We start from the raw sequence: 56,184 nt of genomic DNA, 5'->3' as shown, positions 1-56,184 counted from the left end.
GCTGCGTGCGGGCGCGTCCGGATTCCTGCTGAAGGACGCGTCGGCCGCCGAACTCGCCCAGGCGGTACGGGTGGTGGCGGCCGGCGACGCCCTGCTCGCCCCGAACATCACCAAGCGCCTCATCGCCGAGTTCTCCCGGATGACCGGCGCCCCGCGCACCCCCCTCAAGGACCGCGTCGGCGATCTGACGGAACGCGAGACCGAGGTCCTGTCGCTGATCGCGCAGGGCCTGTCGAACGCGGAGATCGCCACGCGGCTGGTGGTGGCGGAACAGACCGTCAAGACCCATGTGAGCCGGATCCTGGTCAAACTGGGCCTGCGCGACCGCACCCAGGCCGCGGTCTTCGCCTACGAGACGGGACTGGTGCGCCCGGCCGGATACTGACCGCCGCCGCGCGGCGGGGCGCCGCACCGGTGACGTGGCGTGGTGACCGGCCGTCGCGTTCTCCCGCGGGGCGTCCCCAGGCCGTATCCCTGGCCCGCCGGCGCTCCGCGCGCCTCCTCGGTGGCGGTACGGGGGTGCCGCTCCCGGGCGCCGGCTCGCCAGGGCCCCGGCCTGGGGGACGTCGCCGCCGCGGCGGGCCCGTACCAGGGCAACGGGAACGCCGGCACCGGTACCGGGGCTGCCCGTACGGTGCGCGACGCCAGGGTCAGGACCGGCGGCGAGGCTTGCCGCGCTTGCCGCCCTTGGGGCTGCCGGAACCGCCCCGTGAGCTCTTGCCGGACGGCTTACCGGCCGACTTACCGGCCGCGGGCTTCCGCTGCCCACCGCGGGTGTCGGGGCGCTTGCGCTGCGTCTCCTGCGCCGGGGCGGCGGTGCGGCCCCGTGAACTGTTGACCGTCCGCCCCCGGACGATCCCGATGAAGTCCTCCACCATGTCGGTGGTCTCGTCCGCCGGCCACGACAGTGCGACCCGCGACTGAGGGGCGTCCGTGACCGGCCGGTAGGTGAGGTCCTTACGGTGGTGCAGGCGGGCGAGCGACTGCGGGACGACGAGGAGCCCCACGCCCGCCGCCACCAGCTCGATGGCGTCCGCGGTCGTGGCGGGGCGCTCGTTCGCGGGCCGCCCCGGCGGGCGCTCCCAGTCGAGGGTGTCGTCGAGGGGATGCAGCACGATCTCGTCGGCCAGATCCTCGGCGGACACCTCGTCGACCGCCGCCACGAGGTGGTCCTTGGGGACCACGACCACCGTCGTCTCGGCGTAGAGGGGGATCGCGCTGAGGTCCGTCCGGCCGGTCGGCAACCGTACGAAACCCGCGTCGGCGCCGCGGTCGCACAGCACACCGGACGCTTCGGCGGCGGTCACCGGGACGAGGATCAGCGGGATGCCGGGCAACCGCTCGTTCCAGATACGCACCCATTTGGTCGGGGTCACACCCGGGACGTAGGCGAGCCGGAACGACGGGGGTGCTTCTGAGCCTGTCACCGTGCCAGGCTACCGGTCGTGTTCGAAGGTGCCGGACACGCTCGGTACCCTTGACACCATGACGTCGCACCAGAACACCCAGACAATGAAGCCCGCAACCGCGGCGAAGAAACTGGGTGTGTACCTTGAGGCCACCCCCGCCGAGTTCCAGGAAGGCGTCGTCTCGCGCAGCGAGCTGAACGCATTGCAGGCCGATCCGCCCGAGTGGCTGCGTGAGCTGCGGCGCAACGGTCCGCACCCCCGCCCGGTGGTCGCGGCGAAGCTGGGTGTCTCCATCTCGGGCCTCGCGCGCGGCGGGATCACGGAAGCCCTCACCACGGAGCAGATCGACGCGCTGAAGAAGGACCTCCCCGAGTGGCTGCAGAAGGAACGCGCCACCCAGGCCGAGGTCCGGAAAGAGACGGTACGCATCAAGGAGAAGAACGCGGAGCGTGACGATCAGCCGCGTTCCTGACCGGGCACGGGCGACCGGACCGCGGCGCGGCAGGGCCGTACGCGACAGGACCGCAGGGCAGGTCACCGGCCGGCCACCGGGCGCCGCTCCCTGAACGGCGCGCCTCATACGACGACGGAACAGGCCGGCCCGGCGCGCGGGAACCGCGGCGGAAGAGCGGGAGGCCGCGGAAAAGCGGGAGGCCGTCGCAACGGTTCGGAATCACCGCTGCGACGGCTGTTTCAGGAGGACACTCCCGCTACTTCCGCCCTCCCGTCAGAAGGACTGCGTCGCGTAGCCGTCCAGCTTCCACTGCTGCTTGTCCGAGCCGTCGCACGTGGCAGTCGAGAGCGTGGAGTTGGGGATGGGCTGCTCCAGGCAGTCGCCCTTGTCGTCGCGGAGCGAGAAGTAGCCGTCGCTCTCCGGCCTCAGCTCCCAGGTCGCGTCGCCGCCGGTGGCGGCGGAGACGGTCTTGGGCGCGCTGAATCCGTCCCCGGCCAGGTGCATGGCGCCGCCGGTCTCCTCGCTCACGATCTTGAAGCGGTCGCCGTCCGGCACGAACGTCCACCGCTGGATGGGCCGCGCGAAGGTGGTCCACCGGATCCGGGTCCTGCCGGGCGCCTCGGCCAGTGTTTCGAGGTCCTTGTTGTAGACGTGCGGCACCTTCTGTACCAGGTCGCCGCCGTCCTCGACGGTGATGCGGTCCTCGTTCTCCTTGCTGACCAGTTCCCGGGGGTTGGTCCCGGTGGGATTGAGGACGCCTTCCTGCTCGGTGCCTCCGGGCTCGGTGTAGGTGAGCGTGCGCGGCTTCAGGTGCTCCAGGCTGTTGCGCTCGGGGGTCGCCCGGAAATGGATGCTCTTGTAGCCGCCCTGCTCCGGTTCGGTGGCGTCGGTGACGTCATAGACGCCGGAGAAGCCCCAGTTCATCCAGCCACCGTCGGTGGAGTTGGAGAACTGGGCCTCGGAGTCGAAGATCCAGGTGCGGTAGGTGTGCTTGGTGCCGTCCCAGTCCTGGCAGTACTCGACGTCGAACATCGCGTCCGGCTTGCCCTTGATATCGGCGTCGATCAGCGGGCGGCCGTTCGGATCGACGTCGTCGGGGTCGTGCCTGATGTCGGCCACCACGACGTTGTAGCCGGGGCCCGTGGTCTTGTTGACCTCGTCCACCATGTTCTTGACGAAGTCCTCGCGGCCCTTCGAAGCCGCCCTGGCCTGCATCACCAGGCTGAGGATGCTGGTGGTGAGCTTCGCGCCCGCCTGGCCGGCGAAGTCCGGCTGTGCGCCGATGTTCCCCCCGCCGGGCGGATTCATCACGACGGCGCCCTGGGCCTTGCAGACACCGGCACCGGAGCCGCTCCTGGCGTTCTCCTCGCCCATCGCGGTGTCGGCGCCGATCAGCCCCATCGTGAGGGCCGTCGCACTCGCCACGGCGGCGAGAGACAGCATCTTCCGATTTCTCATGACTTCCTTTTCCACAGTGAATACGCGGACGTGTCGGGGCCCGGTCGCGCTCCCGGCCGGAACCGGAACTCGGGGGACCAGGGGGCACCGCTCCTTGCGGTGAGGTCACCGGCGCGGGGATCCACGCGCTGTCGCCACCGCTACCGCAGGCGTCAGCGATGGCGGTAGCGGCCGCAGCGGCCAGGGGTCCTGCCGGACCGGCGTGCCGCACACCCTGCCGACAGGCAAGAGCTTCGAAGGCGAACGGCCCGGCCCGCAACGACCTGCGGGTGGAAGGGGACGCCGGAACGGTGAAACACCCACTGACCTGTGCATACGCCATGCCGATGGAACGGTGGTCCGGGACGGCCGGGCGCACCGGGAACGGGCAGGCGGACCGGGGACGCGGTGTGGCATCGTGCGAGGCGTGACGAGCCCCGTGGCGTGCCCGGTCGTGACCGGGCCAAGGACCGCCAGTCGTCTCGTTCCCGGCACGGTAAGAGCGGAGGCCGAGTCCGCCGGCTTCGATCCGGCGCTGCCAACCCCGCGTCAGTGCCCCCCTGTTGTGGTGGCGGTCAGCAAACTCGCCTGCTCTGTACGGGGGTTGCCGACGACGCGGGTCAGGGACATCCGGCGTACGGTGCCGGGCCGCGCCGAACTCGGCCGGAGACGGGCCACGCCCTTGCGAGCCGCGACCGCGCGCTCAGCCGACGGCAGCGCCGAACCACTTGGGCAGCCGGCCGAGCAGTTCCCGTTGATCGTCACCGACCCACGCCACGTGGCCGTCCGGCCGCAGCAGCGCCGCGGGTACGTCCGGTTCCTCGCTGACGTCGACGATGCGGTCGACCCGGTCCGCCCGGCCACCGGGGAAGCCGACGCCGAGCAGCTTGCGCACCGTGCTGCGGCCGCCGCCGCAGCCGACGAGAGGTGTGCACGCCGTGCAGCCGCAACTCGCCGGCCGGCCTCAAGCCGGTCGGTCCACCGCCGACGATGATCACGTCAATCATGAAACCCCCATTCAAAAAGGCCGCATTCCGGCCGGCCGCTCCGCGCAGTCAGGCGGCGCGCACACCCGCACCTTCGCGCCGGGTGCCCGCGGCCGCATGCGAGTCCCACCGGCGGTTCGGCGTCCCGCGAGACCCGCCCGTCGACAAAGGCGCGGGCAGTTCGCGCATCCCCCCGTCCCGGTGCGGGAGCGCGTCAAGGACCCGGTGTGGTGAGCATGAGGCCATCGCACGTTCCGCCGGTCCGGGGAAGCCGGGACCGTCAGACGCAATTCGTGAGTGACCGGGGCAGGCGTCCAAGGGGGTGGCTCATGCCTGTCGACGCAGATTGTCGATATGGCTGAGTACTTCGTCCACGTGCGGACGCACCTGGGCCTTCAGTCCGTCGCTCCAGTTCTCGTCCGCATAGTGGCAGTTGAGGTACAAATGCCTGGCGTGTTCCAAGACGGGACGGTGCTCCGGGGAGAGGCGCGCGAGAGCCCAGTCCGCGGCGGTGTCCTTGGATTTGATCTCGCCGGTGGCGAGGGTGGTCCAGACGCGGGCGAGAGTCAGCAGGACGTTGCGGGTGTCGTCGGTGAGGTCGTCGAGGAGTTCGGGAATGCCCACGACGCTCGCCCCGACGAGGTCGGCGTGCGGCACGGGGTCGAGAAGCTCGGCGGGAGGCGGTCCGGTGAGAGGGTGGTCGCCCGCCAGGACCATGGTGAGCACGAGAGCCAGGTCCGGCATCGAGCGGGGCTGCGGGGGCCCGCTCGCCCGGAGTTCGTCGCGCAGCCACTCGCCGTAGAGGAAGTCCCCGGTCGGCGGGAACCGCCAGGGGCGGACCTCGGACTGGACGACGACGGTGAGTTCGACGGGCCGGACCGCGGCGGTGAGGCCGGAGATCTCCAGCAAGCCCTGAAGGAGCGCCCGCCGCCTCCGGTCGTCCAGGCTCCGCCGGGTGACGGCCAGGATGTCCAGATCGCTGGCCGGAGCGAGACCCCCGAACGCGGCGGAACCGTGGAGGTAGGTGCCGAGGAGCTCTGGCGCCAAGACGTCACGGACGAGTCCAACGGTCTGCTCAAGCTGATCCATCGCGTCAGTGTCGGACACCATTCGCTCACCGGAAAGCGACTTCTTCCGCACCGAGGCGACCCGGCAGGCCCGGACCTCTGCTGACAAGTCCTCGCGGCAGCACCACTGGCATCCGGTGGTGGACCTCACTGACGTCCTGAGGGCAGCCGGCGACCCGCACGGGACCGGTCCTTCGCGGGCCGAGCCACGCATGCGTACCGGATTTCTGCTGTGCCCGTTCCCGCGGCCCGCGCACGGTTAGCGTGGGTCCCATGATCGTATGGCTCAACGGCACCCACGGCGCGGGCAAGACGACGACCAGTGCACTCGTGCAGCAGCTGATCCCGGATTCACGGGTGTTCGACGCCGAGAAGGTCGGCGAGACACTCATGGACATCACCCCGGGGCTGCCGGCGACGGACAACTTCCAGCACTGGCCGCCGTGGCGGCCACTCGTCGTCGAGACCGCCCGCCGCGTACTCGACTACACCGGCGGCACTCTGGTGATGCCCATGACCGTCCTGGTCGAGGAGTACTGGCGCGAGATCAGCGCGGGCCTCGCCCAGCATGCCATTCCGATACGGCATTTCGTCCTCCACGCCGACCAGGACACCCTCCGCGGGCGCATCGCGGGGGACACTGTTCTCGGCCCCGACTCCCCGTTCCGCCTCGCATACCTTGAGCCCTACGCCGAGGCGGCCCGCACCTGGCTCCACCGTGAGGCCGAGGTCGTCGACACCACGCACCTCACGCCCACCCAGGCCGCCCTCCGGATCGCGGAGGCCGTCAAGGGCTGAGGTGGAGCGCGGTCGGCTCGCCGCTCAACCTGCGGGCCGGTGTGCCTGGTTCGCCGCGCGGAGGGCCTCCCAGGCGTCCGCCACGGGACCGACGTGCCCGAGCTTGTCGGGGTTGTTCACTGCGTGGATCGTCCGGATCCGCCCGTCGAGTACGTCAAGCGCCCAGGTGCCGAGGACCTGGCCGTGCCGGTCGCGGAAGACCGCGCCCGGCCGGCCGTTCACCTGCTGCGGCTCCACGGCGCCACCGCTCCTGATCACCAGCGGGACGAACGTCGCCAGCGCCCGGAGCACGTTCTCGGCACCAAGGATGACGGGCTCGAACTGCGGGGCCTTGCCGCCACTGTCGCCGGTCATGCGAATGTCGGCGGCCAGCAGCTCGGCCAGCCCGTCGATGTCCCCTTCCCGGAAGGCGCCGAAGAACCGTTCGGCGAGTTTCTCGCGTTCCTTCCGGTCGGCATCGAACCGGGCCCGGCCCGCGCTCATGTGACGGCGTGCCCGCACCGCCAGCTGGTGGCACGCTGCCTCCGACCGTCCCACGGCCGATGCGATCTCCGGGAAGCCGAAGGCGAACACCTCCCGCAGCACGAAGACCGCGCGTTCGAGCGGGGTGAGCCGCTCCAGCAGGAGCAGGGCCGCCATCGACAGCGAGTCCGCCAGCTCCGCCGACCGCGCCGGATCCTCGTACGGGTCGGTCAGCAGCGGTTCGGGGAGCCACGGTCCGGCGTACTCCTCCCGCCGGACGCGGGCCGAGCGCAGGACGTCGATCGAGATCCGGGTCACCACGGTCGACAGGAACGCCTTGGCCGACCCGGGTCGGGTGGAGGTGGCCTGGTAGCGCAGCCAGGTCTCCTGGACCGCGTCCTCCGCCTCGCTCACACTGCCCAGGATGCGGTAGGCGATCGAGAACAGCAGCGGCCGCAGCTCCTGGAACTCCTCGGTCTTCGGCACGCCGGCTCCTTCTCGCATCAACGCCGCCACGAGGGGGCGGCAGAGCTCCCGGTGGGAGAAGCCGCCCCCGCGCCCATCAGCTGCCCCTCCCCGTTGTCCGGCCGACAGCGGGGCCGAGCCGGATCGCCGGGCCCGTACCACGCGGCTGTCCAGGGCCACCCTCACCAGGGCACCGGGCCCTCCGCACTGAAGAACCCGGCGGTCGGTCCGTCCGCGCCGAGCGTAGCCAGGCGCACCACGACCGCGGCGCCCTGTGCGACCGTGCGCAACCCGGTGTGGTTGTTGCTGTCCGTGTCGACGAAGCCGGGGGCGACCGCGTTGACGAGGATGCCGTCCTTCCGCAGCTCATTGGCGTACTGCACGGTCAGGGCGGTCAGCGCGCTCTTGGACGGCGCATACGCGGCCGACGGCAGCAGTGCCGTGAAGGGGCCGTCCGGATCGCTGGTGAGAGTCAGCGACGCGGCATGACTGCTCACGTTGACGATGCGTGGCGCCGGTGACCGCCGCAGCAGCGGCACCATGGCGTTGGTCACCGCGATCACCCCGAAGACGTTGGTCTCGAACACCGCCCGGACCATGTCCAGGTCGACGGAGCTGGGGACTTGATCGTGGGCGTCTTCGGGCGACACCTGCCCGGAGCCGGTGATGCCGGCGTTGTTGACCAGCACGTCGAGCCGGCCGAAGCGCTCCTCGACCTGCTTCGCGGCCTCGTGGACGGTGGCCTGGTCGGTGACGTCCAACGTGACCGCGTGCGCATCGCCGCCGGCCGCGCGCACCGCCGCGGCGGCCTCCTCGCCGCGCAGCGGGTCCCTGGCCCCGATCACGACCGTCATGCCCAGCGCGGCGAGTTGCCCGGCCACGCCACGACCGATCCCCTTGTTCGCCCCGGTGACCAGCGCGACCTTCCGGTGTGTGTGCTCCTCGCTCATGACCTGTCTCCTTGTTGTCGAGGCGGGTTCTTCCCGGAACCTGTCTTCACCACCTCAGACGAGACAGCCCGGCCATCTCTGACATGCGGACAGCGGGACCTCTTCACCGGGGAGCAGCCCGGCCGGAGCAAGCGCGGGACCGGGTGTGGCCGAGCGCTCTGGTCGGCCTGGCCGGCCGACCAGAGCGCTCACCGGAGGTGCTGGGCAGCGAGGCCCCCGAAGCGGGGCCGCACCGGCTTCCGGTCAGCCGGCGGCGAGGAGTTCGAGCGTATCGATCACGCGGTTCGAGAAGCCCCACTCGTTGTCGTACCAGGCGACCACCTTGACGTGGCGGCCGTCGACGCGGGTGAGGGCCGAGTCGAAGACCGACGAGGCCGGATTGCCCGTGATGTCGGACGACACGAGCGGGTCGTCCGAGTATTCGAGGATGCCGGCGAGCGGCCCCTCCGCCGCGGCCCGGTACGCCGCCAGCACGTCCTCGCGCGTCACGTCGCGGGCGACGGTCGTGTTGAGTTCGACGATCGAGCCCACCGGAACCGGCACGCGGATCGAGTCGCCCGACAGCCTGCCGTCGAGGTTCGGCAGCACGAGGCCGATCGCCTTGGCGGCGCCCGTGGTGGTCGGCACGATGTTGACAGCGGCGGCGCGGGCGCGGCGGGCGTCGCGGTGCGGACCGTCCTGGAGGTTCTGCTCCTGTGTGTAGGCGTGCACCGTCGTCATGAAGCCGTGCTCGATGCCGGCGAGATCGTCGAGTACCGAGGCCAGCGGCGCAAGCGCGTTGGTCGTGCACGAGGCGTTCGAGACGATCGTGTGCACCGCCGGGTCGTACGCGTCGGTGTTGACGCCGAACGCGAGCGTGACATCGGCGCCGTCCGCCGGCGCGCTGATGAGTACCCTTTCCGCGCCCGCGTCGAGGTGGGCGCGGGCGGCCGTGGCCGACGTGAAGCGGCCGGTCGCCTCCAGCACGATGTCGACGCCCAGCTCGGCCCAGGGCAGCTGCGCCGGTTCACGCTCGGCGAGCACGGTGATGCGCCGGCCGTCGACGACGAGGGCGTCCCCGTCGACAGTCACCGGGCGACCGAGCCGGCCCGCCGTCGTGTCGTAGGCGAGCAGCCGCGCGAGGGCTGCGGGCTCCGTCAGGTCGTTGACGGCGACGACCTCAAGGTCGCTGTCGCGTTCGAGCAGCGCGCGCAGCACATTGCGTCCGATGCGGCCGAATCCGTTGATGGCGATGCGAGTCATGAGTGGTGTCCCTTCGGGTTCGCCATCAGGTTCGCGTGCGGCGTCCGACGGTGACAGCGGCGTGATCGCCACGGTCCGAAAGGATCGCGCCACGCGGTGGTGGCGGGCTACTCGCCCTGGGCGAAGGTGCGCCGGTACTCGCTCGGCGTGGTGCCGAGGATGCGATGGAAGTGCAGCCGCAGATTCGTACCGGTGCCGAGGCCGACGTCGGCGGCGATCTGCTCGACGCTCCGCTGCGAACGCTCCAGCAGTTCGCGGGCCACGTCGATGCGGGCGCGCATCACCCACTGCATCGGCGTGTACCCCGTGTCCTCGACGAAGCGTCGCGAGAACGTGCGCGGCGACACCGCCGCGTGCCGGGCGAGCGCTTCCAGGGTGAGGGCCTCGCCGAGCCGGTGCAGCGCCCACTCGCGGGTGGCGGCGAACCGCTCGCCGAGCGGCTCGGGCACGCTGCGCGGCACGTACTGCGCCTGACCGCCGCTGCGGTAGGGGGCCGCTACCAGGCGCCGGGCCGCGTGGTTCGCCGCGGCCACCCCGAGGTCGCCGCGCAGAATGTGCAGGCACAGGTCGATGCCCGAGGCGGCGCCGGCCGACGTCAGCACGCTGCCCTCGTCGACGAACAGCACGTTCTCGTCGACCTGGACGAGCGGATGCTTCGCCGCGAGGGCCCGCGTGTAATGCCAGTGCGTGGTGGCGCGTCGGCCGTCGAGCAGGCCCGTGGCGGCGAGCGCGAAGGCGCCCGTCGAGATGGCGGCGAGCCGCGCGCCCCGGTCGTGGGCGCCGATCAGCGCATCGACGACGGCCTGCGGCGGGTCGTCGCGGTCCGGGACCCGGTAGCCGGGGACGAAGACGATGTCGGCCCACGCCAGCGCGTCGAGGCCGTGGGCGACGCAGTACGACAGGCCGTCGCCGCCGGTCACGAGACCGGATTGCGCGCCGCACACCCGCACCTCGTACGGCATGCTCGCGCGGGTCGTGAAAACCTGCGCGGGAATACCGACATCGAGAGGCTTCGCACCTTCGAGCACGAGGACGGCGACGTGATGCGGGGGTGGGGCAGGCACGGGGAAGAGGGTACGCGGGGGTGCGGGGGCGCATCGGCCCGGTTCCGAGGGCCGGGCAGGTCGGGCCGGGGGTCCCGGCTCATCCGCGGGCCGGCCCGACCGCTCACGGGCCACCTCGGACAATCGGTCACGCCGAGGGGTGGAGGGTGTGGAGAGTGGCCCCCAGCTCATTGCATAAACCTGCCTTCGTCCGTATAGTCATGCCATCGACGAGGAGGGTCCATGGTGGTGCGAGCGGCAGTGGCCGGTGCGAGCGGGTATGCGGGCGGTGAGGTGCTGCGTCTGCTTCTGGGGCACCCGGAGGTGACGGTCGGCGCGGTGACCGGGCACTCCAGTGCGGGGCAGCGGCTGGGCTCGTTGCAACCGCATCTGGCGCCGCTGGCCGGGCGGGTGGTCGAGGCGACCTCGGCCGAGGCGCTGGCCGGGCACGACGTCGTGTTCCTCGCGCTGCCGCACGGCCGGTCCGCGGCCGTGGCCGAGGAGCTCGGGCCCGATGTGCTCGTCGTGGACTGCGGGGCGGACTTCCGGCTCAAGGACGCCGCGGACTGGACGGCGTTCTACGGTTCGGCCCACGCGGGCACCTGGCCGTACGGCCTGCCGGAGCTGCCCGGGGGGCGTACCGCGCTGCACGGAGCCCGGCGGATCGCGGTGCCGGGCTGCTATCCCACCGCCGTCTCGCTCGCGCTGTTCCCCGCGTACGCCGCCGGGATCGCCGAACCCGAGGCCGTCATCGTCGCGGCCTCCGGGACCTCCGGTGCGGGCAAGGCGCTCAAACCGCATCTGCTGGGCTCCGAGGTCATGGGCTCGATGAGCCCGTACGGCGTCGGGGGCGGGCACCGGCACACGCCGGAGATGATCCAGAATCTGAGCGCCGTGGCGGGGGAGCGGGTGGGGGTCTCCTTCACGCCGACCCTCGCGCCCATGGCGCGCGGCATCCTCGCCACCTGTTCGGCGAAGGCGCGGCCGGGCGTGGACGCGGAGGCCGTCCGCACCGCGTACGAGAAGGCGCTCGCCGAGGAACCGTTCGTCCAGCTGCTGCCCGCCGGACAGTGGCCGTCGACCGCCGCGGTCCACGGCTCCAACGCCGCGCAGATCCAGGTGACGCTGGACCCGGCGGCCCACCGGATCATCGCGATCTGCGCCATCGACAACCTCACCAAGGGGACCGCGGGCGGCGCGGTGCAGAGCATGAACATCGCCCTGGGACTCCCGGAGACGACGGGGCTCAGCGCGGTCGGGGTCGCGCCGTGAGCGGCGGACCCGCCGGGCGCGGGCGGCAACGGGTGACGGGCGTGTCCGCCAGGGGCACGGCCGAAGAAGCGACGGAGGAGATGCAGTGAGCGTCACGGCAGCACAGGGATTCACGGCGGCGGGGATCGCCGCCGGGATCAAGGAGAACGGGAACCCGGACCTCGCCCTCGTGGTGAACAACGGGCCGCGACTGGCCGCCGCCGGCGTCTTCACCGCCAACCGCGTCAAGGCCGCGCCGGTCGTCTGGTCCGAGCAGGTCCTCAAGGGCGGCCGGGTCTCCGCGGTGGTCCTCAACTCCGGTGGCGCCAACGCCTGTACGGGCCCGCTGGGCTTCCAGGACACCCACGCCACCGCGGAGAAGGCGGCCGAGGTGCTGGCGGGGCACAGCGCGGGCGAGGTGGCGGTCGCGTCCACCGGTCTGATCGGGCTGCGCCTCCCGATGGACAAGCTGCTGCCGGGCATCGGACAGGCCGCGGCCGAACTGTCCGGACACGGCGGTGAGAAGGCCGCCATCGCCATCAAGACCACCGACAGCGTGCACAAGACGGCCGTGGCCGGCCAGGACGGCTGGACGGTCGGCGGTATGGCCAAGGGCGCGGGCATGCTCGCACCGGGCCTGGCCACCATGCTCGTCGTGCTCACCACCGACGCCGATCTGCCCGCCGCCGACCTCGACACGGCGCTGCGCGCGGCCACCCGGACCACCTTCGACCGGGTCGACTCCGACGGCTGCATGTCGACCAACGACACGGTGCTGCTGCTCGCCTCCGGCGCCTCCGGCGTCGTACCGGACGGCGCGGCGTTCGCCGAGGCGGTGCGCACGGTCTGCGCCGACCTGGCCCGGCAGCTGATCGGGGACGCCGAGGGCGCCAGCAAGGACATCCGGATCGAGGTCATCGGCGCCGCGAGCGAGGACGACGCCGTCGAGGTGGGCCGCTCCATCGCCCGTAACAACCTCCTCAAGTGCGCACTCCACGGCGAGGACCCCAACTGGGGGCGCGTCCTGTCGGCCATCGGCACCACCTCCGCCGTCTTCGACCCCGACCAGCTGAACGTCGCGATCAACGACGTCTGGGTCTGCAAGAACGGCTCGGTGGGCGAGGACCGCGAACTGGTCGACATGCGCTACCGGGAGGTGCGGATCACCGCCGACCTCTCCGCCGGCACCGAGTCCGCGGTCATCTGGAGCAACGACCTCACCGCCGACTACGTCCACGAGAACAGCGCGTACTCGTCATGAGCGACGCCGCCCCCCGGACAGGGGTACCCCCGCGCAAGCACACCGCGCTCCCCAAGGCCCGCACCCTCATCGAGGCGCTGCCCTGGCTGACCCGGCACCACGGCAAGACCGTCGTCATCAAGCTCGGCGGCAACGCCATGGTCGACGAGGAGCTCAAGCGCGCCTTCGCGCAGGACGTGGTCTTCCTGCGGCACGCCGGGCTGCATCCGGTCGTCGTGCACGGCGGCGGCCCGCAGATCAGCGCGCAGCTGGACCGGCTCGGCCTGGAGTCGGAGTTCCGGGCGGGGCTGCGGGTCACCACGCCCGAGGCGATGGACGTCGTCCGGATGGTCCTGGCCGGCCAGGTGCAGCGCGAGCTCGTCGGGCTGCTCAACGAGCACGGCCCGCTCGCCGTCGGCATGACGGGCGAGGACGCCCAGCTGATGACCGCGACCAAGCACTACGCCGAGATCGACGGCGAGCGGGTGGACATCGGCCGGGTCGGCGAGATCACCGAGATCGACACCGGTGCCGTCCAGGCCCTCCTGGACGACGGCCGGATCCCGGTCATCTCGTCCATCGCCCGCAGTGGCGACGACGGCGACCGCACCGGCGTCTTCAACGTCAACGCCGACACTGCCGCGGCCGCGCTGGCCGCCGCGCTGGGCGCCGAGACGCTGATGGTGCTCACGGACGTCGAGGGGCTGTACGAGGACTGGCCGCACAGCGACGAGGTCATCTCCCGGCTCACCGCCACCGAACTGGAGAAGCTGCTGCCCGAACTGGCCAGCGGCATGGTCCCCAAGATGCGGGGCTGCCTGCACGCCGTCCGCAACGGTGTGCACACCGCCCGGGTCATCGACGGGCGGGTCCAGCACGCGATTCTGCTGGAGATCTTCACGGACGAGGGAATCGGCACGATGGTCGTGCCGGACGACGCCGACACGATCGAGGGGGCGTGATGAGCGGCCAGGTGGACAACGCGGGCCTGACCCGGCGCTGGCAGGGCGCGATGATGGACAACTTCGGCACCCCCCGCATCCCGCTGGTCCGCGGCGCGGGCGCCCGGGTGTGGGACGCCGACGGCAAGGAGTACCTCGACTTCCTCGGCGGGATCGCGGTCAACGTGCTCGGCCACGCGCACCCCGCGGTGGTCAGCGCCGTCGCCGGCCAGGTGGCCACCCTCGGGCACGTCTCCAACTTCTTCGTCGCCGAACCCACCGTGACGCTGGCCGAACGCCTCCTCGCGCTGACCGGCCGCCCCGGCCGGGTCTACTTCTCCAACTCCGGCGCCGAGGCCAACGAGGCCGCCTTCAAGATCGGCCGGCTGACCGGGCGCCGGCACATGGTCGCCACCGCCGGCGGCTTCCACGGCCGGACCATGGGCGCCCTCGCGCTGACCGGCCAGCCCGCGAAGCAGGCCCCGTTCGCGCCGCTGCCGGGCGACGTCAGCTACGTCCCGTACGGCGACGCCGACGCCCTGCGCGCGGCCGTCACCACCGACACCGCCTTCGTCATCCTGGAGCCCGTACAGGGCGAGAACGGCGTGGTCGTACCGCCGCCCGGCTACCTCAGGGCGGCCCGCGAGATCACCGCCGCCACCGGCACCCTGCTCGTTCTCGACGAGATCCAGACCGGTATCGGCCGGACCGGGAACTGGCTGGAGTCCCAGGCCCAGGGCGTCGAGGCCGACATCATCACCCTCGCCAAGGGCCTGGGCGGCGGTCTGCCGATCGGCGCGACGCTCGCCTTCGGCCCGGCCGCCGAACTGCTCACCCCCGGGTCGCACGGCTCGACCTTCAGCGGCAACCCGGTCGTCTGCGCCGGCGCCCTCGCCGTCCTGGACACCATCGCGGCGGACGGCCTCCTCGACCACGTCAAGCGGGTCGGTGAGCGGTTGCGCGCCGGGACCGAGGAGCTCGGTCACCCGCTGGTCAACCGGGTCCGCGGGGCGGGGCTCCTCCTGGGTATCGTTCTGAGCGAGCCCCTCGCGCCCCAGGTGCAGCAGGCGGCTCAGGACGCGGGCCTCCTGGTGAACGCGGTCGCGCCGGACGTCATCCGGCTCGCCCCGCCGCTGATCGTCTCGGACGACGAAGCGGATACGTTTCTCCAAAAGCTCCCCGCCGTCCTCGACACGGCTCGCCAAGGGGCCGACGGGGAACAAGGATCCGGAGACTGACGACAACGATGACCGAGGCGCAGGACAACGAGACGCTGCACGGCGGCCAGGCCGTTCCGCAGACCCGCACCGCCCGCCACCGCCGGATCGTGGACATCCTCAACCGGCAGGCGGTCCGCTCCCAGAGCCAGCTCGCCAAGCTGCTCGCCGACGACGGGCTCTCCGTCACCCAGGCGACGCTCTCCCGGGACCTGGACGAGCTGGGCGCGGTGAAGATCCGCAACACCGGAGGTGAGCTGATCTACGCGGTGCCCAGCGAGGGCGGCGACCGTACGCCACGGGCACCGCTGGGGGAGTCGGCCAAGGAGGAGCGGATGCGCCGGCTCTCCGGCGAACTGCTCATCTCGGCCGAGGCCAGCGCCAATCTCGTCGTCCTGCGGACCCCGCCGGGCGCCGCCCAGTTCCTGGCCTCGGCCATCGACCAGGCCGAACTGCACGACATCCTCGGCACCATCGCGGGCGATGACACGCTGATGCTCATCAGCCGCGACCCGGCGGGCGGCCAGGCGCTGGCCGACCATCTGCTGCGGCTGGCGCAGAAGGCGCACTGAGACCGGGCGGCGGGGCGCCGGTCGAGCACGGCCGGGACCGGCCGGACCGGCCCCGCCGCGCCGTCCGCCCAGCGCCACCGCCCGCTCAGCCCCGCCGCCCGCTCAGCGCCACCGGTCCGCGAACGCCGGGTGCCGGCCGGCCGACAGCAGCGCGGTGGCCGCGCCCCGCACCGCCGCGGTGTGCGGCGCGGGCACCGGCCGCACCGGCGCGCGCAGCAGCCGGGCCAGCCCGTAGCCGAGCTCCGGCCGGATCGCGCCGCCACCGGTCAGCAGCAGCCCCCGCGCCAGCGCGTCCACGGCCCGTACACCCGCGGCGGCGTCCTCGCGCAGCAGCTCCAGCACCATCCCCACCACCGTCCGTACGAACGCGTCGGTGGTGAGCGCACCGTCGAGATCGAGCGTGCCCCGGTCGGCGCGCCGGGCGTGCCGTACCGTGCCGTCGGCCAGCAGCGCCACCTCCGTCAGCTGCGCCCCGATGTCGGCCACCAGCACCGGTTCGGCCGGGTCGGACCCGGCCCCCAGGGCGGCCGCCCGGACGCTGTCGATGGTCAGCACCCGGTGCGGGCGGAGTATCTCCAGCGCACGCAGCGCACCCGCCCGCTGGTCGTCACCGGTCAGCACCGGTGTGGTCAGCACGACCAGCGGCCGCCGGGCGACGTACGGCAGGCAGCGGCCGAGCAGCCGCTCCAGCATCCGGGCCGAGCCCGCCACATCGACGACACTGCCGCGCCGCACGGGATAGGCGCCGGCGCCCGGGAACGTCACGGTGGGGACGTCGCAGACCATGCCGCGGCCGGGCAGCCAGGCGCGGGTGCGGGCGCTGCCCATGTCGAGCGCGATCCCGGGACACCAGCGCCGCGCCCGCCACCGGGCGGGCCGCTCGCCGACGGTGCGGTCCGGCCACGGGGCGGTCACCGTTCCGCCTCCCGCGCCTGATGGCAGCGCACGCAGTAGCGGGCCTGCGGCACGATCTCCAGCCGGTCGAGGGGGATCGGCCGGGCGCAGCGGTGGCAGTTCCCGTACCGGCCGTGGTCCATCCGCTCCAGCGCCGCCTCCACATCGGCCAGCACCATACGGGCGGTCGCCGCCAGCCGGAGGTGCACCTCGTGCTGGCCCGCGGACCGCTGCTCGCGGAGCCGTACGGCCCGTGCGGGCGACGGCTCCCCGAACTCCCGCAGCTGTTCGATCCGGAACCGGCGCTGCTCCTCCAGGTTCTCGCGCAGCGCGTCCAGTGCGTTGGGGGCAAGGCCGGCCATGCCGGTGTCGATGAGCTGGTGATGCACGACTTCACGTCCTCCGGAGAAACACGGGAGAGGGGAGCGGGAGCGGGGAAGGGGGAACCGGAGACAGCCGTCGGGCCCGGCCGTGCGGTGGCCGGGCCCGACGGGGAGCGGAACGCCGGTCCGTCAGACGGCGCGCTCCTGGCAGCCGACGCAGCAGCGCGCGTACGGCAGGATCTCCAGCCGCTCCACCGGGATCGCCTTGGCACACCCTTGGCAGTTCCCGTAGGTACCGGTGGCCAGTCGGGAGAGCGCGGCCTCGATGTCGGTCAGCACCCGCCGGATCGCGTTCGTCTGCACCGAGAGCAGCGCGTCGGACCCGGGCGGCGCGCTCTCCTCGATCGCGGTGAGCTGCGCGAGCCGCGAATTGCGCTCATGCGCCAGGCGCTGATGAGCCTCGTGCGCGGCGAGCCGCTGCGGACGGGATTCGGCGGGGGCGACTTCTGGCGACATGGCGGACGGGTTCCTTTCGGTGCGCCCCGAGGGGCGCCGCGGTGCGGAGAAGGGTACGTACGACGGCGAACCGACGGGCCGGGCGGGCACGTCGGGCCGTGGGGTGGGCGCGCGGCGGCAGACAGCGCCGGTCCGCGGGCTCGGGCGGGTTGCGCCGGCGGCGGCCTGGGGCCGGGCGGCGGACGAGGTATCAGCGCTCCATGGCACCCACCATGGCCGGAACCGGACGGAGTGGCCATGGGGTCCAGCACCCATTTCGAGGGGCGCCAGGGCTGTAACCGCCCGGCGGTATGGCGTCCACACCCGATCGACCCGGCCGCCCCGCTGCGGCAGGGTGGACCCGTGGCGAGCCGTGCCGCCGCCCGGGAGCGGGTGCCGCCGAGCCCCGGCCGGCCGCGTGGGCGGCCGGGGTGGGAGAGTGACCAACGAGGAGGAAATGCGCACTGTGTCTTTGTTCTGGCGGATATTCGGGCTGAACGCCGTGGTGTTCGGCGCGGCCACCGCGCTGCTGCTGTGGGCCCCGATCACCGTCTCCGTCCCGGTCGTCCTGACCGAGGCCGTCGTCCTGGTCGGCGGGCTCGTCATCATGCTCGTCGCCAATGCCGCGCTGCTGCGCATCGGCCTGGCCCCGCTGGACCGGCTCACCCAGCGCATGACCACCGTCGATCTGCTGCGGCCCGGCCAGCGGCTGCCGGTCGACGGGCACGGCGGCGTCGCCGAGCTGCTGCGCACCTTCAACGAGATGCTCGACCGGCTGGAGGCCGAACGCGCCACCAGCAGCGCCCGCGCGCTCTCCGCCCAGGAGTCCGAACGCCGCCGGATCGCCCAGGAACTCCACGACGAGGTGGGCCAGAGCATGACCGCGGTACTGCTCGAACTGAAACGGGCCGCCGACCGGGCGCCGGAGGCGCTGCGTACGGACCTCCAGCACGCCCAGGAGACCACCCGGGAGAGCCTGGACGAGGTCCGCCGGATCGCCCGCCGGCTGCGCCCCGGCGTCCTGGACGACCTCGGCCTGGTCAGCGCCCTGACCGCGCTCACCACCGACTACGGCACCCACACCGGCCTGTCCGTGTACCGCCGTTTCGACCCCGACCTGCCCCCGCTGGAACCGGCGGCGGAACTGGTCCTCTACCGCGTCGCCCAGGAGAGCCTGACCAACGCCGCCCGGCACGCCGACGCCCGGCGCATCGACCTGACCCTGCGGCACACCGCCGCCGCCGTGGTGCTGGACGTCACCGACGACGGCAGCGGGATGGGCCGCGCCCGCGAGGGCGCCGGTATCCGCGGGATGCGCGAACGCGCGCTGCTCATCGACGCGGATCTGGACATCGGCCCCGGCCCGGCCGGCGGTGCCCGCGTACGCCTGACCGTGCCTCTTCCCCGGGATGCCGCATGACGACACCGCCCATGAACCCGACGCCCGTGAACCCGCCGGGTACGCACCCCCCGGAGGCGCACGCGTCCCACGCGGCCGGCTCCGCCGCCGGCGCACCTCACCCGGGCACGCCGCAGCCAGGTGTACCGCAGCCGGCGGGGGCGCCTCCCGAGGGGCCGCAGAAGTTCCACCCGACCCGGATCCTGCTCGCCGACGACCACGCACTGGTCCGGCGCGGTGTCCGGCTGATCCTGGACGGCGAACCCGATCTCCAGGTCGTCGCCGAGGCCGGGGACGGCGCCGAGGCGCTCGCCCTGGCCCGCACCAGCAGCCCGGACCTGGCCATTCTGGACGTGGCGATGCCCCGGATGACCGGTCTCCAGGCGGCCCGCGAACTCTCCGCGCTCCATCCGGGGCTGCGCATCCTGATGCTGACGATGTACGACAACGAGCAGTACTTCTTCGAGGCGCTGAAGGCGGGTGCCTCCGGTTATGTGCTGAAGTCGGTCGCCGACCGGGATCTGGTCGAGGCGTGCCGCTCCGCGATGCGCGGCGAACCCTTCCTCTACCCGGGCGCGGTCACCGCGCTGATCCGCAACTACCTCGACCGGGTGCGGCACGGTGACGACGTGCCGGAGAAGGTGCTCACCGCGCGCGAGGAGGAGGTCCTCAAGCTGATCGCCGAGGGCCACTCGTCCAAGGAGATCGCGGAAACGCTGGTCATCAGCGTCAAGACGGTCGAACGCCACCGCGCGAACATGCTGCACAAGCTCGGCATGCGGGACCGGCTGGAACTCACCCGCTACGCGATCCGGGTCGGGCTGATCGAGCCGTAGGAGCGGCGCGGACGGACGTACCGGCGGGGCAGGGCCGGCAGGGGGCACCAGGGAGAGCTCGGGAAGACCTGGGAAGACCAGGGGGAACGCGATGGGGGAGGGAAGGGCCATGGCCGCCAGGACCATGCGCCGGGGGACCCCTGCCCCGCGCCGGTCGGCCCGGCGCCGGGCGACCGCGCTCCGCCCGCTCCCGTACCGCCCCGCCGCACTCCGTCCGGCCCCGGCCCAGGCGCTGCGCGCCCTGGTCGCCGTCGCGTTCCTCCTCATCGGCGGTCTGCTCCCACCCGCCGCCACGGCCGCTTCCGCCGTCACTGCCACCACCGTCACAGCGGCCACCACGGCCGCAGCCTCCGCCCCCGCCGCGGCGGCCGCCCCCGCCCCGCCCCACGCGTCAGCCCCGCCCCACGCCTCCGCCCCGCCTCCGGCCACCCGCCCGTACGCCCGCCCGTGCGCTCACCCGAACGCCCACCCCTGGGCCGCCGCCCCGCGCCTGGCCGCCCGTGCGGCCGGTGACCACCCGCATCCGGTCCATCCTCCGGTGCCCGGTGTGCTCCCGTCGCACGGCTGCGGGCCCCGGCTGCGGGACGGTCTCCCGACGCCACAGCTCCGGGCCACCGCCGGCCGTCTCCGGTACGCCGGGCGGTGCCTGGACCGCGCCCCGCCCCGCCACCACAGGTAACCGACGCCACCCGTCGATCTTTTCCGCCGCGCCCGGCGCTCCCGGCCGCGGTGTGCCTGTTGGAGGCATTGATGACCCGCGCCACAAGGGTGCGGGCGCTGCTCGCGCTCGCTGTTCTCGCCCTGTCCGTCTATCTCGCCGTGACCCAGCCCGTGCGGCTCGGTCTCGATCTGCGCGGCGGTACGCAGATCGTCCTGGAGACCCGTGATTCCCCCACCGCCAAGGCCGACCGGGACGCCACCGACCGCACGCTGGAGGTCCTGCGCCGCCGCGTCGACGCCCTCGGCGTCTCCGAACCGAACATCGCCCGCTCCGGGGAACGGCGGATCGTCGTCGAGCTCCCCGGCGTCCAGGACCCGAAAGAGGCCGCCCAGGTCCTCGGCCGTACCGCCCAGCTGACGGTCCACCCCGTCCTCGGCACCGCACCGCCCCCGCGGCAGGACACCGAGGACCGGGAGAAGCCCCAGGGCGCCGGGAAACCGGAAAACCCCCAGGACCCCCAGGACCCCGAGGCCCCCGGCAAGTCCGCGGACCCCACGCCCCACAAGACCCTCCCCGACGCGTCCGGCACGCCGCTCCGCCTCGGGCCGCCCGCACTGACCGGTGCCGAGGTCGACAAGGCCGAGGCGCAGTTCGACGCCGAGTCCGGCGCCGGCTGGTTCGTCGGTCTCGATCTGCGGGGCCCGGGGGAGCGGTCCTGGGCCGAGCTGACCGGCAAGGCGGCCTGCGCCCCGTCAGGCGATCCGGCCCGCCGCGCGGCCATCGTCCTGGACGAGAAGATCATCTCCGCGCCGCAGGTCGACACCTCGGTCGCCTGCGGCACCGGCATCACCGGCGGCTCCACCCGGATCACCGGCGGCTTCGGCCAGGAGGAGGCGCGCGAGCTGGCGCTGCTGGTGAACGGCGGCGCGCTGCCCGTCCCGGTCGAGCTGGTCGAACAGCGGACGGTCGGCCCGACGCTGGGCACCGCGGCCATCGCGTCCAGCGCCCAGGCCGCGGCCATCGGTATCGCGCTGACCGCCGTCTTCATCACCGTCGTCTACCGCCTCCTGGGCGCCCTCGCCGCCCTCGCGCTGGCCTGCTACGCGCTCATCTCGTACGCGGCCCTGCTGGCCCTCGGAGCCACCCTCACCCTCCCCGGCCTGGCCGGTTTCGTCCTCGCCATCGGTATGGCGGTGGACGCCAACGTGCTGGTCTTCGAACGGGCCCGGGAGGAGTACGCGGCGGGCGCCGGCCGGCGCGGCGCGACCGGCCGGCCGAGAAGCCTGCGGACCGCGCTGACCGCCGGTTTCCGCAACGCCTTCAGCGCCATCGCCGACTCCAACATCACCACCCTGCTCGCCGCCGGGCTGCTGTTCTTCTTCGCCTCCGGGCCGGTCCGCGGCTTCGGCGTCACGCTCTCCATCGGCGTGCTCGCCTCCATGGTCAGCGCCCTGGTCATCACCCGGGTGCTGGCCGAATTCGCCGTCTCCCGGCGGTCCGTGGAGCGCCGCCCGCGCCTGACCGGACTCGCCGACGAGGGGCGCGTACGCACCTGGCTCACCCGCCGCAACCCCGATCTGATGCGGCACCGGCGGCGCTGGCTGGCCCTGTCCGCCGTCGTGCTGGCCGTCGCCGCCTCCGGGATCGCCGTCCGCGGTCTCGACTTCGGCGTGGAGTTCACCGGCGGCCGGCTGATCGAGTACTCCACCACCGCACCGGTGGACGCCGACCGGGCCCGTACGGCGCTGGGCGACGCCGGCTTCCCGCGGGCGGTGGTCAACACCTCGGGCGACGGTGAGCTGACCGTACGCACCGAGCAGCTCTCGGCCGCCGAGGAGACCCGGGTGGGCGAGGTGGTCGGGAAACTGGGCGGCGGTGCGGAGAAGGTGCGCGACGAGCTGATCGGGCCCAGCCTCGGCGACGAACTGCGGCGCAACGCGCTGATCGCGCTCGGGGTGGCGCTCCTCGCGCAGATGGCGTACCTGGCCGTCCGGTTCCGGTGGACCTTCGGCGTCGCCGCGGTCGCCGGTATGGCACACGACGTGGTGATCCTCGTCGGGATCTTCGCCTGGCTCGGCAAACCGGTCGACGGGGTGTTCCTCGCCGCCCTGCTGACCGTCATCGGCTACTCCGTGAACGACTCCGTAGTGGTCTTCGACCGGGTCCGCGAACTGTGGGCGGCGGCCCGCCGTACGCCGTTCGAGCGCATCGCCAACACCGCGCTGCTGCAAACCGTGCCGCGCACCGTCAACACCGGCATCGGCGCGATCTTCATCCTGGCGGCGCTCGCGGCGCTGGGCGGCGACTCGCTGACCGACTTCGCGGTGGCGCTGCTCCTCGGCATCGGCATCGGCACCTGCTCCTCGATGTTCACCGCGACGCCGCTGGCCATCGAGCTGGAGGCGCGCAGCAGCGCCCCGCCGCCGCGGCCCGTCGCCCGGCGCTCCGGTGGCCGTCCGGCCGCTCGCGGGCGGAGCCGGGGGAGCCGGGAGCCCGGCGACAACGGCGCCCGGGTCTGACCCGCCGCAAGGCAGCGAAAAGCCCGCTGACCGGGAGATTTCTCTCCCGGTCAGCGGGCCTTCGTGCACCGTCGGGACGACAGGATTTGAACCTGCGACCCCTTGACCCCCAGTCAAGTGCGCTACCAAGCTGCGCCACGTCCCGGTGCTCGTACCGGCCGGAAAGTTCCCGGTCGGGGCGTGCAGAAAGAAAAATACCCTGTCCGGGGCCATGATTCCAAAGCGGGTCCTCGGAAGGCCGTCCGCGGGCCACCTCCGGGTGCCGGAGGCGCTTCCGTGCTTCGATGAGGAAATGGATGAAATGTCCGAGAATGACGGGGTCCGGATGCGCCGGGTGTACGACCCGCCGGAGCCCGCGGACGGCGCCCGGGTCCTGGTCGACCGGCTCTGGCCACGGGGGCTGGCCAAGGCCGACGCGCGCCTCACCGACTGGTGCAAGGACGCGGCCCCGTCGTCGGATCTGCGCCGCTGGTACGCCCACCGCCCCGAGCGCTTCGCGGAGTTCGCCGAGCGCTACCGCGTCGAGCTGGACCAGGACGCGGTGCGGCCCGCCCTGGGGCAGCTGCGCGATCTGGCGGCCCATGGCCCGCTGACGCTGCTGACGGCGACCAGGGATCTGGCCTGCAGCCATGTTCCCGTCCTGCTGGGTGTCCTGCGCGAGAGGTCCTGAGCCTCGGGCGTCTTGGGTGCCCGGTGCCCCGAATGGCCCTGGCGACGCGCCGCTGACCTGCGCTTTCACTGAGGCGTTGACGAACCATACGGTGGGCTGCATACTTATACCCATCAGCGTATGCACCGTAAGGAGAAACCCGTGACCGAGCGCGTCGTACTCGCCTACTCGGGCGGCCTGGACACCTCTGTCTGTATCGGCTGGATCGCCGAGGAGACGGGCGCCGAGGTCATCGCCGTTGCCGTGGATGTCGGCCAGGGCGGCGAGGACCTGGATGTCATCCGCAAGCGCGCGCTCGCCTGCGGCGCCGTCGAGGCGGAGGTCGCGGACGCCAAGGACGAGTTCGCCGACGAGTACTGCCTCCCGGCGATCAAGGCCAACGCCCTCTACATGGACCGCTATCCGCTGGTCTCCGCGCTCTCGCGGCCGACCATCGTCAAGCACCTGGTGGCCGCCGCCAAGAAGCACGGCGCCACCACCGTCGCCCACGGCTGCACCGGCAAGGGCAACGACCAGGTCCGCTTCGAGGCCGGTATCTCCTCCCTGGCCCCCGACCTGAAGTGCATCGCCCCGGTCCGGGACTACGCGATGACCCGGGACAAGGCCATCGCCTTCTGCGAGGCGAAGAACCTCCCGATCGCGACGACCAAGAAGTCGCCGTACTCCATCGACCAGAACGTCTTCGGGCGGGCCGTGGAGACCGGCTTCCTGGAGGACATCTGGAACGCCCCGATCGAGGACGTGTACGAGTACACGGAGAACCCGGCCGCCGTGCGGGAGGCCGACGAGGTCGTCATCTCCTTCAAGGAGGGCGTCCCGGTCGCCATCGACGGCAAGCCCGTCACCGTGCTCCAGGCCATCCAGCAGCTCAACGAGCGGGCCGGCGGCCAGGGTGTCGGCCGGATCGACATGGTCGAGGACCGGCTCGTCGGCATCAAGTCCCGTGAGGTGTACGAGGCGCCCGGCGCGATCGCGCTGATCACCGCCCACCAGGAGCTGGAGAACGTCACCGTCGAGCGCGAACTGGCCCGCTACAAGCGGCAGGTGGAGCAGCGCTGGGGCGAGCTGGTCTACGACGGCCTGTGGTTCTCGCCGCTCAAGCGGGCCCTGGACGGCTTCATCAACGAGGCCAACCAGCACGTCACCGGTGACATCCGGATGACCCTGCACGGCGGCCGGGCGGTCGTCACCGGCCGGAAGTCCGACGAGTCGCTCTACGACTTCAGCCTGGCGACGTACGACACCGGCGACACCTTCGACCAGTCGATGTCCAAGGGCTTCATCGAGCTCTTCGGCCTGTCGAGCAAGATTGCGGCCAAGCGCGACCAGGGCTGAGCCCGGTTCACCGACTACGCGTACCCAGCCGCCTCCCCGCCCTCCGCGCGGGGAGGCGGTGGCACATTCCAGTCTTGAGGAGCAGCAGTGAGCAACGGCAACAGCGGCGATGTCCGGCTCTGGGGCGGTCGGTTCGCCGACGGACCGGCGGCGGCGCTCGCCCAACTGTCGGCATCCGTCCACTTCGACTGGCGGCTGGCGCCGTACGACATCGCCGGCTCCCGCGCGCACGCGCGCGTGCTGCACGGGGCCGGTCTGCTCACCGCCGACGAGCTGGCGCGGATGACCGAGGGCCTGGACCAGCTCGAAGCCGATGTGGCCGCCGGCGACTTCACCGGCACCGTCGCCGACGAGGACGTGCACACCGCCCTGGAGCGCGGTCTGCTGGAGCGGCTCGGCCCGGACCTCGGCGGCAAGCTGCGGGCCGGCCGGTCGCGTAACGACCAGGTCGCCACCCTCTTCCGGATGTATCTGCGCGACCACGCCCGGATCATCGGCGGGCTGCTCGCCGAGCTCCAGGAAGCGCTGGTCGGCCTGGCCGAGGCGCACCCGGACGCCGCGATGCCCGGCCGTACCCACCTCCAGCACGCCCAGCCGGTGCTCTTCGCCCACCATGTGCTGGCCCATGTGCAGGCGCTGTCCCGGGATGCGGAGCGGCTGCGGCAGTGGGACGAGCGCACCGCCGTGTCGCCGTACGGCTCGGGTGCGCTGGCCGGCTCCTCGCTCGGCCTCGACCCGGAGGCGGTCGCCGCCGACCTCGGGTTCGAGCACGGCTCGGCCGGCAACTCCATCGACGGCACCGCCTCCCGCGACTTCGCCGCCGAGTTCGCCTTCATCACCGCGATGATCGGCGTCAACCTCTCCCGGGTCGCCGAGGAGGTCATCATCTGGAACACGAAGGAGTTCTCCTTCGTCACCCTGCACGACGCCTTCTCCACCGGCTCGTCGATCATGCCGCAGAAGAAGAACCCGGACATCGCCGAGCTGGCGCGCGGCAAGTCCGGCCGGCTCATCGGCAATCTGACCGGCCTGATGGCGACCCTCAAGGCGCTGCCGCTCGCGTACAACCGCGACCTCCAGGAGGACAAGGAGCCGGTCTTCGACTCCTGCGACCAGCTGGAGGTCCTGCTCCCGGCGTTCACCGGCATGATGGCCACCCTCACCGTCCACCGCGAGCGCATGGCGGAGCTGGCCCCGGCCGGTTTCTCGCTGGCCACCGACATCGCGGAGTGGCTGGTCAAGCAGGGAGTGCCGTTCCGGGTGGCGCACGAGGTCGCGGGGGAGTGCGTCAAGGAGTGCGAGGCGCAGGGCATCGAGCTGGACCAGCTCACCGACGAACAGTTCGCCAAGATCTCGCCGGAACTGACCCCCGAGGTCCGCACGGTCCTCAACGTCCCCGGTGCGCTGGCCTCGCGCAGCGGCCGCGGCGGTACCGCCCCCGCCGCGGTAGCCGTCCAGCTCGCCGAGGTGAAGGCCGACCTGGCGGCCCAGCTGGCCTGGGCCGCGGCAGGGAAGCGGCGCACGGCGTAACCGCGGAGCGGGCGACGGCGGCCCTCACCCGAGTGGTGGGGGCCGCCGTCGCCCGAGCGGCCCCTCGGATATCGATGAGACATCTGCGTCTCATCCGGCTAGTCTGCGTCTCATGGCTGTGGATCGTGAACAGGTACTGAAAGAAGCCGCCGCGCTGCTCACCCGCCGGGCGACGACGTCGATGGACGAGATCGCCCGCGCCGCCGGAATCAGCCGGGCCACCCTGCACCGGCACTTCGCGGGGCGGGACGCCCTGATAAGAGCGCTGGAGGAACGCGGGATCGAGCAACTGGCGCGGGCGATGGACGCGGCCCGGCTGGAGGACGGGGACGCCGCCGCCGCGCTGCGCCGGCTGGTCACCGAGGCCGAGCCGGTCGCCGGCATGCTGGCGTTCCTCTTCACCGAGAACCAGCTCTTCGAGGGCGAGGCGGTCAACGCCGGCTGGGACCGCCTGGACGGCAGGATCAACGCGCTCTTCCGCCGCGGCCAGGAAGAGGGCGACTTCCGGATCGATCTCAGCGCCGCCTGGCTCACCGATGCGTTCTACGGGCTCATCGGTGCCGGATCCTGGGCCGTGCACGAGGGCCGGGTCGCCCGCAACGACCTCAACCACTCCATCGTCGAGCTGCTGCTCGGGGGCATCCGGCGGAGCATGGAGAAATGACCAGGACCACTCCGACCGCACCGGCCGGTTCGGCGACGGTGGACGACGAGCCGCGCCCGGGGCGCTGGCTGGCCCTCGCCGTCCTCGTCCTCGCCGTGCTGCTCGTCGGCGTCGACGCCACGGTCCTCGGCCTCGCCACCCCCTTCCTCAGCGAGGACCTGCGCCCCTCCGGGACGCAGCTGCTGTGGATCGGCGACATCTACTCCTTCGTCATCGCCGGCCTGCTGGTCTCGATGGGCAGCCTCGGCGACCGGATCGGCCGGAAGAAACTGCTGCTGATCGGGTCCGTCGCGTTCGGCGGGATGTCGGTGCTGGCCGCGTACGCCACCAGCGCCGAGATGATGATCCTCGCCCGTGCCCTGCTCGGCGTGGCCGGTGCGACGCTGATGCCGTCCACCCTCGCGCTGATCCGCAACCTCTTCCACAACCCCAGGGAACGCAGTCTCGCCATCGGCATCTGGGGCGCGATGGCCTCGGCCGGCACCGCCGTCGGCCCGGTGCTCGGCGGCTTCCTGCTGGGCCACTTCTGGTGGGGCTCGGTCTTCCTGATCAACCTGCCGGTGATGGCGCTGCTGGTCGTCGTCGGCGCCAAGGTGCTCCCGGAGTCCCGCAACCCCGATCCCGGCCCCTGGGACCTGCCGAGCGTGGCGCTCTCCCTGGTCGGCATCATCGGCGTCGTCTACGCCATCAAGGAAGCGGCGGTGCACGGCTTCCGCTGGCCCACCCTGCTGGCCGCCGTCATCGGCGTGCTCGCGCTGGTCGTCTTCGTCCGCCGCCAGTACACCCTCGACTCACCGCTGCTGAACATGAAGCTCTTCCACCACCGGGGCTTCTCCGGGGCGGTGCTGGCCGACCTGCTGACCATCCTGGGCCTGTCGGGGCTGGTCTTCTTCCTCTCCCAGTTCCTCCAGATGGTGCAGCTGCGCTCGCCGCTGAACGCCGGGCTCACCGAACTCCCGGCCGCGGTCGGCGCGATCGGCGCGGGCCTGGCCGCCGGATACGTCGCCCGCCGGCTCTCCGTACGGATAGTGGTGGCCGGCGGCCTCGCGGTCGTCGGGCTCGCGCTCGCCGGCTGCATCGGCCTGCACGCCGACACCAGCACCGTCGAGTTGGGGACCATCCTCTTCGTCGTCGGCGTCGGCGGCGGCTTCGCGTTCACCGTCACCGCCGATGTGATCCTCTCCAGCGTGCCCAAGGACGAGGCGGGCGCCGCCTCCGCGGTCTCCGAGACGGCCTACGAACTGGGCGCCGCGCTCGGTATCGCCCTGCTCGGCACCATCGTCACCGGCATCTACCGTGGCTTCGCGGCGCCGCCCGGGGTGCCCTCGGGTGCCGCCGACGCCGCCCGTGAATCGCTCGGCGGCGCCGTCGACACGGCCGCCACCCTCCCCGCCGAGCAGGGCGCCGCCCTCCTGAAGACCGCTCAGGACTCCTTCGTCGGCGGTCTGGACACGGCGGCCGGGGTGGGCGCGGCGGTGCTGCTGACCGCCGCGGCGGCCGCGTGGTTCCTGCTGCGCGGCCAGGAGCTGGAGCACGGCCCCGCGACGTCCGGCGCCGAGTCCCGCTCCGCGGAGTCCGGCGCCGCGTCCGGCGGCCCGGCCGAACACCCGTAACAGGGCGGCCCGTCGGGCGCACGGACGGACGGCCCGACGCGCGAACGAGGGACAGTCACAGCCTGGCACGCCGGCTCGGGCGTGTCCGGTGGATCACCGCGGCGCGCACCCGCGATGATCCACGGGACACGCCCGGGGGCGACTGTCCCACGCCCGTTCACGCCCGGTACGCACCATGGTGGCCGGACGGCCCACGCGGCACGCTTGACTCTCCCGTCGTCCCCCTTCGGTTGGCTCCGCTCAGGAGAGTGACGCAGTGCGCGACATCGGAAGACGCTCCTTCTTCACCGCAGCGGGGGCCCTGGCCACCGCGAGTGCCATCGGCACCGACGCCTACGCCACCGGCCACGCCCGCGACGCGGCGAGCGCCGACGAGTACGTCGACGTCCAACTCCTCAACATCACCGACCTGCACGGCTATCTCCAGGCCGCGCCCGCCGCCAACTCCGTCATCCGGGGCGCGCACGGCAAGACCTACACCGTGGGCGGCGTCGCCTATATGGCCGCACACCTGGAGCGCCTGCGGGCCGGCCGCCGCAACTCCCTCTTCTTCGCCCCCGGCGACCTGTTCTCCGGCTGGGAGTTCGACGCGGCCTCCTTCGCCGACGAACCCACCATCGAAGTGCTCAACGCCATGGGCCTGGACTTCGCCTCGGCCGGCAACCACGAGTTCGACAAGTCCGCGCGGTTCCTCGTCTCGCATATGCAAAAAGGCGACGCCTACCCGGTGACCGGCCGGGACGGTTCCTTCCGGGACTCCACCGGCCGGCGCTTCCGCGGCGCCGACTTCCCTTACTACAGCGCCAACATGGTGTGGGACGACGAACGCGGCGGGACCGTCCTGCCGCCGTACAACGTCGAGTACGTGGACGCCGGCCGCGGCCGCCGGCTGCCGATCGGCTTCATCCACCTCACCGCCATCGGCACCGAGAACTTCCCCGGCTCCTACCAGCCCGGTCTGCGCACCCTGGACGAGATCGCCACCGCCAACCGCTGCGCCGCCGAACTCAAGGCCCGGGGCGTCAACGCGATCGTGCTGAGCATGCACGACGGTGCCGTCGCCGGCAGCGACTTCGAGAGCGGCAGCAACCCCTCGGGCCCCGCCTACGAGCTGGCGCTGCGGGTCTCACCGGACATCGACGCGATCGTCACCGGCCACTGGCACTGCGCGTTCACCATGATGGTGCCGGACCCGGACGGTGTGCCGCGCCCGTTCGTCGAGGCCGGCTGCTACGGCCAGCTGATCAACGAGATCAACCTGCGGCTCGACCCCGACACCGGAGCGGTGGTCCGTGCTCTGACCACCTCCACCAACCACCCCAACACCCGGGACGTGACCCCCGACCGGGAGGTGCGGGCGATCACCGACTACTGGGCGGGCTACGGTGCCCGGCGCGCCGCCACCCCGATCGGCAGGCAGTCCGGTTCCTTCACCCGGCGCCGCAACGCCCTGGGGGAGAGCACCATGGGCAACCTCGTGGCGGACTGGGCCCTGTGGGCGGGCAGACAGCCGCACGGCCCGATGGACGATCCGGGCGGCTACCGCAACATCCCCGCGGAACTGGCCGTCATCGCCGTCGCGCCGCGCGTCGGCCAGGCCATCATCGGCGGGGACCTGCTCCGTGACGAGGCGTCGGACGGCACGGTCACCTTCGGCCAGGCGTGGCACGCCGTCGGCTTCGGCGACCCGATCATGACGGTCACCGTCACCGGCGCACAGATCCACGACGCGCTGGAGGAGCAGTGGGCACCGGTCGCCGGCGGCCTGCTGGGCTACGCGCCGCTGGCGGTCTCCGGCAACGTCCACTACACCTTCGACGCGGCGGGGCCGGTCGGCCGGCGCGTCAACCCCGGCGCGGTGTTCGTCAACGGCACCGCACTCGACCCGCACCGCCGGTACCGCCTCGCCGCCCCCTCGTACACCCTCATCAACCAGGACGGCTACAGCGCCTTCGGCGGCTTCACCGAGCCGGTGCGGCACACCCGGGACTTCGAGAGTTTCGTCGAGTTCGTCCGCAGCCGGCGGGAGCTCGCCCCCGGGCCGCTGAACCGGGTCTCGGCCGTGAACACCAAGGTGCCCGGTGCCCGGATCGGCACCGTCCCCGGCTGGCATCAGCAGTCGAAGGCCGCCGCCGACGCGGTCCCCCGTCCCGAGGCGGCGCTGCGTGCGGCATCGGCCGCGGGACTGCGGGGCCTGCGCGCCGCCGGCGGCTTCCGGGTCCCCTGCTGACCCCCGCCCGCCCCGGCCGGTCCTGACCCGCCGCTCCGCGCAACGCCAGGGGCCCCGTCCGTCGGACGGGGCCCCTGGCGTTGCGGTCGGGTCAGGCGGCCCTGGCCTTGGTGGCGTAGATGTCGACGTACTCCTGGCCGGACAGCTCCATGACGTCGCTCATCACCTCGTCGGTGACGGCCCGCAGGACATAGCGGTCGCGGTCCATGCCCTCGTAGCGGGAGAAGTCCAGCGGCGCACCGAAGCGCACCGTCACCGGGGCGATGTGCGGCCGGCCCTTGCCGCCGGGCTGCACCTTGTCGGTGCCGACCATCGCGAACGGCACGACGGGCGCGCCGGTCATCAGGGTGAGCCGGGCGACGCCGGTACGGCCGCGGTAGAGGCGGCCGTCGGGGGAGCGGGTGCCCTCCGGGTAGATGCCGAAGACGCCGCCCTCGTCCAGGACGCGGCGGCCGGTCATCAGCGCCGCGGCACCGCCCCGGGCGCCGTCGCGGTCCACCGGGATCATGCCGGAGCTGGTGAAGAACCAGGCCATCAGGCGGCCCTTGACGCCCTTTCCGGTGACGTACTCGTCCTTGCCGATGAAGTACACCGGACGCTTGACCAGCAGGCTCAGGAACAGCGAGTCGATGAACGTGACGTGGTTGCCGGCCAGGATCACCGGTCCGCTGCCCGGAATGCGCTCCATGCCCTCGACCTTCGGGCGGAACAGGACGCGCATGACCAATCCGAGAATCGCCTTCAGCAGAATGCGGGACAACGGGTCCTCCGGGTGGTGACTGGTCGACGGCAGGGAACGCGGAACGGTGCAGCCCAGGACGATACTCGCGGGTCACCTCCGCTCGCACACCGGGTACACAAGACCGATACGCAGAGTTGACGCGTGTTGGCCCCATGTTCCCCCGTGCGTCGCCGGGTGTCTCCCCGACGGGGCCCGGCCGTGCTTACGATCGGCCCGTCCGCGCCTGTCGATCGACAGGCGCGGGACATCCGGACGGATGCGGACAGACCATCGGAGCAAGGAGCGCGGGCATGCAGAAGCGGGAGCAGCCGGGACGACGGACGGTGCTGGGGGCCGCGGCCCTCGGCGCGGGAGCGGCGGTACTGGGCGGCGCCGGGCAGGCGAGCGCCCGTGAACGCGGCGGCGCCGGCCACGGGCTGCCGGTCCCGCTGATCATCGGCCACCGCGGTGCCAGCGGCTACCGGCCCGAGCACACGTTCGGCTCCTACCAACTCGCCCTCGACATGGGTGCGGACGTCATCGAGCAGGACCTCGTGCCCACCAAGGACGGCCATCTCCTGTGCCGTCACGAGAACGACATCACCGCCACCACCGATGTCTCCGCGCACCCGGAATTCGCGGCCCGCAAGACCACCAAGACCATCGACGGGCAGCAGCTCACCGGCTGGTTCACCGAGGACTTCACGCTCGCCGAGATCAAGACGCTGCGCGCGAAGGAGCGCATACCGGGCAACCGGCAGCACAACACCCTCTACGACGGCCGGTGGGAGGTGCCCACCTTCGACGAGGTCCTCCGGTGGGCCGACCGGGAGGGCCGCAAGCGGGGCCGCCCGGTCTGGCTGCACATCGAGACCAAGCACCCCACCTACTTCCGCAAGCTGGGCCTGGGCCTGGGCCTGGAGGAGCGGATCGCCAAGGCGCTGCGCGCGTACGGCCGGCACCGGAAGAACTCGCCCAACTTCCTCCAGTCGTTCGAGCCCGGCAGCATCCAGCGGCTGGGCCGGCTGGTCGACTGCCCCAAGGTCGTGCTGCTCTCCACCCTCACCAGCCGGCCCTGGGACTTCGTCGAGGCCGGTGACCCGCGCACGGTCGCCGATCTGATCACGCCCCAGGGCCTGCGGTGGATCGCCGGATTCGCCGAGGGCATCGGCCCGGACCTGACCGTGATCATCCCGCGGGACAAGGACAACAAGCTCGGCAAGCCCACCCGGGTCGTCAAGGACGCGCACGCCGCCGGGCTCGTGCTCCACCCGTACACGGTCCGCAACGAGAACACCTTCCTGCCGGCCGACTACCGCCGCGGCACCGACCCGAACGCCTACGGCGACGCGTTCGGCGTCTTCCGGGCGTATCTCGCCACCGGGATCGACGGCCTGTTCTCCGACAACCCCGACACCGCGCTGCTGGCCGCCGCGGAGTTCCGCAAGCGCTGACGGACCGGGGCGGGCGGTTCCGGGCCGCCCGCCCCGCCGGCATCTCATCTGAGTTGGGAATGTCACAGAGGAGCTTGCGGCCGGTCTGTTCCTGTTGTCCGTAATGCCTGCGCAGAATGCTCGCGGCCGAGGTTGCCGCCGCGGAAATCCGGGGACTCCGGAAGGAGCAGTGTCAGCCAGGCCAGGACGGCGGCGTGCCGCGCACGGCGCCGCCGGTCAGGGCAGAAACACTCCGGGCGTACCCCGGCTCTTCGGGGGTGTCCCGGAGAACGGAACCCTCAGCGCGCCCGGAACCGCGACCCGAATAGGGGAGGCATACGCGCATGGGCACCAGCGTGACCATCTCTGCGGCTACCGACCAGGACGCCGAGCAGATCCTCAAACTCCAGTACCTCTGTTATCAGCCGGAGGCCGCGCGGCACGACGACTACGGCATCGAGCCGCTCACCCAGAGCCTGGCCGAGCTCCGGGCCGAACTGGGTGACGGCTGCGTGCTGGTCGCCCGGCTCGGCGCGGAGGTGGTCGGATCGGTGCGCGGCACGGTCGACGCGACAGGCACCGCCAAAATAGCCAAACTCATCGTGCACCCGCGGCTGCAACGGCACGGCCTCGGCGGCCGGCTGCTCGCCGCGGTCGAACAGCGGCTCGCCGCCGAGCGGTCCGCCAAGCGCTACCGCCTGCTGACCGGCCGGCGCAGCGAGGGCGATCTGCGGCTGTACCGCAGCCACGGCTATGTACCGGTCGGCACCGAACAGCCCACCCGCAGGCTCGGCCCGACCACACTGGAGAAGCCGGTGGCCGCCGAGGCGTACGCCGCCGGAGCCTGACGGGCTCGGTGCCGGGCCCGTGGCACGGGTGGGCCCGGTACCGAGGCCGCGGCGTCACGCCTGCCGGGACCGGCGCAGCCAGATCAGCCCGGTGACGGGCAGGATGACCGGGATGAAGAGGTAGCCCATCCCGTAGTCCGACCAGACGGTGGCGTCGGGGAAGGCGGCGGGGTCCACGAGTGTCCAGGTGCCGATGCCCAGTACCCCGAGCAGTTCCAGGGCGCAGCAGCCGAGCGCGGCCCGGCGGGCGCCCTCACCGCCGCGCACCAGCGAGAAGGTGATGAAGCCGTAGACGACCGCGGAGAGCGCCGAGAGGCTGTAGGCCAGCGGGGCCCGGTCGAACTGGGCGATCAGCTGGTAGAGGGAGCGGGACGCGGCGGCGACGGTGAAGACGCCGTAGAGGGTGACCAGCAGCCGTCCCGGGCCGGTGCCCAGGGAACGCTTCGCCGGCGCGGTGCCCGCGGTGCGGTCGGTCGTGGTGGCCTTCGTGGTCTCAGGCACTGCCGCCTCCCCAGATGTCGAACAGTCGCACTTCCAGCACCGCCAGCACCACGGCACCCGCCGCGACGGTGGCCGAACCCCATCGGGTGCGCTCCGAGAGCGACAGGAACCCGGTCGCGGGAACACAGGCGGCCGCCCCGAGCAGATACGACACGAAGATGGCGGTGCCCTTGTCCGGCGACTGCCCGCGCGCCAACTGCACGATGCCGATGACCAGTTGGACGACGGCGAGCAGTGACACCACGGCCATGCCGATGAAGTGCCAGTCCTTGGTCGGCTGGTCGCGGTACACGGCGAAACCGCACCAGGCGGCCAGCGCGAGAGCGGTCACGCCGACCACGAGCGTCAGCGCGTCGATCACCGGGACCTCCGCGCGACGCGGCGGCACACCGTGGGGTTGTGGGGCATGAGGCGACTCTAAACGGCCCGCGCACGGCGGCCGCGTCCGGCCCCGCCGAGGCGGCCGCCGCCCCGCCGGTCGTGGCGTTGACCACAGCGGGGCGGGCGGGTCACCCGCCCGCCCCGCCGCACCCCGCCGCCTGGTCCCCGGTATCCGCGCAGGCCAGCGACCGGATCCGGCCGGACCGCCGGCGCGGACCGGGCCGCTGTCCAAGGGCCGGGCGGGCCTGTCCGTCATACGGACGGGCTTGTTCGGCGCTCACCCCCGTCTGGTTTACTTGCCGACATGACCACGACGAGCAGCCGCACCCTTGCGACCGAGGCGACCACGACGCCCGGTGCTCGTTGCATGTGTCGAATGTGTGACCGCTGAGGGCCCCCGCCTGAGCCTCGCGCCCCGAAGCGAGACCCATCGCCCCATGCCGTATGTCCGTCCGCCATGACAGACCCGGTAGCCCCGCGTCACCGGAACCCGAAGCCGGGCCCTGCGCCCTCCGGGTTCCCCCCTGCCGCACTCGCAAGAATGCCCCGTGCCCGGTGGGCGAGCCACCGAGCACTCGACAGTGACGGAATTCCCTGTGATCACCACAACGGGCCTGACCAAGGTCTACCGCTCAGGAGACCGCGAAGTCACCGCCCTGGACGGCGTCGATCTGCACGTCCGCGAGGGCGAGGTGTACGGCGTCATCGGCCAGAGCGGCGCCGGTAAATCCACCCTCATCCGCTGCCTCAACCTCCTGGAGCGCCCCACCTCCGGCACGGTCACCGTCGCCGGCCAGGACCTGACCGCGCTCGCCGGACGCGGGAAGCGCGCGAACGCCGGGCTCCGCGCCGCCCGCAGCCATATCGGCATGGTCTTCCAGCACTTCAACCTGCTGTCCTCGCGGACCGTCCAGGACAACGTCGAGCTGCCCCTGGAGATCCTCAAGGTCGACCGCCGCGAGCGCGCCCGCAAGGCCCGGGAACTGCTGGACCTGGTCGGCCTCGCCGACAAGGCCAAGGCGTACCCCGCCCAGCTCTCCGGCGGCCAGAAGCAGCGCGTCGGCATCGCCCGCGCGCTGGCCGGCGACCCCAAGGTGCTCCTCTCCGACGAGGCCACCAGCGCCCTGGACCCGGAGACCACCCGCTCGATCCTCCAGCTGCTGCGCGACCTCAACCGCCAGCTGGGCCTGACCGTCGTGCTCATCACGCACGAGATGGACGTCGTCAAGACGATCTGCGACTCGGCCGCGCTGATGAAGGGCGGACGCGTCGTCGAGCAGGGCACCGTCTCCGGTCTGCTGGCCACCCCCGGCTCCGAGCTGGCACGGGAACTGTTCCCGGTCGGCGGCGAGCCCTCGGACGGGAACCGTACGGTCGTCGACATCACCTTCCACGGCGCGGCCGCCACCCGCCCGGTGATCTCCGAGCTGTCGCGCACGTACAACGTCGACATCTCGATCCTCGGCGCCGCCATGGACACCGTCGGCGGCAAGCAGATCGGCCGGATGCGCATCGAACTGCCCGGCCGCTTCGAGGAGAACGTCGTGCCCATCGGCTTCCTGCGCGAGCAGGGACTCCAGGTCGATGTCGCCGACGCCGACGACGCTGACACCACAGCATCGGCCGACGCCGCCGTGCCCGCCCCCGCGAACCCGGCGCCCGCCGCCTCGCCGCTCAAGGAAGGTGCCAAGTGAGCTGGAGCGACATGCAGCCGCTGCTGTACAACAACACCCTCGACACGCTCTTCATGGTGTGGTGGTCGACGGTCTACGCGGTACTCATCGGCATCCCGATCGGTGTGCTGCTGCATCTGACCGATCGCGGCGCGATGCTTCAGAACGCCGTGGTGTACAAGGTGCTCGGCGCGATCGTGAACATCGGACGGTCCCTTCCGTTCCTGATCCTGATCGTGGTGCTGATCCCCTTCACCCGGTTCCTCGTCGGCGTCTCCATCGGCCCGACCGGCGCCGTCGTCCCGCTCGCCATCGCCGCCATCCCGTTCTTCGCCCGGCTGGTGGAGGCCGCACTGCGCGAGGTCGATCACGGGCTGGTCGAGGCCGCCCAGGCCATGGGCGGCGGCACCTGGACGATCATCTTCAAGGTGCTTCTCCCGCAGGCGCTGCCCGCGCTGGTCGCGGGCATCACCACCACCGTCATCACGCTGATCGGCTACTCCGCGACCGCCGGTGCGGTCGGCGCCGGCGGTCTGGGCAACCTCGCCTACACCTACGGTTACCAGCAGTACGAGACCGCGCTGATGATCGTCACCGTCGTGGAGCTGATCGTCCTCGTCACCCTCGTCCAGCTGCTCGGCGACCTGATCGTGCGCCGGCTCGCGGGCCGGGGCACCCGGGCCCCCTCTTCGCTGCGCGTCGGCCTGCGGCGCGCACCGACCGCGGCCGCGCCGCCCGTCGAGCTCGCCACCGCGCCGACCGCCTCCCGAGAGGCCAGCAAGACCCCGTAGACCCCTCGTGTCCCCCTCGGTAAAGAGGGGACCTCGCAGGACGAGCCCGGACCCTTTGCCGGGCGTACCTCCGCGCGTACTCATGGCACGCGCGTGACCAAGAAAGAGGCACTCTTCGTGCGTAACACCGTCAAGACCACCGTGGCCATCGCCGCCGCTGCCGCCGTCGCCCTCGGCGCGAGCGCGTGCAGCGCCCCCTCCGACACCACGGCCAGCGCCGACAAGAACGACAAGGACGCCCCCCTCGTCGTCGCCGCGAGCCCCACCCCGCACGCCGTCATCCTCGACTTCGTCAAGAAGAACCTGGCCGAAAAGGCCGGGCTCAAGCTTGAGGTCAAGCCGTTCAACGACTACAAGATCCCGAACAAGGTCACCGACGACGGCCAGGTGGACGCCAACTTCTTCCAGCACAAGCCGTTCCTCGACACCTTCAACAAGGAGAACGGCACGGACATCGTGCCGGTCGTGAACGTCCTCATCGAGCCGCTCGGCGTCTACTCCAAGAAGATCCACAAGATCACCGACCTCAAGGCCGGCAACAGCGTCTCGGTCCCCAACGACCCCTCCAACGAGGGCCGTGCGCTCAAGCTGCTCGCCGACAACGGCGTGATCACCCTCAAGCCCGGCGTCGGCGCGGAGGCCAAGCTCACCGATGTCCAGGACAACAAGGGCATCAAGATCACGGAGCTGGAGGCCGCCCAGACCGCGCCGCGTCTCGCCGACGTCGACGCCGCGGTCATCAACGGCAACTTCGCCATCGGCGCGCACCTCAAGCCCTCCACCGACGCGCTGGCCCTGGAGAAGGCGAAGGACAACCCGTACGCCAACTTCCTGGCCGTCAAGAAGGGCAGGGAGAACGACCCGCGGATCCAGAAGCTCGCCAAGCTCCTGAACTCCGACGAGGTCAAGAAGTTCCTGGAGGACAAGTACAAGGACGGCTCGGTCATCCCGGCCTTCGGTCCCGTCAAGAGCTGACGCCCCCTCCGCCGCGGCGGCCGCCGTACCACGGCCGCCCGCACGGATCACGGACGGGCCCCGGACCCGCGCAGCGCGCGGCCGGGGCCCACGCGCGTGGCACATCCGCGGGCGGATGCTGCATGCTGGTGCACTCAAGACGGTCAAGACGGTCAAGACGGCCCGTGCCGGCACGGCGACGACGGCCCGAATCGTCTCCCGAGCAATACGGTCAACGGCGTGGGAGCAGCGGCATGACATCCACCTTTCCGGACATCTCCATCAGCACGGACCGGTTGGTGCTGCGCCCCTTCGAGGAGGCCGATGTGCCCGCCCTCGCCGAGATGATGGGCGACGAACTCGTCACCGCCTGGAGCACGCTGCCGCACCCCTACACCACCGAGGACGCCCGCGCCTGGGCCACCGGGCAGGCCGCCGCCGTCCGCACCGCGGGCCGCGGCATCGCCCTGGCCGTCACCGAGTTCCTCACCCAGCGGCTGGTCGGCACCGTCCATCTCGACCACACCGACTGGCGGGTGCGCAGCGCCGAGGTCGGTTACGTCACCGCCCCCTGGGCGCGCGGTGAGGGCTACGCCTCCGAGTCCGTGCTCGCGGTCGCCCAGTGGCTCTTCCAGAACCACGGATTCGAGCGCATCGAGCTGCGCACCCCGGCCGACAACACCGCCTCCCAGCAGGTCGCCCAGAAGGTCGGCTGCATCAGCGAGGGCGTACTGCGCAACGCCTGGATAGCCCGCAGCCGCACCGAGGACGGCGGCTGGACGGACATCCGCACCGATCTGATCGTGTGGAGCCTGCTGCCCGAGGACCTCGACGGGCTCCCCGCCCGGATGGCCGACGCGAACGGATTCGCCTACCCCGAGTGGAACTGAGGCCCCGCCACCTCTCCGGTCCGGGCCTCCCGGGGTAGTCTCGGCCTGCCGCGCACCCGCACGACCTGCGAGGCCCTGCCGCCCCCGCCCCGTACCCACAGCAGCCCCAGGAGACTGACGAGCATGGCCGACCGGGTCACGGTGATCGGATGGGACGGCTCCGCACTGACCGCCGCCGCCCGCTCCGCCCTCGGCGCAGCGACGCTGGTGGCCGGCGCCGCCCACCATCTCGCCCTGCCGGAAGTCCCGCCGGGCGCCGAGCGGATCCGGCTCGGCAGCGTGAGCCTGGCCGCCCGGCGCATCGCCCAGCACCGCGGCACCGCCGTCGTCCTCGCCGACGGCGACCCCGGCTTCTTCGGCGTCGTCCGCACCCTGCGCGCCCCCGAACACGGTCTGGAGGTCGAGGTGGTGCCGGCCGTCTCGTCCGTCGCCACCGCCTTCGCACGGGCCGGGATGCCCTGGGACGACGCCCAGATCGTCGTCGCCCACAGCCGCGATCTGCGCCGCGCGGTCAATGTCTGCCGTGCCCACACCAAGGTCGCGGTGCTCACCTCGCCCGGCGCGGGCCCCGCCGAACTCGCCCTGCTGCTGACGGGCGTCCACCGCACCTTCGTCATCTGCGAGGCGCTGGGCACCGACCGGGAACGGGTGACCGTTCTCACCTCCGACAAGGCCGCCGACCTCGACTGGCGCGACCCCAACGTCGTCATCGTCATCGGCGGTTCGCCCGGCGGCGCCGCGGCCCAGGGGACCGGCTGGATCGCCGCCCACGAGGTGGGCCATCCGACCGGCCCGCGCGGCTGGGGACTCCCGGCCCGCGCCTACGGCGGTGTCCTGGACGAGGGGGAGTCCGTCCAGCTGCGCACCGCCCAACTGGCCCGCCTCGGGCCACGGGTCGGCGACCTGGTCTGGGACATCGGCTCCGGCAACGGCGCCGCCGCCGTCGAGGCCGCGCGGTTCGGCGCCGCCGTCATCGCGGTGGACGCCGACCCGGACGCCTGCGGCCGCACCGCCGCGGTCGCCCGCCGCCACGGCGTCCAGCTCCAGATCGTGCACGGCCGCGCGCCGCAGATCCTCGAAGACCTCCCCGAGCCGGACGTGGTGCGGGTCGGCGGCGGGGGAGCGGCGGTCATCGCCGCCTGTGCCGCCCGCCGGCCGGAGCGGATCGTGGCACACGCCGCGACCAGGGACGAGGCCGAATCACTCGGGGGTGCGCTGGCCGACGGCGGCTACGACGTCGAGTGCGCGCTGCTCCAGTCCGTGGACCTGGACACCTCGGTCTGGGTCGAACGCGAGCGCGCCGTCGTCTTTCTGCTGAGCGGTTACCGCGTTTCTCACCCGTGACCGGGTCGCCGACCCGTGGGAGGTAGGCTGGCGGATCGTTGCGCCGCCGTTCCGCGTTCGGCTTCGTACGCCAATATCCGGAAATTTCCGCGGTTTTGGATGAAAATGAAGCTCTAGAGGGCGGACGTGCCGCGAGGCGGGCCCGCTCGTTCTAGCTATCGAGGCGTCGGCGCGCCCCGGTGAGCGCGGCGTACGGGCGGCTGGAAGGAGCACTACCAATGGGCGAGGGGTACGCATGACCGACACCGGCCAGGTCCCGGGCGAGGGACTGCCGGAGAACGCAGGCGGACATCCCGGGCAGCCGCAGCCGGCGGCCGTTCCCTCCCCTGTCGACACCGGAACGACGGAGCAGCCGGGCATCGTCCCCGCTCCGGAGGCGTATCCCTATCTCGACCCGGTCGACGGCGTCCCCGAGGACGACGATCTGCTCCTGATGCCGAGCGCCCAGGGCGCCTGGAGCGAGCAGCCGGCCCCCCAGCCGCAGCCGCACGGGAACCCGCAGGTCCAGGCCCGCCAGCCGCAGCAGAACGCACCGTACGCCACGGCCGCCCCGGGCGCCGCGGGCTCGCCGATGCCCGCGCACACCGGTGACCACGAGAGCGGCGGCCGGGATTCCGGTGCGGTCGACCTCGGCGCCGTCCGCCCACCGCAGGGCCGGACACCGGCCGCGCCCGCGCGCCGTCCGCTGCACATGGGCCCGCCCGTCCCCGAGACGACCGGCGGTGTGGTCCGCTCGCTCGCCGACCGCGGCCCGGCCGCCGCGCCCCAGCCGCCCGCCGGCCCTCCGGCAGGCGCCCCCGAATACCTCGACGTCCCGGACGCCGCCCCCGCCACCACCATGGGCGAGCAGCCGATGGGCGGCCCGCCGCCCGTCGCCCAGGTGTACCCCGAGCAGTCCTTCGGGGAGCCGTCGCCCGCGGCGCAGCCGTTCGGCGCGCTGTCCTACGACCGGTCGTCCTACAGCGAGCAGATGTACGGCGCCCCGGGCCAGGGCCCGCTGCCCGGCCCGCAGCTCGGCGAGATCCCGTCCCGGATGCCGCCGTGGAACGAGGCATCGGCGCAGGCGGTAGCGGCGCCGGTGGCAGAAACGGCCGGCCACGCCGCGGCGGCACCCGCCGAGGAAGCCACCGCCCGTACCGGCGCGGCGGCCCAGGTCGCTCCGCAGGCCGCGGAAGCGCCGCAGCAGGCACCCGTTCCGGCGCCGGGCGAGGACGCCGGGGAGACCGCGGACGGCGAGGCCGTCGGACCCGCCGCCGACGCCGCCCCGGGCGAGCCCGACGGCACGGCGGTGACGGACGGACCGCAGGGCGAGGACGCGGCGCGGACCGCGGCCCCGGCGGCGGAGCCCGCGCCCGAGGCCACGGCACAGCAGGAGCCGGAGCAGGCCGAGCCGCAGGACGCGGCGGCGACCGGCCAGGCCGGGGTGGAGACGGCCGTGCCGGAGACGGCCGCCGTACTGGAGACGGCAGTGCCGGAAACGGCCCTGCCGGAGACCGTCACGCCCGACACCGCTGTACCGGAGACCGCCCTCCCGGAAGCATCCGCACGGGAAGCAGCCGCACCGGAAGCGTCCGCGCAGGATGCGCCGGTGCCGGATGCCGTCGCCCTCCACCCGCAGTCCCCGGCGGCCGCCGAGGCCCCGCAGCAGGCCCTGGACCCTGACCAGGCCGTCCAGACGGCCCAGGTCGCCGAGACGGCCCAGGCCGAGGCGCCGGGCCCGCCCGCCGGCACCCCGTCCGCCCCGGACGGGACCGCCGGGGAGCCGGCCGACCGCCCGGCACCGGAAGCCGGACAGGCCGAACCTGCCGCGCCGGTCGCCGACGCGGAGGCGCACCCGGAAGCGGAAGCGCAGCCGGAAGCCGAAGCGCACCCGGACACCGACCAGGCGGCGCAGGACGCGCCCGCGCCGAAGGACGCCCAGGCGCCGCAGGGCCCGCGGCTCGTCGCCCCGGCGCAGCCTGCCCCGGCAGGGGCCCCCGAGGCTGCCGCCGACGGCACTCCGCTCGCCCGGCCCGTGGCGTCCGCCGACGCATCGCAGCCCGCGGCGGCCCAGGCCGACGCGCCGACCCCTGCCGACGCCCCGACCCTGCCCGACGCCTCAACCGAGCCCGAGGCTCCCGCCGCGCCCGCTACCCCGGCCGCGCCCGACGCCGACCCGGTGGCCGTGACCGTCCCGCCGTCGGCCGTCGCCCCCCAGGGCCCGGTCGCGGAGCCCGCGGCCGACGATGGCGCGGTCCCGGAGCAGGCCGGCATAGAGCGGCCCGAGGCGCGGCAGCCGGTCGCCGGGCTGCCGCAGCCCGGGGCGCCCACCGAGACCGCGGACGCGCCGGCCGCCGCGCCCGGCGCGGCTCCGGCCGATCCCGCGCAGCACCCGGACCAGGACACCCCGGCCGGGCGGCGGCAGCCCGTACCGGCCGGTCCGCACGACCCCGGCGCACCGGCCGGACCGGCCACCCCGGCCGACGCGGCGCCCGAGGCGGTGCCGACCGCCGAGCCCGTCACCGAAGCCGCAGCCGCCGCCGAGCCCGTCACCGAAGCCGGCGCAGCGCCCCTCCCCGCCGACGCCGAGCCCGTCGAGACCGCGGAGCCCGGCGCCGTCGAGCCGCTCGCCGACCCGCCGCCGGCGGCCGTCCGCATCCCGGCCCAGGCGGCCGGCGGTACGCACGCGGCCCCCGCGGACGCGCCCCCGCGGCAGCGGGACGACGCCGGGCCCGAGGGCCGGGACGACGACCGGTCCGCGGTCGCGGACCAGGCCCACCCCGAGGCAGTGACCGCCGACTCCGGCCCCGCCGCCGCACCCACCGATGCGGCCGGCGTACCCGTCCGCGCCGTGCTTCCCACCCAGCCCCAGCCCCAGGACGGCGCGCCCGTGGACAACGTCATGGACACCAGCGGTGCCCCGATCCCGATCCCGGCACCGGCCGCCGGATACGACGACTCCGAACGCGCCGCCGTACACCGCGTGATGCGCGAGCGCCGGGACATCCGCAACGGCTTCCGCGGCGACCCGATCCCCAACGAGGTGCTGCTGCGCGTCCTGGAGGCGGCGCACACCGCCCCCAGCGTCGGCCACTCCCAGCCCTGGGACTTCGTCGTCATCCGCTCGGACGAGACCCGCGAGAAGATGCACCGGCTCGCGATGGAGCAGCGCGAGGCGTACGCCGCGTCGCTGCCCAAGGCCCGCGCCAAGCAGTTCCGCGAGCTCAAGATCGAGGCGATCCTCGAAACGCCGGTCAACATCGTCGTCACCGCCGATTCCACCCGCGGCGGCCGGCACACGCTCGGCCGGCACACCCAGCCGCAGATGGCCCCGTACTCCTCCGCGCTCGCCGTCGAGAACCTCTGGCTCGCGGCCCGCGCCGAGGGCCTGGGCGTCGGCTGGGTCAGCTTCTTCGACGAGCGGGAGATGGTCCAGGCCCTGGGCCTGCCCGACCACCTCGAAGTCGTCGCCTACCTGTGTATCGGCTACGTCGACGAGTTCCCGGACGAGCCCGAGCTCATGCAGGCCGGCTGGTCCAAGCGCCGCCCGCTGTCCTGGGTCGTCCACGAGGAGACGTACGGACGCCGGGCGCTGCCCGGTGAGGACCCGCACGACCTCCTCCAGGAGACGCTTCAGGGCATCCGCCCGCTGGACGCCAAGGCGCTCGGCGAGGCATGGGAGCGGCAGAAGCGGATGACCAAGCCCGCCGGGGCACTGGGCATGCTGGAGATCATCTCCGCGCAGCTGTCCGGACTGTCCCGCAAGTGCCCGCCGCCGATCCCGGAGCCGGCCGCCGTCGCGATCTTCGCGGGCGACCACGGCGTACACGCCCAGGGAGTGACCCCCTGGCCCCAGGAGGTCACCGGCCAGATGGTCGCCAACTTCCTCGGGGGCGGCGCGGTCTGCAACGCCTTCGCCCATCAGGTCGGCGCCGAGGTCTGCGTGGTGGACGTCGGCGTGGCGGGCGAACTCCCCGCCACCCCCGGGCTGCTGCCGCGCAAGGTCCGCCCCGGCACAGACGACTTCACCACCGGCCCGGCGATGAGCCAGGAAGACGTGCTGAAGGCGATCGAGGTCGGTATCGAGACCGCCCGCGACCTCGTCGCGGCGGGCAACAAGGCGCTGCTGACCGGCGAGATGGGCATCGCCAACACCACCACCTCCGCCGCGCTGATCTCCGTCTACACCGACGCCGACCCCGTCGAGGTCACCGGCCGCGGCACGGGCATCAACGACGAGACGCACGCCCGCAAGGTCGATGTGGTCCGCCGCGCCCTGGAACTCCACCAGCCCGACCCGAACGACCCCATCGGCGTCCTCGCCGCGGTCGGCGGCCTGGAGCACGCCGCCCTCGTCGGCCTCATCCTGGGCGGCGCCTCGCTGCGCACGCCGGTCATCCTCGACGGCGTCAGCGCGGGTGCCGCGGCCCTGGTGGCGCGGGCCATCGCCCCCGAGGCGCTGGCCGCCTGCATCGCCGGCCACCGCAGCGCCGAGCCCGGCCATGTCGCGGCCCTGACGAAGCTGGGCCTGCGCCCGCTGGTCGATCTCGACCTGCGGCTGGGCGAGGGCACCGGCGCCCTGCTGGCCCTGCCCGTGGTGCAGAGCGCCGCCCGCGCCATGCACGAGGTCGCCACCTTCGACTCGGCCGGTGTGACCGAGAAGAGCTGACCGGCACCCCGCCCACGCACGGCCCCCCGGCCCACAGCCCCCTAGGCTGTGGGCCGGGGCCGTACCCCTCACCAGGCCCCACCACCCCTCATCAGCCGCTTCGGCGCCGCAGCGGCGACGACCCGAACCATCCGTACAAGGAGCCGTACCCGCCATGGCCGAGCACCCCGCCGAACACGCCGCCTACCCCGTCGGACTGCGGCTGTCCGGCCGCCGTGTGGTCGTCCTCGGGGCCGGCCAGGTCGCCCAGCGCCGGCTCCCCGCGCTCGTCGCGGCCGGCGCCGACGTCCTGCTGATCTCCCCGTCCGCCACCCCCTCCGTCGAGGCGATGGCCGACACCGGCGAGATCCGCTGGGAGCGCCGCCGCTATCAGGCGGGCGATCTCGCCGGCGCCTGGTACGCGCTGATCTCCACCGACGACCCCGAGGCCAACACCGCGGCCTCGCAGGAGGCCGAGGACCGCCGGGTGTGGTGCGTACGCGCCGACGACGCGGAGGCCGCCACCGCCTGGACCCCGGCCACCGGCCGCAGCGAGGGCGTCACCGTCGCGGTGCTCACCGGCCGCGACCCGCGCCGCTCCGCCGCCGTACGCGACGCCATCGTCGAGGGCCTGCGGGACGGCAGCCTCGCCGCCCCGCACCACCGCAGCAGGACCACCGGCGTGGCACTGGTCGGCGGCGGTCCCGGCGACCCCGACCTGATCACCGTGCGCGGCCGCCGGTTGCTCGCCGAGGCGGACGTCGTCATCGCCGACCGGCTCGGCCCCCGCGATCTGCTCGCCGAACTCCCGCCGCACGTCGAGGTCATCGACGCCGCGAAGATCCCCTACGGCCGGTTCATGGCCCAGGAGGCCATCAACCACGCCCTCATCGAGCACGCCAAGGCGGGCAAGGCCGTGGTCCGCCTCAAGGGCGGCGACCCGTTCGTCTTCGGCCGCGGTATGGAAGAGGCCCAGGCGCTCGCCGAGGCCGGCATCCCCTGCACGGTCGTGCCCGGCATCTCCAGCTCCATCAGCGTCCCCGGCGCCGCCGGTATCCCCGTCACGCACCGCGGGGTGGCCCATGAGTTCACCGTCGTGAGCGGTCACGTCGCCCCCGACGACGCGCGGTCACTCGTCGACTGGTCCGCGCTCGCCAGACTGCGCGGCACCCTCGTCGTCCTGATGGGCGTGGAGAACAGCGGCGCCATAGCCGCCACGCTCATCGCCCACGGCCGCGCCGCCGACACCCCCGTGGCCGTCGTCCAGGAGGGCACCACCGCGGCCCAGCGCCACGTCGAGGCCACCCTCGCGACCCTCGGCGAGACCGTACGGGCCGAGGGCGTCCGGCCGCCGGCCGTCATCATCATCGGGGACGTCGTCACCGTCGCCGCCCACACCCCCAGGTAACCGATCCCGTACGCGGCCTCGGCACCCCGACACCGACAAGGCACTCTCTCCCCGTGGCAGAAATCATCACCGTCGACGACCCGGACGACCCGCGCCTGAGCGACTACACCGGACTCACCGATGTCGAGCTGCGCCGCCGCCGCGAGCCCGCCGAGGGACTCTTCATCGCCGAGGGCGAGAAGGTCATCCGGCGGGCGCGGCACGCCGGCTACGAGATGCGCTCCATGCTGCTCTCCGCCAAGTGGGTCGACGCCATGCGCGACGTCATCGACGAGATACCGGCCCCGGTCTACGCCGTCCACCCGGACCTCGCCGAGCGGGTCACCGGCTACCACGTCCACCGCGGCGCCCTGGCGTCCATGCGGCGCAAGCCGCTGCCCACGGCCGCCGAACTGCTCGGCACCGCCCGCCGCATCGTGGTCATGGAGGCGGTCAACGACCACACCAACATCGGGGCGATCTTCCGCAGCGCGGCGGCCCTCGGCATGGACGCCGTGCTGCTCTCCCCGGACTGCGCCGACCCGCTCTACCGCCGCTCGGTGAAGGTCTCCATGGGCGCCGTGTTCTCCGTGCCGTACGCCCGCCTGGCGAGCTGGCCCAGGGACCTGGCGACGGTACGGGAAGCGGGCTTCAAGCTGCTCGCGCTGACCCCTGCGGAGCGGGCCACGGCCATCGACGAGGCGGCTGTGCACACCCTGGAGCGTGCCGCCCTGATGCTCGGCGCGGAGGGCGGCGGCCTGACCACCGGCGCGCTGCGGGCCGCCGATGAATGGGTCCGCATCCCGATGGCGCACGGTGTGGACTCGCTCAACGTGGGAGCGGCGGCCGCGGTCGCCTTCTACGCGGTCGCGACGGGCCGCCCGGAAGCCTGACCGCACGCACCGGGCGGACGGTCCTCAGCCGTCCGTCCGCGGACCGTCCGCCGGCGGCTGCCCGGTCCCGGCCGTGGACGGGGCGGACACCGGTGCCGCCGGCCGCTCCACCCCCATGCCGCGGGTCGGCCCCTGGCAGCCCTGGGCCGCCGCGATCCCCAGCGCCACCAGCAGTGTCACGGTCACGAACACGGTGATCCGCTGCCGCAGCAGCCGGCGGTCGGGACCCGGCCGGCGCCCGGCCGACGTCGTCCGCACCGGGGAGCGCGCACCCTTGCGCGCGGCGGGTCGCGCCGCCGGGACCCGTCCCGTACTCCGCCTGGCCGCCCGCGGGTCCGTGCCCGCCGCCGGCGCCGGTGGGGCCGGCCGGGGCGGCGCTTCGCGCTGGGCCGGCGGCCGGGCCGCCTGCGGACGTGGTGTGGGAGTGCCGGCCGCCCGGCGCACCGTGTGCTGCCGCGCGTACTCCTCGGCCCGCTGCCCGGTCGGCCGGCTACCGGGACGGCGCTCCCGCCCCCAGTCGGCCCCGCCCTCCGCCGGGTCGCCCGACAGACCGTGCGCCTCGCGGGCCGCGATCTCCTTGAGCCGCAGCGACAGCGACAGCGTGCTCGGACGGTCCGCCGGATCCTTGGCGAGACACGACGCGAGCAGCGGTGCCAGCGCGTCCGGCACCCCGGCCAGCTGCGCCTCCTCGTGCACCACGCGGTAGAGCATGACCTCGGAACTGCCCTGTCCGAAGGGTGAGTCCGCGGTGCAGGCGTAGGCGAGCGTCGCGCCCAGCGAGAAGATGTCCGTCGCCGGTGTCACCGCGGCCCCGCGCACCTGCTCCGGCGCGAGAAACCCCGGCGAGCCGATGGCCGTACCGACATGCGTCAGCGTGCTGGCGCCGGTGGCCCACGCGATGCCGAAGTCGATGATCCGCGGCCCCTTGGGCGACAGCAGGATGTTGGACGGCTTCAGATCGCGGTGCACCACCCCCGCGTCGTGCACGGCCAGCAGCCCCTCGGACAGCGCCGCGCCGACGGAGGCGACCTGCGCCGGGGACAGCGGCCCCTCCTCGTTCACCTTGTCGTGCAGCGAGGGCCCCGGTACGTACTGGGTGGCGAACCACGGGCGGTCCGCGTCGAGATCGGCCGCGACCAGCCGGGCCGTACAGCCGCCGCGGATCCGCCGGGCCGCCGACACCTCGCGCGCGAACCGCGAGCGGAACTCCTGATCCTCCGCCAGGTCCGGCCGGATCACCTTCAGCGCCACCCGCTGCCCGCGTTTGTCGGAGCCGAGATAGACCACGCCCATCCCGCCCGCGCCGAGCCTGCGGTGCAGCCGGAACGTGCCGACGACACGCGGGTCCTCGCGTCGGAGCCGCATCATCGCCATGTCCGTCCCCTACCTGCGGTGGGGAGGCCCCACTCCGCTGCCAACCGTCTGACGTCGCACAGCTTACGGATTGACGGCGCGCTGTGCTGATAGGCCGCGCATGCGTCGGCAACCGGATTGCCGGCGACGGCCGGGATCCGCGACGCCCGGGACGGAACCGGCCGCCGTGCGGCCCGACTTCTCGTGCGGGATCTCAAGGATCTGACGGCGCAGGCGGATTGACGCACCGACAGATGGCTGGACCGGGCGCTTCGGGGAGGCCGGAGGCCCGGCCGGGGCGTACGGCACGATGCCGGGCCGGGCGGACCGGGCGGGCCGCGGCACGCGGACGAGCGGCCGAAGTGAGCGAAGTCACCAGCCGCCGGGCGCCGCGGACCCCCGGTGCGCGGGGCGGACCCCCGGGTGTCCTCTCGGGGATGTCCCCAGGTCTCGGCCCCGCAGTCTCCACCCAGGGGAGTACACCACCCACCGTGCCGTCATCCTCCTGGAGGCGGGGCAATCGATACGTCGGCATGACGACCGGCGCCCGCCGGATGCCTAATGTGGAGTTCAAGCGGCGGGCGCGGTACTCGTCCCCCGAGGTCGGACGCCCGCCGCTGCCACAGAACAGGAGCGGGACGATGGCGGACGGCTCAGGACGGGCGGCCCTCCGGACGCAGGGGCGCAGGGCCGCCGCGGCGTTCGGCGGCCGGCAGTCCTCCGGCACCCGCCATCCGCTCGTCGCGGTGGCCATGGTGCTGCCGCTGGCGATCCTCCTGGCCGTGGTGTTCGGCGGCTGGGAAGCCGTCATCACACAGGCGTCGTCCGTGGTCGGAATGCTGGGGCGCTGAGCGCCCCGGTCCCGGGAGAGCGGCCCGGGACAGGCTTCGGACCGGAACCCCGTGGGGACGGGGGTACGGCGGACGGCAGGAATGGCCGGGCATCTGGGGAGATGCCCGGCCATCTGGCATTCCGGGCCCACCGGCGCCGCACCACTCAGCGGGTGGGGGACAACAGGAGTTGGCCCGCCGCGGCAGCGCCCGGAGCGGCCGCCCCCTCCTGCCGGTCCACCCGGACAACGACCGAGGGCCGGAGCGATCGCTCCGGCCCTCGGCCTGTATGTGGACGATACTGGGATTGAACCAGTGACCTCTTCCGTGTCAGGGAAGCGCTCTCCCGCTGAGCTAATCGTCCTCGGGACCACGGATCTCGATGATCTCCGTGGATACTGCGTGCGCGATACTGGGATTGAACCAGTGACCTCTTCCGTGTCAGGGAAGCGCTCTCCCGCTGAGCTAATCGCGCGGGACGGATACCCCATTACCGGGGATCCAGTGGACGATACTGGGATTGAACCAGTGACCTCTTCCGTGTCAGGGAAGCGCTCTCCCGCTGAGCTAATCGTCCTTGGAGGTGGAGACGGGATTTGAACCCGTGTAGACGGCTTTGCAGGCCGTTGCCTCGCCTCTCGGCCACTCCACCAGGAGTGAAGGGGTTCGGGAAGATCCCCCACATCGAGCGGACGACGAGACTCGAACTCGCGACATCCACCTTGGCAAGGTGGTGCTCTACCAACTGAGCTACGTCCGCAGGTATCTCTCCCAGACTACGTCCGGGAAGTCACCGGGCCTCCGGGGCGCTCTCGCGTCCCGGCGACGTGTTGAACTCTAGCGGATTCCGGGGCCAGTACAAAAACGCGTTTGTGCAGCGTGCTGCGCTGCACGCTCGCCCACGGCGGCGGCCGGGGCCCCGCCATAGACTCGTTGACGTGCGCTCCTTCCCTGCGATGGCCCGCTTCGGCGGCCTGATAGCCACCGACCTGCGGGATGTCACCAGCGATCCCGCGGCCCTCGACTCGACGGGCTGGTGGGCCGTGGTCGCGGACTTCGAGGGAGGGCTGGTCTGCGCCCGCTTCGGCGACGTCCGCCCCGCGACGGCCGCCGATGAGCCCGCCCCTGGCCACTGGCGCGGTCCCAGGCCCGGCGACTGGCACAGCTCCCTGGACCGCGGCGCCTATACCGCGGGCGTACGGCGGATACGTGAATACATCGCGGCCGGTGAGGTCTACCAGGTGAACCTCTGCCGGGTGCTCACCGCGCCGCTGCCCGACCCGGCCCGCGCCGACGTGGACGCGCTGACCGCGGTGCTGGCCCGCGGCAACCCCGCTCCGTACGCGGGTACGGTCCGGCTGCCCGCCCACGGCGTCGAGGTCGCCACCGCCTCGCCCGAGCTCTACCTGCGGCGCGCCGGCCGCACCGTCGAGTCCGGCCCGATCAAGGGGACCGGCCGGACCGCCGCGGACCTGTCCGAGAAGGACCGGGCGGAGAACGTGATGATCGTGGACCTGGTCCGCAACGACCTCGGCCGGGTCTGCGCCTCCGGCACCGTGACCGTCCCGGCACTGTGCGCCGTCGAACCGCACCCCGGCCTCGTCCACCTCGTCTCCACCGTGCGCGGCGAACTGGCCGAGGGGCACGAGCGGACGGCCTGGGCGGATCTGCTCGGCGCCACGTTCCCGCCGGGTTCGGTGACCGGGGCACCCAAGTCCAGCGCCCTGCGGATCATCGACGAACTGGAGACCGCACCGCGCGGCCCGTACTGCGGCGGCATCGGCTGGGTCGACGCGGACCGCCGCACCGGGGAGCTCGCCGTCGGGATCCGGACCTTCTGGATCGACCGCACCGCCCCCGGCGGCCCCGTGCTGCGCTTCGGCGCCGGGGCGGGCATCATCTGGGACTCCGATCCCGAGCGGGAGTGGGCCGAGACCGAGTTGAAGGCCGCTCGGCTGCTCGCGGTAGCGTCTGGCCGGTACGAAGCGAGCGGAGGGAAACGACGATGAAGATCTGGCTCGACGGGGGACTGCGGGACGCCGAGGGCGCCCGGGTCTCGGTTTTCGACCACGGGCTGACGGTCGGCGACGGTGTCTTCGAGACGCTCAAGGCCGACCACGGACGTGCCTTCGCCCTCACCCGGCACCTGGAGCGCCTGACGGCCTCCGCCCGGGGGCTCGGCCTGCCCGACCCCGACCTGGACGAAGTACGGCGCGGCTGCGCGGCCGTCCTGGACGCCAACCCGATGGCGCTCGGCCGGCTGCGGATCACCTACACCGGCGGCGTCTCACCGCTCGGTTCGGACCGCGGCGAATCCGGTACGACGCTGGTCATCGCGCTCGCCGAGACGCACCGCCGCCCCGACACCACCGCCGCCGTCACGGTCCCCTGGACCCGTAACGAACGCGGTGCGCTCAGCGGCCTGAAGTCCACGTCGTACGGCGAGAACGTCGTCGCGCTCGCCCGCGCCCGCGAACTGGGGGCTTCCGAGGCGCTGTTCGCCAACACCGTCGGCGCGCTCTGCGAGGGCACCGGCTCCAACGTCTTCGTCGTCCTCGACGGCGAACTGCACACCCCGCCGCTGTCCTCCGGCTGTCTGGCGGGCATCACCCGCGCCCTCACCGTCACCTGGGCGGGCGCCAAGGAGACCGATCTGCCGCTGGACGTCCTGGAGCGGGCCGACGAGATCTTCCTGACCTCCACGCTGCGCGATGTGCAGGCCGTGACGCGGGTCGACCGCCGCCAACTCGCGGACGGGCCGGGGCCGGTGACGGCCGAGGCGATGCGGATCTTCGACGCGCACGCGGCCGCCGACTTCGATCCGCGGTGATGACGGTGGCGCGGGCGGACGGGTAGAAAGTCCTCGTGACCACAACGCTGCGGCCCGCGGGACCGGAAGAACGACGGGACGACGGGGTCCGCGCCCGTCCGTACGACATCTGCGTCAACGGCCGCCGGGCCGGCGGGATCCGGCTGGCCACCGACGCGCGGTTCGGCCCCGGCGCCGGCCGGATCGAGGCCCTGGACATCGACGCGCCCGACCGGCACCGTGGGCGCGCCACGGTCGCCGCCCTCGCCGCCGAGGAAGTACTGCGCGGCTGGGGCTGCCGGCAGATCGAACTGACCGTCCCGGCGGAGGCCGCGGCCGGGCTGCGGCTCGCGGCCGCCCTCGGCTACACCGAGCGCAGCCGCCGGATGGCCAAGGCGCTCACCGCGCCGCCCGAGCTCCCCGCGGCCGCCCGCGACCGTCCGCTCGGCGCGGCGGAGTACCCGGCCTGGCACGCCGCGGCGCACGCCGCCTATGTGCGGATGCAGGTGGGGCAGGGGATGTCCCGCGAGCGGGCTGAGCGGGTAGCGGTGGAGGGGCACCGCACGATGCTCCCGGACGGTGCCGGCACGGCCGGCCACGCGCTGCGGGTCCTCGCGTACGACGGCACGGATGTCGGCAGCGTCTGGGTCGCCCTGCGGATGCCGGGCGAATCCGGTGGCTATGTCGTCGATGTGACGGTGGACCCCGCCCACCGCGGCCGGGGCCACGGCCGCACGCTGATGCTCCTCGCCGAGCGGATCTGCCTCGCCGCGGGCCGCCCGGTCCTGGGCCTCAACGTCTACGCGGACAACGCCCCCGCGCTCGGGCTCTACCGCTCGTTGGGCTACCGGTCCACCGCGTACCTGCTGTGGAAGCCGATCCTGTGACGGCGGGCCGCCGGGCCCCCGGACACCGGGCGCTCCGGTGGCCGGTACGGCGCTGAAGCGCCCGCGGGACCCCGGGGCCCGTGCCGCCGTGCTCAGCCCTGCCCGGCCAGCAGCCGGTCGGCGATCTCCTCGATCCGGGCGCGCAGGCCCTCCTGGCTCTCGCCGCCGTCCAGCCGCTCCCCGCCGATCACATACGTCGGGGTACCGGTCACGCCGATCGCCTTGCCCTCCGCCTGGTCCGCGTCGACGATCAGCAGATGCCGCCCGTCGACCAGCGCGGTGTCCAGCTCCTCGGTGTCCAGCCCCAGCTCCCCGGCGACCTCCAGGAGCAGCCGCTCGCCGCGTCCGCCGAGCTCCTCGGTACGGGCCAGCACCGCTTCGGCGTACTCCCGGCCCTTGCCCTGGTCCACCGCTTCCTCAGCGGCCTGGGCCGCGACGTAGGCGTACTTGTGCTTCTCCAGCGGGAAGTGGCGCAGCCGGATGTCCAGCCGGTCGCCGTACCGCTCGCGCAGCGCCCGCAGGTCCTGCTGGGCGGCGTGGCAGTCCGGGCACTGGAGATCGCACCAGACGTCGAGGACGGCGCGGGCGGTGGGGGCGGCGGTGAGGTCGTTCATGGGAGCAGTGTCCCAGTCCGTGATTCGGCCCTCGCACTGGGACCTGCGGAGGAGCGGTACCCCGAGATGTCCCTGAGGCCGGGCCGGAACATGGCAGTCGGGGCGCCGGACAAGGCAGGATGGAGGGGAGCGCGGATCGTACGCTCGTTCATCGATGGCAGGAGGACTGGATGCTGACCTCGACCGTCTGTGCCGCGGTGTCGGCGGCGGGCCTGGGTATCGCCGCGCTGACGGCATACCGCAAGCGGTTCCTGGCCGCGACCCGCATCGCGGCCTTTTCCCTCGTCCCCGTCGGCCTGGTGATGACGGGTGTCATCGACTGGCTCACCGGCATCGTCTTCAAGCCCATGGTCTGGGCCGGCTTCGGGGTGCTGGCGCTCTCCGCCGTGCTGTTCGTGATCGGCCGGGCCGTGGAGCGCCACCGGGGCATCGGCGGCCGCAAGGAGCGCAAGGCCGCGCCGGAATCCCGGTCCGCCGCGGTGGCGCCCGCCGCCTCCGCGCCCTCCCTCGGCGCCGGCCGCACCGGAGCCGAGGTGGCCGCACCGCCGAAGGCCCAGGGCAGGAGCGGCGCACCCAAGGATGACTTCTCGGACATCGAAGCGATCCTGAAAAAGCACGGGATCTGATGAACTCCCGCTGCTGAGGAGCGTATGAGGCGCGCTCCGACGATCATGTGCGCCATGATGCGCGCGAGATGAACGATGAGTGCGCCCTGGCCCGGAACGATGCCCCGGACCCCGAACCGCGCGGTTGTCTTTTCGCGCTGTCCCAGCCGCCGTTGATGCTCTTCCTCGGCTTCATCGGCTTTCTGCTCCTGCTCGGTGCGGTCCACGACCTCTTTCTCCTGTGAGGCCGCGGCCGCGCCGCCCGGACCTGCGAAGACCGTTGAGGGGCCGCCGGGCGGGATCAGCCCGCGGCCTCCCGGCGGCGCGCGCGGTACGCCGCGACATGCAGCCGGTTTCCGCATGTCCGGCTGTCGCAGTAGCGCCGGGAGCGGTTGCGTGAGAGGTCGACGAAGGCATGCCGGCAGTCGGGGGCCTCGCAGCGCCGCAGCCGTTCCCGCTCCCCGGCGACGAGGAGGAAGGCCACCGCCATCCCGCAGTCCGCGGCCAGATGATCGGCGACCGAGGCCCCCGGCGCGAAGTAGTGGACGTGCCAGTCGTAGCTGTCGTGATCGGTCAGCTGCGGGGTGGTGCCCGCGGAGGCGACCAGCTGGTTCAGCAGCGCGGCGGCGGTGCGGTCGTCGTCCGCGGCGAAGACCTGCGCGAACCGCGCCCGGACGGACCGGACGGCCGCCAGATCGTCCTCGACCAGGACACCCACGTCGCTGATGTTGTGGCGCTGCACGAAGTCCTCAAGGGCCCCGAGGCCGGTCAGGCTGTCCGGTGCGTTGGGCGACTCGCCCTCCGGAGCGGAGTTGAGCAGAGCGACGACCGCGTCGAGCGCACACCGGGTGTCATGGGTGATCATCACGGTTCTGCTCCCTGGCCGCATGGGGCCGGACGGGTCCCGCCCCCGGTGTCCTTGCCGAATGGTCGCCGACTCTAGCGCTTCGAACAAGCTTCGGCGCCGTCTCCGCGGTGGGTCCGCGGCGACGGCGCCGAAGTGTGCCGTATGAACTTGTCGGTCCTGCGCCGTCGCCCCGAGTCGGACGGTCGCAAGTCGTGAGCGGATGGGTGCAATGGGTGGCTGTGGTACGCCTCAACTCTCCGCGAGGATGTGGGAGAGCTCCGTGTCGAGATCGAAATGCCGGTGTTCCGTACCGGGTGGCACGGCGGCGTCGGTCCTCTTCAGGAACGATTCGAGGGCCCGCGCGGGGGCCTCCAGAAGGGCTTCGCCTTCCGGGGAACTCAGGGCGATGCAGACAACGCCCTGTCCGTGGCTCCGGGACGGCCATACGCGGACGTCTCCGGTGCCCGTGGGCCGGTGCAGGCCCTCGGCGAGGAGGTCGCGGGCGAAAACCCACTCGACGGTCTCCTCGGCTCCGGTGTGGAAGGTGGCATGCACGGCATACGGATCGGCCGTGTCATACCGCAGGCCCGCGGGTACAGGCAGTGAGGACTCGCTCGACACAACGAGGCGCAGGTGCAGCTCGCAGCTGACCGTGGTGTTCATAAGCGCCAGGGCCTTTCGCTCAGTGTGCGCTCGGGGATTCGCACGTCGGCGAAATCGACATGCCACCTACGGTGCCGTTGTAAACCCCTCTGACGGTTTTGGGTGGCTTCCCGTACCTCTTACGGCGGATTGCGCGATCGTCGTCGACGGGAATTCCGTGGACGGATCTCGTCCGGTAAGTCCCGCCCCGCGAATACGGAGAGTGATAGGCGATCGGACGCCGCGAAGGGTGCCGCGACGGCCTGGCGCTCGCCCGGCTCCGGGCACCGCATTCCGTACGGCGCTCCCGGCTCGTGCGCCCCTCCGCCCGGCCCGGCCGGCGGTCTCCAGCGGTGTGGCGGTGGGTGCGGCGAGCGTCGGTGCGGTGAGCGCCGCGGTGCCGTTCGCGGTGTGCGGCGGGCGGGTTCGGCCCCGTGCCGCCGTGGTGCGT

51 protein-coding genes, 6 tRNA genes and 2 pseudogenes (1 of these 59 only partly in view) are annotated in these 56,184 nt (G+C 72.8%); 34 read left to right on the top strand and 25 right to left on the bottom strand.

The features are described from left to right. A protein-coding gene (locus ACLJWH_RS19165) for a response regulator (RefSeq protein ID WP_411142927.1) crosses the window boundary here: on the top strand, positions 1-385 show its 3' portion. 287 nt of this gene lie to the left of the window's left edge; 385 of the gene's 672 nt are visible here — the last part of the coding sequence; its start codon lies beyond the left edge, outside the window; it ends in the stop codon at positions 383-385. 265 nt (positions 386-650) lie between these two features. Here the strand turns inward: ACLJWH_RS19165 and ACLJWH_RS19160 are convergent, their stop codons facing one another. Further along, the gene (locus ACLJWH_RS19160) at positions 651-1,427 is read right to left on the bottom strand and encodes a LysR family transcriptional regulator substrate-binding protein (protein ID WP_411142926.1); all 777 of its coding nucleotides are present in this window, start codon (positions 1,425-1,427) and stop codon (positions 651-653) included. 58 nt (positions 1,428-1,485) lie between these two features. On the opposite strand from ACLJWH_RS19160, the gene ACLJWH_RS19155 reads away from it, so the two are divergent. Continuing rightward, positions 1,486-1,881 carry a DUF5997 family protein gene (locus ACLJWH_RS19155; RefSeq protein WP_411142925.1) on the top strand — a complete coding sequence of 132 codons (396 nt, stop codon included), beginning with the start codon at positions 1,486-1,488 and terminating at the stop codon, positions 1,879-1,881. Positions 1,882-2,136: 255 nt separating this feature from the next. On the opposite strand, the gene ACLJWH_RS19150 is transcribed toward ACLJWH_RS19155, so the two are convergent. The 4 genes and pseudogenes from ACLJWH_RS19150 to ACLJWH_RS19135 form a co-directional block, all read right to left on the bottom strand. Next, the gene (locus tag ACLJWH_RS19150; RefSeq protein ID WP_411142924.1) at positions 2,137-3,321 is read right to left on the bottom strand and encodes an RICIN domain-containing protein; all 1,185 of its coding nucleotides are present in this window, start codon (positions 3,319-3,321) and stop codon (positions 2,137-2,139) included. Positions 3,322-4,003: 682 nt separating this feature from the next. Beyond that, a pseudogene (locus ACLJWH_RS19145) lies at positions 4,004-4,162 on the bottom strand (FAD-dependent oxidoreductase); the annotation flags it as partial. A 76-nt stretch (positions 4,163-4,238) separates the two neighbouring features. After that, a pseudogene (locus tag ACLJWH_RS19140) lies at positions 4,239-4,307 on the bottom strand (hypothetical protein); the annotation flags it as partial. A gap of 306 nt (positions 4,308-4,613) precedes the next feature. Continuing rightward, positions 4,614-5,375: an aminoglycoside adenylyltransferase family protein gene (locus tag ACLJWH_RS19135; RefSeq protein WP_411142923.1), complete on the bottom strand. Its 762-nt coding sequence runs from the start codon at positions 5,373-5,375 to the stop codon at positions 4,614-4,616. Positions 5,376-5,626: 251 nt separating this feature from the next. On the opposite strand from ACLJWH_RS19135, the gene ACLJWH_RS19130 reads away from it, so the two are divergent. Beyond that, positions 5,627-6,151 carry an ATP-binding protein gene (locus tag ACLJWH_RS19130; RefSeq protein WP_411142922.1) on the top strand — a complete coding sequence of 175 codons (525 nt, stop codon included), beginning with the start codon at positions 5,627-5,629 and terminating at the stop codon, positions 6,149-6,151. A 24-nt stretch (positions 6,152-6,175) separates the two neighbouring features. Here the strand turns inward: ACLJWH_RS19130 and ACLJWH_RS19125 are convergent, their stop codons facing one another. The 4 genes from ACLJWH_RS19125 to ACLJWH_RS19110 form a co-directional block, all read right to left on the bottom strand. Next, complete coding sequence (locus tag ACLJWH_RS19125) at positions 6,176-7,099, bottom strand: RNA polymerase sigma-70 factor (protein WP_411142921.1); 924 nt, start codon at positions 7,097-7,099, stop codon at positions 6,176-6,178. A 161-nt stretch (positions 7,100-7,260) separates the two neighbouring features. Next, positions 7,261-8,028: an SDR family NAD(P)-dependent oxidoreductase gene (locus ACLJWH_RS19120; RefSeq protein ID WP_411142920.1), complete on the bottom strand. Its 768-nt coding sequence runs from the start codon at positions 8,026-8,028 to the stop codon at positions 7,261-7,263. Between the two features lie 243 nt (positions 8,029-8,271). Then, complete coding sequence (gene gap / locus ACLJWH_RS19115; protein ID WP_411142919.1) at positions 8,272-9,270, bottom strand: type I glyceraldehyde-3-phosphate dehydrogenase; 999 nt, start codon at positions 9,268-9,270, stop codon at positions 8,272-8,274. Positions 9,271-9,377: 107 nt separating this feature from the next. Further along, positions 9,378-10,334 (bottom strand): GlxA family transcriptional regulator, encoded by a 957-nt coding sequence (locus ACLJWH_RS19110; protein WP_411142918.1) that lies wholly within the window; start codon positions 10,332-10,334, stop codon positions 9,378-9,380. 222 nt (positions 10,335-10,556) lie between these two features. Here ACLJWH_RS19110 and argC point away from each other — a divergent pair, with 222 nt between their 5' ends. From argC to ACLJWH_RS19085, 5 genes are all read left to right on the top strand, one after another. Continuing rightward, positions 10,557-11,585 carry an N-acetyl-gamma-glutamyl-phosphate reductase gene (gene argC, locus ACLJWH_RS19105; protein ID WP_411142917.1) on the top strand — a complete coding sequence of 343 codons (1,029 nt, stop codon included), beginning with the start codon at positions 10,557-10,559 and terminating at the stop codon, positions 11,583-11,585. An 85-nt stretch (positions 11,586-11,670) separates the two neighbouring features. Beyond that, positions 11,671-12,825 (top strand): bifunctional glutamate N-acetyltransferase/amino-acid acetyltransferase ArgJ, encoded by a 1,155-nt coding sequence (gene argJ, locus ACLJWH_RS19100; protein ID WP_411142916.1) that lies wholly within the window; start codon positions 11,671-11,673, stop codon positions 12,823-12,825. Further along, positions 12,822-13,766, top strand: a complete 945-nt coding sequence (gene argB, locus ACLJWH_RS19095; protein ID WP_411142915.1) for an acetylglutamate kinase — start codon at positions 12,822-12,824, stop codon at positions 13,764-13,766. The genes argJ and argB overlap by 4 nt, the downstream gene beginning before the upstream one ends. Continuing rightward, the gene (locus ACLJWH_RS19090; protein ID WP_411142914.1) at positions 13,766-14,983 is read left to right on the top strand and encodes an acetylornithine transaminase; all 1,218 of its coding nucleotides are present in this window, start codon (positions 13,766-13,768) and stop codon (positions 14,981-14,983) included. Before argB ends, ACLJWH_RS19090 begins: the two co-directional genes overlap by 1 nt. 8 nt (positions 14,984-14,991) lie before the next feature. Continuing rightward, on the top strand, positions 14,992-15,534 hold the full coding sequence (locus tag ACLJWH_RS19085; protein WP_052853481.1) for an arginine repressor: 543 nt from the start codon (positions 14,992-14,994) through the stop codon (positions 15,532-15,534). Between the two features lie 102 nt (positions 15,535-15,636). On the opposite strand, the gene ACLJWH_RS19080 is transcribed toward ACLJWH_RS19085, so the two are convergent. The 3 genes from ACLJWH_RS19080 to ACLJWH_RS19070 all read right to left on the bottom strand — a co-directional run bounded on the left by ACLJWH_RS19080 (position 15,637) and on the right by ACLJWH_RS19070 (position 17,267). Then, positions 15,637-16,449: a rod shape-determining protein gene (locus tag ACLJWH_RS19080; protein ID WP_411142913.1), complete on the bottom strand. Its 813-nt coding sequence runs from the start codon at positions 16,447-16,449 to the stop codon at positions 15,637-15,639. Continuing rightward, positions 16,446-16,817 carry a TraR/DksA family transcriptional regulator gene (locus tag ACLJWH_RS19075; RefSeq protein WP_411142912.1) on the bottom strand — a complete coding sequence of 124 codons (372 nt, stop codon included), beginning with the start codon at positions 16,815-16,817 and terminating at the stop codon, positions 16,446-16,448. Before ACLJWH_RS19075 ends, ACLJWH_RS19080 begins: the two co-directional genes overlap by 4 nt. A 123-nt stretch (positions 16,818-16,940) precedes the next feature. Further along, positions 16,941-17,267, bottom strand: a complete 327-nt coding sequence (locus ACLJWH_RS19070; protein WP_411142911.1) for a TraR/DksA family transcriptional regulator — start codon at positions 17,265-17,267, stop codon at positions 16,941-16,943. Between the two features lie 436 nt (positions 17,268-17,703). Here ACLJWH_RS19070 and ACLJWH_RS19065 point away from each other — a divergent pair, with 436 nt between their 5' ends. The 4 genes from ACLJWH_RS19065 (at position 17,704) to secD (ending at position 22,661) form a co-directional block, all read left to right on the top strand. Next, positions 17,704-18,666, top strand: a complete 963-nt coding sequence (locus tag ACLJWH_RS19065; RefSeq protein WP_411142910.1) for a HAMP domain-containing sensor histidine kinase — start codon at positions 17,704-17,706, stop codon at positions 18,664-18,666. An 11-nt stretch (positions 18,667-18,677) separates the two neighbouring features. Continuing rightward, positions 18,678-19,481, top strand: a complete 804-nt coding sequence (locus ACLJWH_RS19060; RefSeq protein WP_411142909.1) for a response regulator — start codon at positions 18,678-18,680, stop codon at positions 19,479-19,481. A 109-nt stretch (positions 19,482-19,590) separates the two neighbouring features. Continuing rightward, positions 19,591-20,160 (top strand): hypothetical protein, encoded by a 570-nt coding sequence (locus ACLJWH_RS19055; RefSeq protein WP_411142908.1) that lies wholly within the window; start codon positions 19,591-19,593, stop codon positions 20,158-20,160. A gap of 71 nt (positions 20,161-20,231) precedes the next feature. Beyond that, positions 20,232-22,661 (top strand): protein translocase subunit SecD, encoded by a 2,430-nt coding sequence (gene secD / locus ACLJWH_RS19050; RefSeq protein WP_411142907.1) that lies wholly within the window; start codon positions 20,232-20,234, stop codon positions 22,659-22,661. 71 nt (positions 22,662-22,732) lie between these two features. Here secD and ACLJWH_RS19045 read toward each other — a convergent pair. Beyond that, positions 22,733-22,806: transfer RNA gene (locus tag ACLJWH_RS19045), tRNA-Pro, on the bottom strand. Positions 22,807-22,962: 156 nt separating this feature from the next. Between ACLJWH_RS19045 and ACLJWH_RS19040 the strand changes: the two genes are divergently transcribed. The 6 genes from ACLJWH_RS19040 (at position 22,963) to ACLJWH_RS19015 (ending at position 30,703) form a co-directional block, all read left to right on the top strand. Next, entirely contained in the window at positions 22,963-23,331 is a 369-nt protein-coding gene (locus tag ACLJWH_RS19040; RefSeq protein WP_411142906.1) for a DUF488 domain-containing protein, read from the top strand. 141 nt (positions 23,332-23,472) lie between these two features. After that, on the top strand, positions 23,473-24,666 hold the full coding sequence (locus ACLJWH_RS19035) for an argininosuccinate synthase (protein ID WP_411142905.1): 1,194 nt from the start codon (positions 23,473-23,475) through the stop codon (positions 24,664-24,666). 87 nt (positions 24,667-24,753) lie between these two features. Next, entirely contained in the window at positions 24,754-26,196 is a 1,443-nt protein-coding gene (gene argH, locus ACLJWH_RS19030) for an argininosuccinate lyase (RefSeq protein ID WP_411142904.1), read from the top strand. 112 nt (positions 26,197-26,308) lie between these two features. After that, positions 26,309-26,860: a TetR/AcrR family transcriptional regulator gene (locus ACLJWH_RS19025; protein WP_411142903.1), complete on the top strand. Its 552-nt coding sequence runs from the start codon at positions 26,309-26,311 to the stop codon at positions 26,858-26,860. Further along, entirely contained in the window at positions 26,857-28,473 is a 1,617-nt protein-coding gene (locus ACLJWH_RS19020) for an MFS transporter (RefSeq protein WP_411142902.1), read from the top strand. The genes ACLJWH_RS19025 and ACLJWH_RS19020 overlap by 4 nt, the downstream gene beginning before the upstream one ends. Before the next feature lie 256 nt (positions 28,474-28,729). Then, a complete protein-coding gene (locus ACLJWH_RS19015; protein ID WP_411142901.1) occupies positions 28,730-30,703 on the top strand; it encodes a bifunctional metallophosphatase/5'-nucleotidase in 1,974 nt (657 codons plus the stop codon). Between the two features lie 91 nt (positions 30,704-30,794). Here ACLJWH_RS19015 and ACLJWH_RS19010 read toward each other — a convergent pair whose 3' ends face one another. Beyond that, positions 30,795-31,463 carry a lysophospholipid acyltransferase family protein gene (locus ACLJWH_RS19010; protein ID WP_411142900.1) on the bottom strand — a complete coding sequence of 223 codons (669 nt, stop codon included), beginning with the start codon at positions 31,461-31,463 and terminating at the stop codon, positions 30,795-30,797. Between the two features lie 272 nt (positions 31,464-31,735). Here ACLJWH_RS19010 and ACLJWH_RS19005 point away from each other — a divergent pair, with 272 nt between their 5' ends. Both ACLJWH_RS19005 and ACLJWH_RS19000 read left to right on the top strand, forming a co-directional pair. After that, positions 31,736-32,878, top strand: coding sequence for a glycerophosphodiester phosphodiesterase (locus ACLJWH_RS19005; protein WP_411142899.1), 1,143 nt, complete (start codon positions 31,736-31,738; stop codon positions 32,876-32,878). Between the two features lie 323 nt (positions 32,879-33,201). Further along, positions 33,202-33,705: a GNAT family N-acetyltransferase gene (locus tag ACLJWH_RS19000; protein WP_411142898.1), complete on the top strand. Its 504-nt coding sequence runs from the start codon at positions 33,202-33,204 to the stop codon at positions 33,703-33,705. A gap of 54 nt (positions 33,706-33,759) precedes the next feature. Here the strand turns inward: ACLJWH_RS19000 and ACLJWH_RS18995 are convergent, their stop codons facing one another. Beyond that, positions 33,760-34,206, bottom strand: a complete 447-nt coding sequence (locus ACLJWH_RS18995; protein WP_411142897.1) for a hypothetical protein — start codon at positions 34,204-34,206, stop codon at positions 33,760-33,762. Beyond that, positions 34,199-34,567, bottom strand: coding sequence for a hypothetical protein (locus ACLJWH_RS18990; protein WP_411142896.1), 369 nt, complete (start codon positions 34,565-34,567; stop codon positions 34,199-34,201). Before ACLJWH_RS18990 ends, ACLJWH_RS18995 begins: the two co-directional genes overlap by 8 nt. Before the next feature lie 616 nt (positions 34,568-35,183). Here ACLJWH_RS18990 and ACLJWH_RS18985 point away from each other — a divergent pair. The 8 genes from ACLJWH_RS18985 to ACLJWH_RS18950 all read left to right on the top strand — a co-directional run bounded on the left by ACLJWH_RS18985 (position 35,184) and on the right by ACLJWH_RS18950 (position 47,146). After that, the gene (locus tag ACLJWH_RS18985; RefSeq protein ID WP_411142895.1) at positions 35,184-36,281 is read left to right on the top strand and encodes a methionine ABC transporter ATP-binding protein; all 1,098 of its coding nucleotides are present in this window, start codon (positions 35,184-35,186) and stop codon (positions 36,279-36,281) included. Next, complete coding sequence (locus ACLJWH_RS18980) at positions 36,278-37,051, top strand: methionine ABC transporter permease (protein ID WP_411142894.1); 774 nt, start codon at positions 36,278-36,280, stop codon at positions 37,049-37,051. The genes ACLJWH_RS18985 and ACLJWH_RS18980 overlap by 4 nt, the downstream gene beginning before the upstream one ends. 93 nt (positions 37,052-37,144) lie before the next feature. Further along, positions 37,145-38,026 (top strand): MetQ/NlpA family ABC transporter substrate-binding protein, encoded by an 882-nt coding sequence (locus tag ACLJWH_RS18975; RefSeq protein ID WP_411142893.1) that lies wholly within the window; start codon positions 37,145-37,147, stop codon positions 38,024-38,026. Between the two features lie 233 nt (positions 38,027-38,259). Beyond that, positions 38,260-38,895 (top strand): GNAT family N-acetyltransferase, encoded by a 636-nt coding sequence (locus tag ACLJWH_RS18970; RefSeq protein ID WP_411142892.1) that lies wholly within the window; start codon positions 38,260-38,262, stop codon positions 38,893-38,895. Between the two features lie 123 nt (positions 38,896-39,018). After that, entirely contained in the window at positions 39,019-40,239 is a 1,221-nt protein-coding gene (gene cbiE / locus ACLJWH_RS18965; RefSeq protein WP_411142891.1) for a precorrin-6y C5,15-methyltransferase (decarboxylating) subunit CbiE, read from the top strand. A gap of 235 nt (positions 40,240-40,474) precedes the next feature. After that, on the top strand, positions 40,475-44,887 hold the full coding sequence (cobT, locus tag ACLJWH_RS18960; protein WP_411142890.1) for a nicotinate-nucleotide--dimethylbenzimidazole phosphoribosyltransferase: 4,413 nt from the start codon (positions 40,475-40,477) through the stop codon (positions 44,885-44,887). Positions 44,888-45,041: 154 nt separating this feature from the next. Continuing rightward, complete coding sequence (cobA, locus tag ACLJWH_RS18955; protein ID WP_411142889.1) at positions 45,042-46,274, top strand: uroporphyrinogen-III C-methyltransferase; 1,233 nt, start codon at positions 45,042-45,044, stop codon at positions 46,272-46,274. Between the two features lie 53 nt (positions 46,275-46,327). Then, positions 46,328-47,146 carry a TrmH family RNA methyltransferase gene (locus ACLJWH_RS18950; protein ID WP_411142888.1) on the top strand — a complete coding sequence of 273 codons (819 nt, stop codon included), beginning with the start codon at positions 46,328-46,330 and terminating at the stop codon, positions 47,144-47,146. A 24-nt stretch (positions 47,147-47,170) separates the two neighbouring features. Here ACLJWH_RS18950 and ACLJWH_RS18945 read toward each other — a convergent pair whose 3' ends face one another. After that, positions 47,171-48,520, bottom strand: a complete 1,350-nt coding sequence (locus tag ACLJWH_RS18945; protein ID WP_411142887.1) for a protein kinase domain-containing protein — start codon at positions 48,518-48,520, stop codon at positions 47,171-47,173. 620 nt (positions 48,521-49,140) lie between these two features. Between ACLJWH_RS18945 and ACLJWH_RS18940 the strand changes: the two genes are divergently transcribed. Continuing rightward, positions 49,141-49,350 carry a hypothetical protein gene (locus tag ACLJWH_RS18940; protein ID WP_411142886.1) on the top strand — a complete coding sequence of 70 codons (210 nt, stop codon included), beginning with the start codon at positions 49,141-49,143 and terminating at the stop codon, positions 49,348-49,350. Positions 49,351-49,621: 271 nt separating this feature from the next. Here the strand turns inward: ACLJWH_RS18940 and ACLJWH_RS18935 are convergent. The 5 genes from ACLJWH_RS18935 to ACLJWH_RS18915 all read right to left on the bottom strand — a co-directional run bounded on the left by ACLJWH_RS18935 (position 49,622) and on the right by ACLJWH_RS18915 (position 50,089). Further along, positions 49,622-49,693 (bottom strand) — tRNA-Val (locus ACLJWH_RS18935). 39 nt (positions 49,694-49,732) lie between these two features. Next, positions 49,733-49,804 (bottom strand) — tRNA-Val (locus ACLJWH_RS18930). Between the two features lie 30 nt (positions 49,805-49,834). After that, positions 49,835-49,906 (bottom strand) — tRNA-Val (locus ACLJWH_RS18925). A gap of 1 nt (position 49,907) precedes the next feature. Next, positions 49,908-49,981: transfer RNA gene (locus tag ACLJWH_RS18920), tRNA-Cys, on the bottom strand. Positions 49,982-50,016: 35 nt separating this feature from the next. Further along, a tRNA-Gly gene (locus ACLJWH_RS18915) sits at positions 50,017-50,089 on the bottom strand. A gap of 196 nt (positions 50,090-50,285) precedes the next feature. Here ACLJWH_RS18915 and ACLJWH_RS18910 point away from each other — a divergent pair. The 3 genes from ACLJWH_RS18910 to ACLJWH_RS18900 are packed head-to-tail and all read left to right on the top strand — an operon-like array spanning position 50,286 to position 53,025. Continuing rightward, positions 50,286-51,338: a chorismate-binding protein gene (locus ACLJWH_RS18910; RefSeq protein WP_411142966.1), complete on the top strand. Its 1,053-nt coding sequence runs from the start codon at positions 50,286-50,288 to the stop codon at positions 51,336-51,338. Next, positions 51,335-52,159, top strand: coding sequence for an aminotransferase class IV (locus ACLJWH_RS18905; RefSeq protein WP_411142885.1), 825 nt, complete (start codon positions 51,335-51,337; stop codon positions 52,157-52,159). The genes ACLJWH_RS18910 and ACLJWH_RS18905 overlap by 4 nt, the downstream gene beginning before the upstream one ends. Positions 52,160-52,194: 35 nt before the next feature. Then, positions 52,195-53,025, top strand: coding sequence for a GNAT family N-acetyltransferase (locus ACLJWH_RS18900; RefSeq protein ID WP_411142884.1), 831 nt, complete (start codon positions 52,195-52,197; stop codon positions 53,023-53,025). A gap of 92 nt (positions 53,026-53,117) precedes the next feature. Here the strand turns inward: ACLJWH_RS18900 and ACLJWH_RS18895 are convergent, their stop codons facing one another. After that, a complete protein-coding gene (locus tag ACLJWH_RS18895; protein ID WP_411142883.1) occupies positions 53,118-53,639 on the bottom strand; it encodes a DsbA family protein in 522 nt (173 codons plus the stop codon). Between the two features lie 170 nt (positions 53,640-53,809). Between ACLJWH_RS18895 and ACLJWH_RS18890 the strand changes: the two genes are divergently transcribed. Together ACLJWH_RS18890 and ACLJWH_RS18885 are read left to right on the top strand one after the other, a co-directional pair. After that, positions 53,810-54,265 carry a hypothetical protein gene (locus ACLJWH_RS18890; protein WP_411142882.1) on the top strand — a complete coding sequence of 152 codons (456 nt, stop codon included), beginning with the start codon at positions 53,810-53,812 and terminating at the stop codon, positions 54,263-54,265. A gap of 68 nt (positions 54,266-54,333) precedes the next feature. After that, positions 54,334-54,489, top strand: coding sequence for a hypothetical protein (locus ACLJWH_RS18885; protein WP_165484701.1), 156 nt, complete (start codon positions 54,334-54,336; stop codon positions 54,487-54,489). Positions 54,490-54,545: 56 nt separating this feature from the next. Here ACLJWH_RS18885 and ACLJWH_RS18880 read toward each other — a convergent pair whose 3' ends face one another. Together ACLJWH_RS18880 and ACLJWH_RS18875 are read right to left on the bottom strand one after the other, a co-directional pair. After that, a complete protein-coding gene (locus ACLJWH_RS18880) occupies positions 54,546-55,112 on the bottom strand; it encodes a CGNR zinc finger domain-containing protein (protein ID WP_411142881.1) in 567 nt (188 codons plus the stop codon). A 228-nt stretch (positions 55,113-55,340) separates the two neighbouring features. Next, positions 55,341-55,754 carry an SsgA family sporulation/cell division regulator gene (locus tag ACLJWH_RS18875; RefSeq protein ID WP_003959770.1) on the bottom strand — a complete coding sequence of 138 codons (414 nt, stop codon included), beginning with the start codon at positions 55,752-55,754 and terminating at the stop codon, positions 55,341-55,343. Between the last annotated feature and the right edge of the window lie 430 nt (positions 55,755-56,184).

The organism is Streptomyces sp. x-80, assembly GCF_046549095.1.
In the GTDB taxonomy this organism is placed as follows: domain Bacteria; phylum Actinomycetota; class Actinomycetes; order Streptomycetales; family Streptomycetaceae; genus Streptomyces; species Streptomyces celluloflavus.
Note: the sequence above shows the minus strand (reverse complement) of the source record. Positions and strands in the feature narration are given on the sequence as shown.

Bases quoted from the DNA above. Each gene is read 5' to 3' on its own strand.
- ACLJWH_RS19155 (WP_411142925.1), top strand. From the start codon at position 1,486: ATGACGTCGCACCAGAACACCCAGACAATGAAGCCCGCAACCGCGGCG.
- ACLJWH_RS19150 (WP_411142924.1), bottom strand. From the start codon at position 3,321: ATGAGAAATCGGAAGATGCTGTCTCTCGCCGCCGTGGCGAGTGCGACG.
- ACLJWH_RS19135 (WP_411142923.1), bottom strand. From the start codon at position 5,375: ATGGATCAGCTTGAGCAGACCGTTGGACTCGTCCGTGACGTCTTGGCG.
- ACLJWH_RS19130 (WP_411142922.1), top strand. From the start codon at position 5,627: ATGATCGTATGGCTCAACGGCACCCACGGCGCGGGCAAGACGACGACC.
- ACLJWH_RS19120 (WP_411142920.1), bottom strand. From the start codon at position 8,028: ATGAGCGAGGAGCACACACACCGGAAGGTCGCGCTGGTCACCGGGGCG.
- gap (WP_411142919.1), bottom strand. From the start codon at position 9,270: ATGACTCGCATCGCCATCAACGGATTCGGCCGCATCGGACGCAATGTG.
- argC (WP_411142917.1), top strand. From the start codon at position 10,557: ATGGTGGTGCGAGCGGCAGTGGCCGGTGCGAGCGGGTATGCGGGCGGT.
- argB (WP_411142915.1), top strand. From the start codon at position 12,822: ATGAGCGACGCCGCCCCCCGGACAGGGGTACCCCCGCGCAAGCACACC.
- ACLJWH_RS19090 (WP_411142914.1), top strand. From the start codon at position 13,766: ATGAGCGGCCAGGTGGACAACGCGGGCCTGACCCGGCGCTGGCAGGGC.
- ACLJWH_RS19085 (WP_052853481.1), top strand. From the start codon at position 14,992: ATGACCGAGGCGCAGGACAACGAGACGCTGCACGGCGGCCAGGCCGTT.
- ACLJWH_RS19070 (WP_411142911.1), bottom strand. From the start codon at position 17,267: ATGTCGCCAGAAGTCGCCCCCGCCGAATCCCGTCCGCAGCGGCTCGCC.
- ACLJWH_RS19065 (WP_411142910.1), top strand. From the start codon at position 17,704: ATGCGCACTGTGTCTTTGTTCTGGCGGATATTCGGGCTGAACGCCGTG.
- ACLJWH_RS19060 (WP_411142909.1), top strand. From the start codon at position 18,678: ATGAACCCGACGCCCGTGAACCCGCCGGGTACGCACCCCCCGGAGGCG.
- ACLJWH_RS19055 (WP_411142908.1), top strand. From the start codon at position 19,591: ATGGCCGCCAGGACCATGCGCCGGGGGACCCCTGCCCCGCGCCGGTCG.
- secD (WP_411142907.1), top strand. From the start codon at position 20,232: ATGACCCGCGCCACAAGGGTGCGGGCGCTGCTCGCGCTCGCTGTTCTC.
- ACLJWH_RS19040 (WP_411142906.1), top strand. From the start codon at position 22,963: ATGTCCGAGAATGACGGGGTCCGGATGCGCCGGGTGTACGACCCGCCG.
- ACLJWH_RS19025 (WP_411142903.1), top strand. From the start codon at position 26,309: ATGGCTGTGGATCGTGAACAGGTACTGAAAGAAGCCGCCGCGCTGCTC.
- ACLJWH_RS19020 (WP_411142902.1), top strand. From the start codon at position 26,857: ATGACCAGGACCACTCCGACCGCACCGGCCGGTTCGGCGACGGTGGAC.
- ACLJWH_RS19005 (WP_411142899.1), top strand. From the start codon at position 31,736: ATGCAGAAGCGGGAGCAGCCGGGACGACGGACGGTGCTGGGGGCCGCG.
- ACLJWH_RS19000 (WP_411142898.1), top strand. From the start codon at position 33,202: ATGGGCACCAGCGTGACCATCTCTGCGGCTACCGACCAGGACGCCGAG.
- ACLJWH_RS18970 (WP_411142892.1), top strand. From the start codon at position 38,260: ATGACATCCACCTTTCCGGACATCTCCATCAGCACGGACCGGTTGGTG.
- cbiE (WP_411142891.1), top strand. From the start codon at position 39,019: ATGGCCGACCGGGTCACGGTGATCGGATGGGACGGCTCCGCACTGACC.
- cobT (WP_411142890.1), top strand. From the start codon at position 40,475: ATGACCGACACCGGCCAGGTCCCGGGCGAGGGACTGCCGGAGAACGCA.
- cobA (WP_411142889.1), top strand. From the start codon at position 45,042: ATGGCCGAGCACCCCGCCGAACACGCCGCCTACCCCGTCGGACTGCGG.
- ACLJWH_RS18945 (WP_411142887.1), bottom strand. From the start codon at position 48,520: ATGGCGATGATGCGGCTCCGACGCGAGGACCCGCGTGTCGTCGGCACG.
- ACLJWH_RS18940 (WP_411142886.1), top strand. From the start codon at position 49,141: ATGGCGGACGGCTCAGGACGGGCGGCCCTCCGGACGCAGGGGCGCAGG.
- ACLJWH_RS18910 (WP_411142966.1), top strand. From the start codon at position 50,286: ATGGCCCGCTTCGGCGGCCTGATAGCCACCGACCTGCGGGATGTCACC.
- ACLJWH_RS18905 (WP_411142885.1), top strand. From the start codon at position 51,335: ATGAAGATCTGGCTCGACGGGGGACTGCGGGACGCCGAGGGCGCCCGG.
- ACLJWH_RS18895 (WP_411142883.1), bottom strand. From the start codon at position 53,639: ATGAACGACCTCACCGCCGCCCCCACCGCCCGCGCCGTCCTCGACGTC.
- ACLJWH_RS18890 (WP_411142882.1), top strand. From the start codon at position 53,810: ATGCTGACCTCGACCGTCTGTGCCGCGGTGTCGGCGGCGGGCCTGGGT.
- ACLJWH_RS18885 (WP_165484701.1), top strand. From the start codon at position 54,334: ATGAACGATGAGTGCGCCCTGGCCCGGAACGATGCCCCGGACCCCGAA.
- ACLJWH_RS18875 (WP_003959770.1), bottom strand. From the start codon at position 55,754: ATGAACACCACGGTCAGCTGCGAGCTGCACCTGCGCCTCGTTGTGTCG.